This window comes from Pseudoalteromonas sp. 2CM39R, assembly GCF_023161845.1.
This window is the reverse complement of the sequence record NZ_JALNTM010000018.1, coordinates 57,672-115,342: the sequence shown is the minus strand read 5'-3', so window position 1 is coordinate 115,342 and position 57,671 is coordinate 57,672. Positions and strand designations below refer to the sequence as shown.

51 protein-coding genes and 1 other RNA gene (2 of these 52 cut by a window edge) are annotated in these 57,671 nt (G+C 39.6%); 30 read left to right on the top strand and 22 right to left on the bottom strand.

The window, feature by feature from the left end:
* The 14 genes from leuS to MTF66_RS29550 form a co-directional block, all read left to right on the top strand.
* A protein-coding gene (gene leuS / locus MTF66_RS29615) for a leucine--tRNA ligase (RefSeq protein ID WP_248529405.1) crosses the window boundary here: on the top strand, window positions 1-1,062 show its 3' end. The gene continues 1,527 nt to the left of window position 1, outside the view; the window shows 1,062 of its 2,589 coding nt (coding positions 1,528-2,589); its start codon lies beyond the left edge, outside the window; its stop codon occupies window positions 1,060-1,062.
* A 1-nt stretch (window position 1,063) separates the two neighbouring features.
* Entirely contained in the window at window positions 1,064-1,555 is a 492-nt protein-coding gene (gene lptE, locus MTF66_RS29610; protein WP_138622749.1) for an LPS assembly lipoprotein LptE, read from the top strand.
* Complete coding sequence (holA, locus tag MTF66_RS29605; protein WP_138622747.1) at window positions 1,555-2,595, top strand: DNA polymerase III subunit delta; 1,041 nt, start codon at window positions 1,555-1,557, stop codon at window positions 2,593-2,595. The genes lptE and holA overlap by 1 nt, the downstream gene beginning before the upstream one ends.
* A 12-nt stretch (window positions 2,596-2,607) precedes the next feature.
* Window positions 2,608-3,237, top strand: coding sequence for a nicotinate-nucleotide adenylyltransferase (nadD, locus tag MTF66_RS29600; protein WP_138622745.1), 630 nt, complete (start codon window positions 2,608-2,610; stop codon window positions 3,235-3,237).
* A gap of 62 nt (window positions 3,238-3,299) precedes the next feature.
* Entirely contained in the window at window positions 3,300-3,617 is a 318-nt protein-coding gene (gene rsfS / locus MTF66_RS29595) for a ribosome silencing factor (protein WP_010388304.1), read from the top strand.
* A 37-nt stretch (window positions 3,618-3,654) separates the two neighbouring features.
* Window positions 3,655-4,125: a 23S rRNA (pseudouridine(1915)-N(3))-methyltransferase RlmH gene (rlmH, locus tag MTF66_RS29590; RefSeq protein ID WP_008109455.1), complete on the top strand. Its 471-nt coding sequence runs from the start codon at window positions 3,655-3,657 to the stop codon at window positions 4,123-4,125.
* 9 nt (window positions 4,126-4,134) lie between these two features.
* Complete coding sequence (gene mrdA, locus MTF66_RS29585; RefSeq protein WP_010388286.1) at window positions 4,135-6,015, top strand: penicillin-binding protein 2; 1,881 nt, start codon at window positions 4,135-4,137, stop codon at window positions 6,013-6,015.
* Window positions 6,012-7,118 carry a rod shape-determining protein RodA gene (gene rodA, locus MTF66_RS29580; RefSeq protein ID WP_010388283.1) on the top strand — a complete coding sequence of 369 codons (1,107 nt, stop codon included), beginning with the start codon at window positions 6,012-6,014 and terminating at the stop codon, window positions 7,116-7,118. The genes mrdA and rodA overlap by 4 nt, the downstream gene beginning before the upstream one ends.
* On the top strand, window positions 7,118-7,879 hold the full coding sequence (locus tag MTF66_RS29575) for a septal ring lytic transglycosylase RlpA family protein (RefSeq protein ID WP_138622743.1): 762 nt from the start codon (window positions 7,118-7,120) through the stop codon (window positions 7,877-7,879). Before rodA ends, MTF66_RS29575 begins: the two co-directional genes overlap by 1 nt.
* A 54-nt stretch (window positions 7,880-7,933) precedes the next feature.
* Entirely contained in the window at window positions 7,934-9,094 is a 1,161-nt protein-coding gene (locus MTF66_RS29570; RefSeq protein WP_008468004.1) for a serine hydrolase, read from the top strand.
* Between the two features lie 209 nt (window positions 9,095-9,303).
* Window positions 9,304-9,582 carry a DUF493 family protein YbeD gene (gene ybeD / locus MTF66_RS29565; protein ID WP_008109437.1) on the top strand — a complete coding sequence of 93 codons (279 nt, stop codon included), beginning with the start codon at window positions 9,304-9,306 and terminating at the stop codon, window positions 9,580-9,582.
* 19 nt (window positions 9,583-9,601) lie between these two features.
* Entirely contained in the window at window positions 9,602-10,255 is a 654-nt protein-coding gene (gene lipB, locus MTF66_RS29560; protein WP_008109436.1) for a lipoyl(octanoyl) transferase LipB, read from the top strand.
* A complete protein-coding gene (lipA, locus tag MTF66_RS29555) occupies window positions 10,252-11,217 on the top strand; it encodes a lipoyl synthase (RefSeq protein WP_008109434.1) in 966 nt (321 codons plus the stop codon). Before lipB ends, lipA begins: the two co-directional genes overlap by 4 nt.
* 138 nt (window positions 11,218-11,355) lie before the next feature.
* Complete coding sequence (locus tag MTF66_RS29550; protein ID WP_138622741.1) at window positions 11,356-11,595, top strand: RNA-binding protein; 240 nt, start codon at window positions 11,356-11,358, stop codon at window positions 11,593-11,595.
* Between the two features lie 111 nt (window positions 11,596-11,706).
* Here the strand turns inward: MTF66_RS29550 and MTF66_RS29545 are convergent, their stop codons facing one another.
* The 5 genes from MTF66_RS29545 to MTF66_RS29525 are packed head-to-tail and all read right to left on the bottom strand — an operon-like array spanning window position 11,707 to window position 15,242.
* Window positions 11,707-12,780: a phosphotransferase enzyme family protein gene (locus MTF66_RS29545; protein WP_138622740.1), complete on the bottom strand. Its 1,074-nt coding sequence runs from the start codon at window positions 12,778-12,780 to the stop codon at window positions 11,707-11,709.
* A 44-nt stretch (window positions 12,781-12,824) separates the two neighbouring features.
* Entirely contained in the window at window positions 12,825-13,700 is an 876-nt protein-coding gene (locus MTF66_RS29540) for a sugar phosphate nucleotidyltransferase (protein ID WP_138622738.1), read from the bottom strand.
* Window positions 13,701-13,715: 15 nt separating this feature from the next.
* Window positions 13,716-14,165 (bottom strand): flavodoxin, encoded by a 450-nt coding sequence (locus tag MTF66_RS29535; RefSeq protein ID WP_248529404.1) that lies wholly within the window; start codon window positions 14,163-14,165, stop codon window positions 13,716-13,718.
* Window positions 14,165-14,929: a tRNA pseudouridine(65) synthase TruC gene (gene truC, locus MTF66_RS29530; protein WP_138622734.1), complete on the bottom strand. Its 765-nt coding sequence runs from the start codon at window positions 14,927-14,929 to the stop codon at window positions 14,165-14,167. Before truC ends, MTF66_RS29535 begins: the two co-directional genes overlap by 1 nt.
* Complete coding sequence (locus MTF66_RS29525; protein WP_054202447.1) at window positions 14,922-15,242, bottom strand: YqcC family protein; 321 nt, start codon at window positions 15,240-15,242, stop codon at window positions 14,922-14,924. The genes truC and MTF66_RS29525 overlap by 8 nt, the downstream gene beginning before the upstream one ends.
* Window positions 15,243-15,345: 103 nt before the next feature.
* Here MTF66_RS29525 and MTF66_RS29520 point away from each other — a divergent pair, with 103 nt between their 5' ends.
* Window positions 15,346-16,374: a DUF3549 family protein gene (locus MTF66_RS29520; protein ID WP_010388256.1), complete on the top strand. Its 1,029-nt coding sequence runs from the start codon at window positions 15,346-15,348 to the stop codon at window positions 16,372-16,374.
* Window positions 16,375-16,674 (top strand): DUF3301 domain-containing protein, encoded by a 300-nt coding sequence (locus MTF66_RS29515; protein ID WP_008109417.1) that lies wholly within the window; start codon window positions 16,375-16,377, stop codon window positions 16,672-16,674.
* 604 nt (window positions 16,675-17,278) lie between these two features.
* Here the strand turns inward: MTF66_RS29515 and MTF66_RS29510 are convergent.
* On the bottom strand, window positions 17,279-17,929 hold the full coding sequence (locus MTF66_RS29510) for a GNAT family N-acetyltransferase (protein WP_008109415.1): 651 nt from the start codon (window positions 17,927-17,929) through the stop codon (window positions 17,279-17,281).
* A gap of 287 nt (window positions 17,930-18,216) precedes the next feature.
* Between MTF66_RS29510 and MTF66_RS29505 the strand changes: the two genes are divergently transcribed.
* The 3 genes from MTF66_RS29505 (at window position 18,217) to MTF66_RS29495 (ending at window position 19,611) form a co-directional block, all read left to right on the top strand.
* A complete protein-coding gene (locus tag MTF66_RS29505) occupies window positions 18,217-18,450 on the top strand; it encodes a DUF2789 domain-containing protein (protein WP_138622732.1) in 234 nt (77 codons plus the stop codon).
* A 104-nt stretch (window positions 18,451-18,554) separates the two neighbouring features.
* Window positions 18,555-18,824 carry a hypothetical protein gene (locus MTF66_RS29500; protein ID WP_008109411.1) on the top strand — a complete coding sequence of 90 codons (270 nt, stop codon included), beginning with the start codon at window positions 18,555-18,557 and terminating at the stop codon, window positions 18,822-18,824.
* A 13-nt stretch (window positions 18,825-18,837) separates the two neighbouring features.
* Window positions 18,838-19,611 carry a Zn-ribbon-containing protein gene (locus MTF66_RS29495; RefSeq protein WP_138622730.1) on the top strand — a complete coding sequence of 258 codons (774 nt, stop codon included), beginning with the start codon at window positions 18,838-18,840 and terminating at the stop codon, window positions 19,609-19,611.
* A gap of 55 nt (window positions 19,612-19,666) precedes the next feature.
* On the opposite strand, the gene syd is transcribed toward MTF66_RS29495, so the two are convergent.
* On the bottom strand, window positions 19,667-20,206 hold the full coding sequence (gene syd, locus MTF66_RS29490) for a SecY-interacting protein (RefSeq protein ID WP_010388242.1): 540 nt from the start codon (window positions 20,204-20,206) through the stop codon (window positions 19,667-19,669).
* Window positions 20,207-20,265: 59 nt separating this feature from the next.
* On the opposite strand from syd, the gene queF reads away from it, so the two are divergent.
* Window positions 20,266-21,111 (top strand): NADPH-dependent 7-cyano-7-deazaguanine reductase QueF, encoded by an 846-nt coding sequence (gene queF / locus MTF66_RS29485; RefSeq protein ID WP_138622728.1) that lies wholly within the window; start codon window positions 20,266-20,268, stop codon window positions 21,109-21,111.
* Window positions 21,112-21,144: 33 nt separating this feature from the next.
* On the opposite strand, the gene MTF66_RS29480 is transcribed toward queF, so the two are convergent.
* From MTF66_RS29480 to MTF66_RS29470, 3 genes are read right to left on the bottom strand one after another with little or no spacing between them, the layout of a single operon-like run.
* Complete coding sequence (locus MTF66_RS29480; RefSeq protein ID WP_138622726.1) at window positions 21,145-22,026, bottom strand: peptidylprolyl isomerase; 882 nt, start codon at window positions 22,024-22,026, stop codon at window positions 21,145-21,147.
* 50 nt (window positions 22,027-22,076) lie between these two features.
* Entirely contained in the window at window positions 22,077-25,748 is a 3,672-nt protein-coding gene (locus tag MTF66_RS29475; protein WP_138622724.1) for a translocation/assembly module TamB domain-containing protein, read from the bottom strand.
* The gene (locus tag MTF66_RS29470; protein WP_138622722.1) at window positions 25,748-27,475 is read right to left on the bottom strand and encodes an autotransporter assembly complex family protein; all 1,728 of its coding nucleotides are present in this window, start codon (window positions 27,473-27,475) and stop codon (window positions 25,748-25,750) included. The genes MTF66_RS29475 and MTF66_RS29470 overlap by 1 nt, the downstream gene beginning before the upstream one ends.
* Window positions 27,476-27,703: 228 nt before the next feature.
* Between MTF66_RS29470 and MTF66_RS29465 the strand changes: the two genes are divergently transcribed.
* Window positions 27,704-28,036: a ribonuclease E inhibitor RraB gene (locus MTF66_RS29465; RefSeq protein WP_010388233.1), complete on the top strand. Its 333-nt coding sequence runs from the start codon at window positions 27,704-27,706 to the stop codon at window positions 28,034-28,036.
* A 36-nt stretch (window positions 28,037-28,072) separates the two neighbouring features.
* On the opposite strand, the gene MTF66_RS29460 is transcribed toward MTF66_RS29465, so the two are convergent.
* The 4 genes from MTF66_RS29460 to MTF66_RS29445 form a co-directional block, all read right to left on the bottom strand.
* Window positions 28,073-29,824, bottom strand: coding sequence for a DEAD/DEAH box helicase (locus tag MTF66_RS29460; RefSeq protein WP_138622720.1), 1,752 nt, complete (start codon window positions 29,822-29,824; stop codon window positions 28,073-28,075).
* A gap of 167 nt (window positions 29,825-29,991) precedes the next feature.
* A complete protein-coding gene (locus tag MTF66_RS29455; RefSeq protein ID WP_055012782.1) occupies window positions 29,992-32,883 on the bottom strand; it encodes a TonB-dependent siderophore receptor in 2,892 nt (963 codons plus the stop codon).
* A gap of 372 nt (window positions 32,884-33,255) precedes the next feature.
* Window positions 33,256-36,123 (bottom strand): TonB-dependent receptor domain-containing protein, encoded by a 2,868-nt coding sequence (locus tag MTF66_RS29450; protein WP_010388230.1) that lies wholly within the window; start codon window positions 36,121-36,123, stop codon window positions 33,256-33,258.
* Between the two features lie 307 nt (window positions 36,124-36,430).
* Window positions 36,431-38,779 carry a DNA polymerase II gene (locus tag MTF66_RS29445; protein WP_138622718.1) on the bottom strand — a complete coding sequence of 783 codons (2,349 nt, stop codon included), beginning with the start codon at window positions 38,777-38,779 and terminating at the stop codon, window positions 36,431-36,433.
* A 60-nt stretch (window positions 38,780-38,839) separates the two neighbouring features.
* Between MTF66_RS29445 and dinG the strand changes: the two genes are divergently transcribed.
* Genes dinG through MTF66_RS29415 form a run of 6 tightly spaced genes read left to right on the top strand, consistent with a single transcriptional unit; the run spans window position 38,840 to window position 43,656 of the window.
* On the top strand, window positions 38,840-40,915 hold the full coding sequence (dinG, locus tag MTF66_RS29440) for an ATP-dependent DNA helicase DinG (protein ID WP_138622716.1): 2,076 nt from the start codon (window positions 38,840-38,842) through the stop codon (window positions 40,913-40,915).
* On the top strand, window positions 40,915-41,691 hold the full coding sequence (locus MTF66_RS29435) for a TSUP family transporter (RefSeq protein WP_138605008.1): 777 nt from the start codon (window positions 40,915-40,917) through the stop codon (window positions 41,689-41,691). The genes dinG and MTF66_RS29435 overlap by 1 nt, the downstream gene beginning before the upstream one ends.
* Before the next feature lies 1 nt (window position 41,692).
* Window positions 41,693-42,301 (top strand): primosomal replication protein, encoded by a 609-nt coding sequence (locus MTF66_RS29430; RefSeq protein WP_054202432.1) that lies wholly within the window; start codon window positions 41,693-41,695, stop codon window positions 42,299-42,301.
* Window positions 42,301-43,188 carry a histone deacetylase gene (locus MTF66_RS29425; protein WP_138622714.1) on the top strand — a complete coding sequence of 296 codons (888 nt, stop codon included), beginning with the start codon at window positions 42,301-42,303 and terminating at the stop codon, window positions 43,186-43,188. The genes MTF66_RS29430 and MTF66_RS29425 overlap by 1 nt, the downstream gene beginning before the upstream one ends.
* Before the next feature lie 50 nt (window positions 43,189-43,238).
* Window positions 43,239-43,511: a late competence development ComFB family protein gene (locus MTF66_RS29420; protein WP_131691315.1), complete on the top strand. Its 273-nt coding sequence runs from the start codon at window positions 43,239-43,241 to the stop codon at window positions 43,509-43,511.
* A complete protein-coding gene (locus MTF66_RS29415; RefSeq protein WP_010388219.1) occupies window positions 43,504-43,656 on the top strand; it encodes a YbaM family protein in 153 nt (50 codons plus the stop codon). Before MTF66_RS29420 ends, MTF66_RS29415 begins: the two co-directional genes overlap by 8 nt.
* A 2-nt stretch (window positions 43,657-43,658) precedes the next feature.
* On the opposite strand, the gene MTF66_RS29410 is transcribed toward MTF66_RS29415, so the two are convergent.
* Both MTF66_RS29410 and MTF66_RS29405 read right to left on the bottom strand, forming a co-directional pair.
* Entirely contained in the window at window positions 43,659-44,186 is a 528-nt protein-coding gene (locus tag MTF66_RS29410; protein WP_054202429.1) for a sel1 repeat family protein, read from the bottom strand.
* A gap of 244 nt (window positions 44,187-44,430) precedes the next feature.
* Complete coding sequence (locus MTF66_RS29405; RefSeq protein WP_138622712.1) at window positions 44,431-46,587, bottom strand: exonuclease domain-containing protein; 2,157 nt, start codon at window positions 46,585-46,587, stop codon at window positions 44,431-44,433.
* A 194-nt stretch (window positions 46,588-46,781) separates the two neighbouring features.
* Here MTF66_RS29405 and MTF66_RS29400 point away from each other — a divergent pair, with 194 nt between their 5' ends.
* Window positions 46,782-48,206, top strand: coding sequence for a sugar porter family MFS transporter (locus MTF66_RS29400; protein ID WP_010388211.1), 1,425 nt, complete (start codon window positions 46,782-46,784; stop codon window positions 48,204-48,206).
* 161 nt (window positions 48,207-48,367) lie between these two features.
* Here the strand turns inward: MTF66_RS29400 and MTF66_RS29395 are convergent, their stop codons facing one another.
* From MTF66_RS29395 to MTF66_RS29385, 3 genes are all read right to left on the bottom strand, one after another.
* Window positions 48,368-51,124, bottom strand: coding sequence for a response regulator (locus MTF66_RS29395; protein ID WP_138622710.1), 2,757 nt, complete (start codon window positions 51,122-51,124; stop codon window positions 48,368-48,370).
* Between the two features lie 208 nt (window positions 51,125-51,332).
* Window positions 51,333-51,429, bottom strand: an RNA gene (gene ffs / locus MTF66_RS29390) — signal recognition particle sRNA small type.
* A gap of 139 nt (window positions 51,430-51,568) precedes the next feature.
* A complete protein-coding gene (locus tag MTF66_RS29385) occupies window positions 51,569-52,447 on the bottom strand; it encodes a DUF3014 domain-containing protein (RefSeq protein WP_010388163.1) in 879 nt (292 codons plus the stop codon).
* A gap of 172 nt (window positions 52,448-52,619) precedes the next feature.
* Here MTF66_RS29385 and MTF66_RS29380 point away from each other — a divergent pair, with 172 nt between their 5' ends.
* A complete protein-coding gene (locus MTF66_RS29380; RefSeq protein ID WP_138622708.1) occupies window positions 52,620-53,765 on the top strand; it encodes a patatin-like phospholipase family protein in 1,146 nt (381 codons plus the stop codon).
* A 10-nt stretch (window positions 53,766-53,775) separates the two neighbouring features.
* Here MTF66_RS29380 and MTF66_RS29375 read toward each other — a convergent pair whose 3' ends face one another.
* Entirely contained in the window at window positions 53,776-55,749 is a 1,974-nt protein-coding gene (locus tag MTF66_RS29375; protein WP_138622706.1) for a monovalent cation:proton antiporter-2 (CPA2) family protein, read from the bottom strand.
* 126 nt (window positions 55,750-55,875) lie between these two features.
* Between MTF66_RS29375 and MTF66_RS29370 the strand changes: the two genes are divergently transcribed.
* Complete coding sequence (locus tag MTF66_RS29370) at window positions 55,876-56,772, top strand: GGDEF domain-containing protein (protein ID WP_138594510.1); 897 nt, start codon at window positions 55,876-55,878, stop codon at window positions 56,770-56,772.
* Between the two features lie 57 nt (window positions 56,773-56,829).
* Here the strand turns inward: MTF66_RS29370 and MTF66_RS29365 are convergent, their stop codons facing one another.
* Together MTF66_RS29365 and tilS are read right to left on the bottom strand one after the other, a co-directional pair.
* On the bottom strand, window positions 56,830-57,171 hold the full coding sequence (locus MTF66_RS29365) for a hypothetical protein (protein WP_138594512.1): 342 nt from the start codon (window positions 57,169-57,171) through the stop codon (window positions 56,830-56,832).
* Window positions 57,168-57,671, bottom strand: partial view of a tRNA lysidine(34) synthetase TilS gene (gene tilS / locus MTF66_RS29360; protein WP_138622704.1) — the final stretch only. It continues 807 nt past the right edge of the window; the window shows 504 of its 1,311 coding nt (coding positions 808-1,311); its start codon lies beyond the right edge, outside the window; it ends in the stop codon at window positions 57,168-57,170. Before tilS ends, MTF66_RS29365 begins: the two co-directional genes overlap by 4 nt.

The following is a 57,671-nucleotide window of genomic DNA, read 5'->3' as shown; positions in this document are numbered from 1 at the left end:
CATGACGAGGGTATGTTAGATCCAGCAGCCGCTAACTATTGGTTACCAGTAAACCAATACATTGGTGGTATTGAGCACGCAATTTTACACTTATTGTACTCGCGCTTTTTCCATAAATTACTACGTGACTTTGGTTTAGTAAATTCAGACGAGCCATTCGACCGCTTACTTTGTCAAGGTATGGTACTTGCCGAAACATTTTATCGTAAAGATGAAAAAGGCGGCGATGTATGGATTTCGCCAAGTGATGTAAATACCGAAACCGACGACAAAGGCCGTGTAACCAAGGCATGGCACGTCGATGATGGTGAACCAGTATTCTCATCTGGCATGAGCAAAATGTCTAAGTCGAAAAATAACGGCATAGACCCACAAGAAGTAATTGCTCAATACGGTGCAGATACCGTGCGTTTATTTATGATGTTTACTGCACCACCGGAGCAAACGCTTGAATGGTCAGATTCAGGGGTTGAAGGCGCACACCGTTTCTTAAAACGTGTATGGAAATACGCGGTAGATGTTAAAACGGTTGGCTTCCAAGCACTTGATAAATCGTCGCTTACTAACCCACAAAAAGTACTTCGCCGTGAGCTACATAAAGCCATTGCAAAAGTGAGCGATGATGTTGAACGTCGTCAAACATTCAACACTGCGATTGCCGCAATCATGGAGCTGTCTAATAAGTTATTAAAAGCGCCATTAAACGACACTCAAGATGTTGCCATTGCTAACGAGGCATTAGAAGCATTACTTATTATGCTAGCACCAATAACACCGCATTTATCGCATCAGTTATGGCAAGAGCTAGGTAAAGAAGGTGATATTTTAGATGCAGCATGGCCAAAAGTTGACGAATCTGCCCTAGTTGAAGATGAAAAATTAATCATCGTACAAGTAAACGGTAAATTACGTGCAAAACTAACGGTTGCAGCTGATGCAACGCAAGAGCAAGTAGAAGCACTCGCGTTTGCAGAATCTAACGTCACTAAATTTACTGATGGTGCAACAATCCGCAAAGTAATTTATGTACCAGGTAAATTGCTTAACGTGGTAGCTAACTAATATGGCTACTTTAAATGCCATTAAAAACGGACTAGCCTTAGCGCTAGTCTGTTTTTTGTTATCGAGCTGTGGCTTTCACCTTAAAAAAGCATCAAGCCTACCCGATGATTTAAAACAGCTAACCTTGGTGGGTGATGATCAAAAATCAGCTTTGTTTAGCTATTTGCAAACAGAACTGACTATGAGCGATGTCACTTTAGTCCCTGCTAGTAAACAGTCTGCGCAACTTTATTTATTTAAAGAGCAGCTAGAGCGCCAAACCTTGTCGTTGTTTCAAAACGGACAAGTAGCTGAATATGAACTGGCATACAGTGTGAGTTATGTTGTAAAACGCCCAAAACAAGAAGCCATTGAAAAACGTTTTGAGCTTTACCGTAATTACCAAGATGATCCTGACAACGCACTAGCTAAAGCAAAAGAGCTTGAACTACTGATCAGCGAAATTCGCCAGCAAGCGAGTCGTCGAATTGTTAGAGAGTTGTCGCAACTATAATGCGTTGTTATGCAAATCAGCTGCCTAGCGAATTAAAAAAGGGGTTAAAACCTTTTTATTTGGTTTTTGGTGAAGAGCCTTTTCAAGAAGCGCAATGTGTACAGCTCATACGCGACAGCGCAAAAGCGCAAGGCTTTGATGAAGTAATTAAATTCACTTTAGCCCAAGGCTTTGATTGGCAGGAAATCATAGCGCAATACCAAAGTATGTCGTTATTTAGTGCGCGTACAATTATTGAGCTTGACTTAAACCAGCAAAAACCTGGTACACCCGGTGCTAACACCTTTAAAAAGGTTGTTGAACTTGAAAATCCTGACACCATTTTAATTGTTAAAGGCGCCAAAGCAAGCCAAGATGTGCAACGCGGTGCGTGGTTTAAAGCACTCGATAAGCAAGGGTTATTTGTACCCTGCTATCCGCTTAGTGGTAATCACTTAAAACGTTGGCTTGATGAACAATGCCAACGCTTGTCACTTAATTTACAAAACGAGGCTAAGCTCAGTTTAATTAATGCCACTGAAGGCAATTTACTGGCTTGTTTCCAAGAGCTTGAAAAGCTGTCACTAATACATGGTGACGCTCTCATTACCCAACAACTGGTAATGCAAGGGCTACTAAACCAATCTAAATTCGATATTTTTGATTTAAGTGATGCCCTGTTAAACGGCTATACTACACAAGCAATAAAAGTATTAAATAAGCTTGCCAGTGATAACACTGAAGTGGTGAGTATTTTATGGGCCATCAATAAAGATTTAAATACCTTAATCAGTGTACAACAAGGGTTATTGCAAGGTGAGTCATTAGCGACCCTGTTTAAACAAAAAGCGATTTGGAAAAATCAACAAGCGCCGGTACAAACAGCGATAAACAGACTAAATATTCACACCCTTGAAAGTATTAGCAGTGAACTGGCATTATTTGATGCAAGCTACAAACAAGGTGTATTAATTGCCCCCTATCAAGCATTAGCACATATTTGTATTAAATTTTGCCAACCACTCGATATTCCACTGCCGTGTCATACTAACCGCCAGTAAAGGAAAAATACCATGATTGCAATTTTTGGTGGCACTTTTGACCCTGTTCATTTTGGGCACCTTAATATGGCGCAGCAATGCGTTGCGACCTTTAAATTACACTCACTCTATTTTATGCCCTGTGCAATACCCGCACACAAAGCGGCACCGGGGATCAGCACCGAACATCGTATTGCAATGCTTAAAACCGCAATTAAACCATATTCGCAGTTTAAGCTTGATTTACGGGAGCTAAAACGTAGCGGCCCGTCGTATTCTTTATTAAGCTTGCAAGAACTAAGAGCAGAAAATCCCGATACCCCGATTCTATTTTTAATTGGTATGGACTCATTCAACAACCTTGATAAATGGTATCAGTGGCAAACAATAACGAGTCTATGCCATATAGTGGTGTATCAACGCCCAGGTCAAAACTGTGATGTACAAGGTGAACTTAAAAACTACAAACAGCAGGCTATGAGCAACGATATTTCACTACTGAACGAAAAAAATGGCGGACACCTTTACTTTTTAGAAGGTAAGCAACTGGATGCCGCATCCAGCACTATCCGTCAAGCTCTTAAAAAAAGTATTAAAAAGAGTGAACTATTACCCGACACCGTGAGTCACTATATTGAGCAGCACCGGCTTTATCAAGAGTGATTGGTATAAACCCCTCGGCGTGTTAAAATAACCGCTATTAAATTTTAAATTGAGACAAAACCTTGGATTCGAAACAACTACTCGCTTTTGCACTAGACAAAATTGACGATATGAAAGCACGTGATGTGATTCAACTTGACGTAACTGGCACTTCAGACGTAACCGATTACATGATTGTATGTTCAGGCACATCAAGACGTCATGTATTGTCAATTGCTGATAACTTAGCAAAAGAAGCTCGTCACGCTGGTGAAGAGCCATTAGGCTACGAAGGCCAAAGCGATGGCGAATGGGCATTAGTTGATTTAGGTGATGTGATTGTTCACGTTATGCAAGATCAAGCACGTAGCTATTACGATCTAGAAAAGCTTTGGGGCTAATAGCTCCCTATTTTAGACAACGCTTGGAAGTAACGTCGTGAAAATACAAATGATTGCTGTTGGTACAAAAATGCCAGCATGGGTAGAAACAGGTTTTGCAGAATATCAGCGCCGCTTTCCCAAAGATATGGCACTGGAACTAATCGAAATACCTGCAGGTAAACGTGGCAAAAACGCAGATATAAAGCGTATTTTACACACCGAAGGTGAAAAAACCTTAGCCGCCATACCTAAAGGCAATCGTATTGTCACACTGGAAGTAACCGGTAAAGCACTGGATACTCACCAGCTAGCGAAAAACATGGAAAAGTGGCAACTTGATGGTCGCGATGTCAGTTTACTGATTGGTGGACCAGAAGGCTTAGCTCCCGAGTGTATTGCAGCCTCTGAGCAAAAATGGTCGTTATCAAATTTAACGCTTCCACACCCTTTAGTACGCATTATTGTTGCTGAAAGTCTTTACAGAGGCTGGAGCTTAAATAACAACCACCCTTATCATCGCGAGTAGTTTCTTGCCATGCTAAAACGAAGACCCACTATTCGCGACCACTCAGCAGAAGCTAATTTATTTGCTCGGCGTGCATTTGTGGGTTTTATTTTTATCTTAGCCTTAGTAGCCATATTATTGTCTAACTTGTACACCATTCAAGTTGACGACCACCAAGATTACCAAACTCGCTCTAATGACAACCGCATAAAAGTAATCCCTATTGCACCTAATCGCGGACTTATTTATGACCGCAACGGTGTTTTACTGGCCGAAAATAAGCCCGTTTATAACCTTGAAGTGATCCCCGAAGAAGTTGATGATTTAACCGCCTCTTTGAAGTCTATCAGCAAAATCATTGAAATAACCGAGCAACAACAAGCTGATTTTCTTGATGATATAAAACATACTCGACGTTTTAAAAGCCAAGTCCTCAAAGCCCGTTTAAATGAAAACGAAGTAGCGATGTTTTCAGTAAACCAGCATAAATTTCCAGGGTTTAGCATTGAAGCGCGCCTAGCAAGATATTATCCCTTTGGCGATACTTTAACCCATGCATTAGGCTATGTTGCAAAGCTCAATAGAAAAGAATTAAATAAGCTTGAACAACAAGATGAAGCCACAAACTACCGAGCCACGCATGATATTGGTAAACTGGGTATCGAAAAGTATTACGAGCCATTATTACATGGACAAGTCGGCTCACAGCGGGTTGAAGTAAACAACCGTGGCCGTATTATTCGCACCTTAAACATGGATCCACCGCAGCCGGGTGACGACTTAGTACTTACTCTCGACATTGGTTTACAACAAATAGCCCAACATGCACTTAAAGATATGCGCGGCGCTATTGTGGTAATGGATGCAAAAGATGGCGGTGTTCTAGCGCTTTATTCAAACCCAAGTTATGACCCCAATTTATTTGTGCACGGTATTAGCAGTAAAGACTACAAAGCCTTACTCAACCCTGATCGTCCACTGATCAACCGTACCACTCAAGGACGCTATGCACCCGCATCAACTATTAAGCCGCACATGGCTATTTTGGCATTAGAAGAAAACATAGTGCAAGAAACCACCACCATGTGGGATCCAGGCTTTTTTCAAATACCAAACGTAGAGCATAGATGGCGAGATTGGCGACGTTGGGGCCATGGCCATGTTGATGTTTACAAGGCAATAGAAGAGTCATGCGATACCTACTTTTATGACGCAGCCTATCGTATGGGGATCACCAAAATAAGTAACTTTATGGCTCGCTTTGGCTTTGGTGAGTTATCCGGTATTGATATTCATGAAGAAACAACCGCTATTTTACCCTCAAAAGAGTGGAAAGAAGATCGTTTTAAAGAGTCGTGGTGGCGTGGCGATACTATTTCTGTAGGAATTGGCCAAGGTTATTGGACTGCCACCCCCATTCAAATAGCGAATGCCACTAATATTTTAGTTAACAGAGGGATAAATCACCCTCCTCATTTAGTGCAAGTTGCTAAAAAAGAAGATCAAATTACTCAGCTCAATAATGAAGAAAAGCCACCTGTTGTACTCAATAATGAAGATAACTGGCGCATCGCGATTGATGCCATGCATAACACCGTTAAAAAAACCACCGGAACTGCCCATCGTGCGTTTAAAGGCGCTACCTACGATCCAGCAGGTAAAACCGGTACAGCCCAAGTAGTCAGTATTGCTCAAGGCGAGCGTTACGACGCCGATGCACTTAAAGAGCGCCAACGTGATAACGCCATTTACGTCGGTTTTGCCCCCTACAACAACCCACAAATAGTAGTGTCTATTGTGGTAGAAAATACCGGAGGCGGAAGCTCAGTAGGTGCGCCTATTGCCCGTCAATTAATGGATTATTATTTTGCAGCTAACCCAATTCAATCCTCAGGGAGTAAAGTACCATGACGGCTTTACATAATAAGCGTTCTATTTGGCTACGCCTGCATATCGACTTGCCACTTTTAATTGCTTTATTACTGATGATGGCTGGCAGCATCACTATCGTTTATAGTGCCTCTGGCCAAGACTCGGCTATGATGATCCGCCATGTAACCCGCATGGCAGGTGCAATTATTGGAATGTTTGTTTTAGCGCAAATCCCCCCCGCTACGTTAAAACGCTTAGTCATTCCCATGTATTGCCTAGGGTTACTCATGCTAGTTGGAGTACTACTATTTGGTGTAAGCTCTAAAGGCGCTCAACGCTGGTTAGATTTAGGTATTACCCGCTTTCAACCCTCAGAGCTGATGAAATTAGCGGTTCCTATGATGGTGGCTTGGTACATTGGTCGTAACCACTTACCACCGCGTCCACTTCATTTAATTATTGGCTTTGCCATTGTAATGTTGCCCACCTTACTTATTAAGGAACAGCCCGATTTAGGCACCTCAATTTTGATTGCCAGTTCGGGGGTGTTTGTATTGTTTTTATCTGGCTTGAGTTGGCGTTTAATTGGCTTTTTAAGCTCAGTTGTTGCTTTGGCAGCGTGGCCATTTTGGCACTATGGTATGCACGATTATCAAAAGCAAAGAGTACTAACCTTTTTAGATCCTGAGAGCGATCCGCTTGGTTCTGGCTATCATATTATTCAATCAAAAATTGCTATTGGCTCAGGCGGTATCGAAGGCAAAGGCTGGTTGCAAGGCACACAATCACAACTGGAATTTTTACCTGAACGACATACCGATTTTATTTTTTCTGTACTGAGTGAAGAGTTTGGTTTATTTGGTGTGTGTATTTTACTTAGCCTGTACTTATTCATCATTGGCCGTGGATTATTTATTGCAGTTAATGCACAAGAAGCTTTTGGCAAGTTACTCGCAGGCTCTCTGACACTCACATTTTTCGTTTATATTTTTGTAAACATTGGTATGGTCTCGGGTTTATTACCTGTTGTAGGTGTTCCCTTACCATTAATTAGTTATGGCGGCACCTCAATGGTGACCTTGATGGCTGCATTTGGCATTATTATGTCGATTGCCACAGATAAAAGGATGCTCTTAAAATAATGCGCCTTTATAAACAACTTATAATTATTACACTCGTTAGCCTCTTTTTAAGTGCATGTAGCAGTTCAAATAGCCGTTACAGCATGCGCCATGATGCAGCGCCTCTTCGAGCACCAACTGAATTAGAAATGCAAGATGCTATTGTCACTAAAGTTATAAAAAGCGCGAGCACCACACGCCCTTACGAAGTGTTGGGCAAACGTTATACCCCTATGCTCGATGAAACAGGTTATTCAGAAACGGGCATTGCCTCATGGTATGGCCGAAAATTTCATGGTTATCACACCTCTAACGGCGAAATTTACGATATGTTCGCTATGACGGCAGCTCACAAAACCTTGCCCTTACCGAGTTTTGTGCGCGTAACAAATACAGCCAATGGCCAATCTGTTATAGTACGGGTTAACGATCGCGGGCCTTTTCATGACGATAGAATCATTGATCTTTCTTATGCTGCAGCCTATAAACTTGGCTACCATAAATACGGTACAGCACAGGTTAAGCTTGAAGCGATTACCCTTGCAGATACCCATGCACGAAAAACCTATGTTCAAGTAGCTGCAGGTAGTACGTTAGCCAACATAGAAGCATTGGCACACACACTACGAGAGCAATATAAATTACCAACAAATATCGTCGAAAAAGACGGTATGTATAGATTGCACTTAGGGCCGATAAAAGATGCCCAACACGCGCAACAAGTACTAGAAACATTAAAACAAAATCAATTTCAAAACGCGTTCTTGCTTTACACTCAGTAAGCCCTTTAGAATAGGGAGAATGCATATTTTTAACTTTAACCATTAATGAGTATGATGAAATCTATTAAACATAAAATTCTTACTGGTGTTTGCGGCTTAGTCTGTTCTGCCGCCGTCTTTTCAGCCACCGCACAAATTATTCCAGCCCCTCCTCAAGTTAATGCTAAAGGTTACTTTTTGGTGGACTTCACCACAGGTAAAGTGATTGCAGAAGGTGAAGCTGATACAAAACTTGCTCCTGCTAGCTTAACTAAAATGATGACTAGTTATGTAATTGGTACAGAAATAAATGCGGGTAATATCGCACCCACCGATATGGTAACTATCAGTGAAAAAGCGTGGGCAAAAAACTTTCCTGAATCATCTAAAATGTTCATTGAAGTGGGTAAGCAAGTAAGTGTAGATGAACTTAATCACGGTATTATTGTGCAATCAGGTAATGATGCCTGTGTTGCCATGGCTGAGCATATTGCAGGCAGCGAAAGTGCCTTTGCAGATTTAATGAATGCCCATGCTGAAAAGATAGGCATGACAAATACTCACTTTATTAATAGTCACGGTCTTGATACAGACGAGCACTACACAACGCCACGCGATATGGCCACACTTGGCGCAGCCTTGATCAGAGATGTGCCGGACGAATATGCACTATATAAAGAAAAGTCATTTACATACAATGGTATAAAGCAATATAACCGTAACTCGTTGTTATGGGATGAAAGCTTAGATGTTGATGGTATTAAAACAGGCCATACATCTGATGCGGGTTACAGCTTAGTCACCTCGGCAACGAAAAACGACATGCGTTTAATTGCGGTAGTTATGGGTACTTCAAGTGAGCGTGCGCGTAAAGTTGAAAGTAAAAAACTGCTTAACTACGGTTTCCGCTTTTTTGAAACAATTACGCCTTACAAAGCTGGCGATAGTTTTGCAGAGCAACGCATCTGGATGGGTAACAAAGAGAATGTCTCTTTAGGTATTTTAGAAGACACCCCTATTACAATCCCTCGTGGCCAACATAAAAACCTGAAAGCAAACTTTGAGCTTGACGATACGCTTGAAGCACCTTTAGCTAAAGGCACTAAAGTAGGCACGCTGTTTTTACAACTTGAAGGCGAAGATATTGCACAATATCCGCTAGTTACGCTTGAAGAAATACAAGAAGGTAGCTTCTTCAGCAAAATATATGACTACTTACGCTTACAAATAATGTAAGCACGAGTAAAGTAATATGAACGCCTCTTCTGTGAGGCGTTTTTTTTTGCTTGAAAAGTGCTAGAATGCGCCCCATATATACCAATCGTATTGAATGACTATCGTTGGCTTAGGTCAAAAGTAACATCATTTCAAGATTGTCATTAGCCTGTCAGTTTTAAGCTTAACGTATAAGTTGAGCCAACACTTTTGTTTGAGGAGTTCCCGTCGTGGTTGAACCTGTTAAAAACACTAAATTTGATGAGTACCTAGAGTACCCTTGCCCGTTTACATTTAAAATTATGGGTTTAGCAAACGTAAACTTAACTGATCAAATTTTAGAAAAGTTACAACCTATCGCTCCGGGTGATTATGCGCCAAAAGTAAAACCGAGCAGTAAAGGTAACTATGAGTCAGTCACTTTAGTAGCCACAGTAACAAGCGGCAAACACATTGAAGAAATTTACAACGTGATCAGCAATATCGATGACGTGCGCCATATGCTTTAAGCTATAGTTGAGATTTGTTGTGAGCGAAAACACCCTAATCGTACGCCAACTGGGTCGTCAGCGTTACATGCCGATTTGGCAAAAAATGCAAGACTTTACCGACACCCGTGATGAAAATACGCCAGATGAAATTTGGTTAGTAGAGCATGAAAGTGTATTTACCCAAGGCCAAGCCGGTAAAGATGAGCACTTACTCGCCCCAGGTGACATTGAAGTGATTAAAGTTGACCGCGGTGGACAGGTTACTTACCATGGCCCTGGTCAGCAAATGATGTATGTATTATTTAATTTACGTCGTTTAAAAATTGGGGTGCGAGAGCTAGTTACTTGGCTTGAAGAGTGCATCATTGAGTCCCTTGCAGAGTTCGCCATAGATGCATACGCGAAAGCGGATGCCCCTGGTGTTTACGTTAACGACAGTAAAATTGCATCTTTAGGTTTACGAGTTCGTCGTGGCTGCTCATTTCATGGCTTGGCATTAAATGTTAATATGGATCTAAGTCCATTTTTACGCATTAACCCATGTGGTTATGCGGGCATGAATATGGTGCAAACTAAAGAACTAAATGGCCCTCAAAACCTTGAAGCTGCAGGTGAAGGGCTGGTAAAACACATGATCAAGAAGCTTAATGCAACACAGGTTAAGCATACTGAAGGGTTTGAAAACGAATGAATAAACCAGTCAAAATGGAACCAGGTGTAAAACTACGCGACGCAGAAAAAATGGCGTTGATCCCCGTTAAAGTTTTACCAACAGAAAAAACCGAAATGCTCCGTAAGCCAGAGTGGCTTAAAATTCGCTTACCCAAGTCAACCGAGCGGATTGACGGCATAAAACAAGCAATGCGTAAGCACGGCCTTCACTCTGTATGTGAAGAAGCTTCGTGTCCTAACTTATCAGAGTGTTTTAACCACGGTACAGCGACCTTTATGATTTTAGGGGCTATTTGTACACGTCGTTGTCCATTTTGTGACGTTGCACATGGTCGCCCATTAAAACCTGATGCCGCTGAGCCTGAAAAGCTGGCACTGACCATTAAAGACATGAAGTTAAGCTATGTGGTTATTACTTCTGTAGACCGTGATGATTTACGTGACGGTGGTGCTCAGCACTTTGCTGATTGTATCCGCGAAATTCGTAAGCATAATCCAGAAATTACCATTGAGATTTTAGTGCCCGATTTTCGTGGCCGTATGGACAGAGCGTTAGAAATTTTAATTGAAACGCCGCCAGATGTATTTAATCACAACCTAGAAACTGCGCCACGTTTATACAAACTTGCGCGCCCAGGTGCTGACTATAAATGGTCTCTTGAATTATTACGTCGCTTTAAAGAAGCCCATCCTGAGGTTAAAACAAAATCAGGCTTAATGGTTGGCCTTGGTGAAGAAATTAGCGAAATCGAGGAAGTACTTCGTGATTTACGTGCTCATAACGTTGATATGCTTACTGTAGGGCAATACCTACAACCGTCTAAGCATCACTTACCCGTTAAGCGTTACGTGCCACCAGCTGAATTTGACGCATTAAAAGAATATGCTGATGAAATTGGCTTTACACACGCCGCTTCAGGCCCGTTTGTACGTTCAAGCTATCATGCAGATCAACAAGCAGCGGGTAAAGAAGTAAAGTAATCTCTCGCAATGTATAAAAAACCGCCATTAGGCGGTTTTTTGTTTTTTAATAGTTATTTTTACTGTTTATAAAATAACGTTAGGTTAAAGCAAGGTTACTTGAGATAATTATGCTTGAACCCATTATTTAGGTTATATATGAAATTATTAGTTCGTAACTTATCACGTGCCACTACTGAGCATGATCTTCGTACGTTATTTACGGCTCACGGTAAAGTGACCACCTGTAACTTGGTACTCGATAAAGAAACAGGCCAATCTAAAGGCTTTGCCTTTGTAGAAATGCCTAATGACATTGAAGTTAAAGGCGCAATTAAAGCGCTTAATCAAACCACAGTAGACAAAAGCAAAATCCGTGTAAAACTAGCGGATGCTTAATAAGTAAAAAATTGAGATGTTGGAAGTTAACACATACTTTCAATGTTTAACCTCAATTTATATTGCTCAAAGTTTTAGTTATAACGCTTTGAGCAATATAATTAATTGGGTTTATACCTGAGTCAAAATCTCCTTTAAGACCTGCTGCTTACTTACTATATCCTTGTATAAGGCAAATTGGTTTTTTCCGCGATCTAAGTTGTGTCTCTTATGCTTAACGCTAAAGTAATTATCACCATCTATATAATCAGTTAAAAAGCGTAAGCCAATCATAAAGGGCATTACTTTAGCACCTAACCAAAAGCTTTGTTTCTCGGCGGGTGTTAATACCCCCTTTAGTGGCTCAACATAGCCTTTAACAATCGCTGCAAAAATATCTTCACGAACACCTACCTTTTCAAGCGCCGTTGAATCTTCTTGCTCTGCAGAGCAAAATGTTCTGACCATATCGCCAAAATCATTAAGCCAATAACCAGGCATACAGGTATCTAAATCTATCACCGCTTTTGCATTATTAGAGTCTAAGCAAAATAGCATGTTGTTTATTTTAGTATCGTTATGGCACACACGAATAGGCACTTTTCCCTCAAGGGCATTAAGCTCATCGATAAGTGAAAGCTGCGACAGGCAAAAATCAACCTCTTCCTGACAATGAGCCAAACGTTTATGAGGATCGGTGCTAACCACTTGCTTGAAGACTTCTGCACGCATGGCCAAGTTATGAAAATTGGGAATAACGGCATGTAAATTGTTCGCGTCAAAGTCTTGTAGCGCTTGTGCAAATTGGCCAAATGCATTGGCCGCTGTTTGTGCCTGGCTAGCAGTATTAACCACATCTTCACTGTAGCTGCCACCAATAAACTCAAGTGCTCGCCAAGTATCATCATCATCATTAACTAAATAGTCATTCTGAGTCGTCGCTACATGGCGTACTATTGCTAGATTGAATTCACCTGCTTGTTGTTTTTTACTTAAGTGTTGCTCTATTAATCGCGCATTATCAACAAGTAACTGTGGTTTTGGAAACACCACCGTATTAAGCTTTTGTACAACCAGTGACCGCTTCGAAGTACTTAATAACATAGTAGTATTTATATGCCCACTGCCTATGGGTTTTATGCTCGCATGCTTCTCGTCAAGGCCAAAACTCTCAGATAAATAAACTTCTATAGGAACTGTATTCATTTTCTACTTCACTCTTTTCGCTCAAGGCGATAATAATTTAATAGCTACGCTTGACGTAATGCGCACAAAGTAGCCGCAATGCTTGTCAGTTCTGATTTATAGGTAACACCAAACCAAGGCTCTTTTGCAGTGTATACAAATACAGGCTGTGCTTTTACATTAATAGCTTTCTGGATTTGATCAGGTAAGTAGTACTCTTGCTGAGTATTCACGTTATATTGCTGTAAAAACGTTTCAAAGCCTTGTTGCAAATAGTCAAAAAAGCAGGGAGTGATCCCCCAAAAACTCATCGAGCCTAGGGAGTTGGGGCTAATTTTCTCACGTAAACCCTGTGGGTTATCGCCAAAAGTATGCTCAGACTGTTGTTGAATATTCAAATACTCGGTTACGGCAACAAGCTTTCCATCCGCAATATTACATACCCCACGATTAACACCACCGTGCTCAGAAAGAGTATCAATAATCGGATACCCTACCATTGCCCATTCAGCGCTTTTTTTAAAGTGCTCACTCAGTAATACAAACGAAGATTTGCCATAATAGTCATCGGCAGTGATCACAATAGCGGGGTTATTAATGTGGGCTTTGGCACACAACAGAGCATGACCTGTGCCCCAGGGTTTTTTCCGTTGGGCAAGTGTTGCTTTAAACTGTTCGGGAACCTGCTCAATGTGTTGCTTCACCAGTACCACATCAAGATCACTAGGCAAGCGTGGCAAAATAGTACGCTCTATTTCACTGCGTACCGCTTGGTTTATTATCAGCACCACCTGCGTCACGCCTGCAGCATGCGCATCAATAATACTCAGCTCCATAATAGTGCAATTTAGCCCTGGAATCTCTGCAATTTGTTTATTGCCACCAAAGCGACTACCTAAGCCACCTGCAAGCACAATTAAACTCAGTTTATGTTTTTTCATTTAGAGTCTGCGCATTTAAGAGGGTAATTTACCAAGCCAAGTTTGTAACCAAAGCTCGGTGACAGGCCAAGGCTCAAAGTCTTCACAGGCATCAATTTCTAGTCGGTTACCCACAGGTTTAGCTTGTAAGTCACGTAATAGTTCATCAAAGCTACGCCCTGCTGCGCAAAACGTATCACCGTAGCTTCTGTCACCCATGGCTACAATGCCAAATGTTTTATTGGTTAACATTGGAAACGTACTGTTAAGCTGATTATAAAGCTCTGCCAAGTTAGCGGGTATATCGCCTTGTCCTGTTGTTGAAGTAACTATTAAAATATGCGTCGCATTTTTTAGATCTTCTAAACTTGGCTCTGCAAATACGCTTACCTGATGGCCAGTTTGCTCTATAGTATCGCTTATTTGCTCACTTAAACGTTCAGCACCACCGTACACGCTGCCTACAAAAATACTAATATGTACCATTAATAATCCTTTTCTTCACTTGGCCACCCTAACTGTTTGCAAATACTCAACATTGCATCACCTAGTGGCGCTTTAATTATTATCGATTCGTTACTATAAGGATGTACAAAGCTAAGCTCTGTAGCAAATAACATTAATCGTCTAAGGGAGAAATGCTCTCTAAAAAACTGATTATGCTGGTTATCACCATGGTTAACGTCGCCAATTATCGGTAACGACAAATGTTTTAAATGGCGACGAATTTGATGTTTACGCCCTGTTTTAGGAAAACACTCTACCAAAGAATACCTAACCGTTGGGTATTTTCCTATGGGAATAGGCAACGCAGCTTGGTGCAAACAGTTAAACTGAGTTTGTGCTTCTTGAGCATCTTTACCCTGATCGGCAAATTTATCAGCGATTTTGTCTAGTTCTTCTTTTAACGGTTTATCTAAAAAAACAGATTCAGGCGCAAATCCGCGTACCAAAGCTAAATAACGCTTTGAGATCGTGCCCTCAATAAACAACTGATTCATATCACGCGCGGCTTCTGAGCTTAGAGCAAACAGCAACACACCCGATGTCGGCCTATCAAGACGGTGCACAGGAAACACATGCTGACCGAGTTGATCGCGTAGCATTTGCATTGCAAATTGAGTTTCATGCTTATCTAAAAAGGAGCGATGAACAAGTAAGCCTGATGGTTTATCAATCGCTACATAGTTCTCATCTTGATAGAGAATGTTCAGTTCGCCGTATTCAACTGGCGCTGGACGTTCAGTCATCTGACTCTCCAAGCAATGAATCTAATTGCGTCAGCAAAGAAATAATCTCTTCGCTTCCGGACTTATCAATGAGTGTCATTTGCGCCATAGGAGCAATCGCAAAATTACGCGGTAACGGTTGTTTCATTGTAATAATCTGTTGAATTTTTTCTATAAATACAAACTGTAACCACTGTTCAAATGCAAGAGTATCATGGCAAAAAGGGACGCTTGAATGCAACAATGCAGAGTCAATCGGCTCATTCTGCCAAAGCTGATACTTTTTAAGTAGCGCAGTTAATTGTGTTAAATAGAGTTGGGTTTGCTCAGTCATAATCACCCTTTACTTTGTATATTGCACAATTATACCCTGTTCCCTCAACAGTCGCTATGGCGTATAATTAGCGTAATTTTGTAGTAAAAACAGTTGGAAATTCATGAGTGAACATATAGCCACATTAGGCCAGCTTTTAGACGGTGCAGGAACTCAATGGCGTGCTTTTGATATTGGCAGGCATATTACCAAGCTTGATAAACAACAATTTTTAGCTGTTGAACAAGCACAAGTTCCTTACCCTTACCCATTAGCAGGCCATGCATGGCTAGCGATTCAATTTTGGGACAGTAAAGCTAGCAAAGAACCCTATGTGTGGTTTTTAAAATTCCCACTTGATGAACAAAGTAAACTCGTTAGTGCCAGCCGCGACCACTTTGCAGACATGGTAATTCAAGCACTAGGAACAGAAATTACCGGCGAACAAGCCGATGGCAAACTCGATAACAACCCGTACGTATTTACTCCTAATGCTAATAAATTAGCGGCGTTTAATGCACAAGTTAAAGTGTTATTAAAACAACCAGCCTCACAGTATTATGAGCATGCCCAGCTTTATTTTAGTGGCCAGATTGGTTTTGATAATTGGCAAAGTGTGGCACTACAAGGCATTGCTGATTTTGCTTATCGCCTCAACAGTGCTGATAACTTAAAACACTTACACGCTGCGTGGCCTAATTTACCTGTTGAAGTATTACAACCATTAAGCGCAATGCTTGAACACATCGAAATACCACCCACGTTAAGTGAGTTAATGTTAAGTTATGGACAAACCGCTCTTAAGAATAATGATGTGGTTACGGCTTCTGCCGCGCTTCGCGCCATATCATCAGGGCAAGCAACAGGGCTTAGCGCACAACTGGTTGACTGCGCTTTAGAATCTACGCTTGGGCAAGACTCAGACATTTTATTAACTATTGCAGGTCGCTGCTTTAAACAATTAGAAGAGCCACAGCGTTTGCATGTATTTATGGATAACTGTGCGCACCATGAGAAAATAGCTGAGTTATTTCCCAGCATTTTTGCAGATTTAGTTGCAATTCCAACTATTCGCCCACATTTATTAGCATTACTACGTAAAGAAAACAGAAGCGAGACGTTAGCTCGCGCAATTGGAAGGTTATTCTCTTAAATGGCTAGTTTATGGACGTTCATACTTATTGGGGCTGTAATTTATTTTTTTTGGCTAAATCGTAAAATAGCCGAAGCAGCGAACGTTCATGCCAAACGCCAAAGTGAGCAATTGCAGGTACAACTAATGAGTGTGGCTTGTAGCAAGCGTCGGTTTGGCATTTTAAAAAGTGGTAAACCGGGCATGAAAAGCGAATTTATTTTTGAATTTTCAAGCGATGGTGAAAATGCTTATCAGGGAGTGTTAATCATGGAAGATGAAAAGCTAAAAAGTGTGGTTGTGCCACCACATAAGATATAATTTTTGTAAACAAAAAACCAAGGCGTAACCTCAGTTACGCCCTAATTGCCAACATCCTGTAAGGTATCCTTTACCTGATCCTTGTTTATCATCCACTGAACGAGCAAACTACCGTGTTAGCCCTCCATTGCATCCTGCAATATCCTCTTGCCGCCTTGGCCGTCCTGCGTAAACTAACGCTCCTGCAATGTCCTATCGCATCATCCTTGGTATCCTTTAAATAGCTCCTAGCTATTTTAGTACTTCATGTACTTCCTGTTTCATCCTTGCATCCGTGTTAACTTGTCCTTTGCGCTTCCTGCTAGTCACTACTATGCTGCCTAATTCCATATCCATGGCATTAGCTCAGTCATTGAGCTATGTCGTCTTGACAAAGTAAAGTTTAAACCAAACGGCTGGGTATAATAGTGAGGAAAACTAAAAAATTTAATGTCACAAAATTGAAAAAACTAAAATAGCTATAAATAACAGAAGCTTGATGCTTATAAACGGATAAATAATGGATTTAAACTGACAAAGAGCACACTAATGTAGGATATATCTCACACTTGTGTGCCCGATTTGGAACATAGGCTTACAGATACGCCATTATGAACAACTACCTTTATTGAGCATTAGCAACTTTAAATAGTAATTCACCCTTAACTTGGTTAAATGAAAGTTGTTTAAAGTGCTCAAAGCCTTGCGATTTAAAAAATTTCGTATGCTCGTCACGAGTCACAAATACCGCTATACCAGAAGACTCAGGATTATCGTGTATTAAGCCATCTAAACCTTTAAGTAAAGTGCGACCAAACCCTTGCCCGTGAAAGTGTGGATCAACCGCAATAAACGCTAAAAAGTAATAATTCCCTTGCGGCTTTAAGGCGTCACGAATGGTTTTTTCTTTTTCAATTAATTGATTCGTTTGTAAATAACCTGCACTTAGCATCAGCTTTAATCGCCAATGCCAATAACGCTCAGCTTGTAATTGGCTATTTGACTCAAACACACAGGCAACCGCTTTTAATTTATCATTACGGTAAAGGCCAATTAAAGGCTGCTTCTCTTGCCAAAAGCTACTGAGCTCTTCACGAATAAGTGCACGTAGTTTTTTTTCATAATCGAGCGGGTTATCTTCGTTATACCCTAGCAGAGTTTGTAAAATAGGATCGTTTTGGTATGCCTGATATATCAGGCTGGCTGCTGTGCTTATATCCTCTGGTGCAATATGTTGAACACTAAAGGCGTCTGTCGATTCAGCTGTGGCTGTCATTTTATTTCCTTTATTATTTTACACCCCTGTCATTACGCCAAGTAACGCATAAGGGATTAATTTTGAACTACAACGATGACCAAATACTTATATTACTATATACCCAAGAGCAATAAATAAGCGAATTTACATTTTAGTTATTACGCTTATTCTCTGTATTGAGTCAGATCATGCTTTAGCGACTTACTACTGAGTAAATAAAGCATAGATTCAGTAAGGGTTAAACTGGCTAGATATACCATTTCCCCCTAGAGTTAATACATATTAATTCATTTAGGAGCATTATTATGGATACAACAAAACATACTATTAATACCTTGTTCGCCCAACTAGGACTGCCGGATTCGGATGCGCAAATAGATGCATTTATTGCCTCGCACTCCATTGCCGATACAACCTTGTTGCAAGATGCTCCCTTTTGGGATGAAGCCCAACAACATTTCATTGCCGAATCGCTAGCGGCTGATGGCGATTGGAGTGAAGTAATAGATGAATTAGACGTACGTCTTCGTCAAAAATAATTAATTTTATGGCGCATTTTAATGTGCCTTAGCCACTTTATTGATACCATACCCGCTCGCAGCGTCTATGTTGCGAGCTTACTTTATAAAAGAGTTATAATTGAATGAACGCTGCTGTATTTGAAGCTATTAAAGTCCTTCTTGATGAAGGCAAAGTTCCCACTGTTGCACTAACTAAAAGTCGTTTAACAACACCGACCCCAATGCCGGTTATTATTGCTGCGGTGAGTCAATATAAGAATAATCCTGATTCAATTTATAATTTAATGAAAACCCCAAAGCAAAGTGTCAGTAATGAAGATCAGAACAACTCTCAATTAGATAGAATTGAGCAAAAGTTAGATCAATTACTGACATTACTCGCGCCAAAATAATTTGAGACTATAAATGTTTGTTGTTGATTTAACATTTGACTGCTACCAAGACACCACCTTAGAGCAAGCCGAGCAAGCAATAAATCGCTTGGTAAATGCATTACGTTTTAATGGCCAAATCATTGGAGAAGAATTTCCGACGGTTTTGAAAGATGGCTATTTTATCACTCGCGTTATGTGTCCGACCGAAGACGCTATGCACCCTCTTAACAACAGTGCATTTGTAAAGCACAGTGTTGAAAAGCTTCATGATGCAGGCTTGTTAGCACCAAAGGTGAAAATAATAGGTCAAGACATTCACTCAAACGGTGCCGATGGTTGTAAAGATCCCTCAAGCTATATTTTATATACTACGTATGTGCACACCTGCAGCCCACTGTATTGTGGCGATGACTTTTTACCCGTTCCGCTATTTAATATTCCGGCAATTGCCAATGGCGATTATAAAACCCTGATTAAATGGCAAGAAGATTGGCAAGCATGCGATCAAATTCAAATTAATGGCGCAACTCGCTGTGAATTTCCTGCACTAGAGGAAATAGCCAGCACACAAAGTGATTTGTATCGCCGAGGTAAAGATATTAGCAAACGCATCAGCTTTTTAACTAAAAAGCCTGTTTACTATTACTTATATCGTGTAGGTGGTGTCGATAAAGCCTCGGAGCTTAAGCGCAAATGCCCAAGTTGCCAAGGTGAATGGAAATTACCTGAGCCATGGTTTGGTTTATTTGATTTTAGGTGTGAGCCGTGTGGTTTAGTGTCTAATATTTCATGGGATTTTCAATAAATCCCATACTTAAGGTGCTATGTCTAAAACATCACACCTTAAAATTACCTTATAATTATACTGCTAACGACGCTATAAATTCACTGAGGTTTTTGGCGAGTACATGATGTGGCTTTTTACCTACATACTCTAGGCACACCTCACCTGTTTCCACTAATACCGTAACAAGTAAATCATCTTGATCAGTTAAACCAATAAAAACACTTGGCGCTTGCTTTAGCTTTCGCTTCATTAAAACATGACCCGTGATATTTTGTTGCAGTAAGTCAAAGTCATCCTCATTCCACGCTTGTAATAATTCTACTTGATGGCCATCAACGCTGGCTAAAATACTGCCAGCAAACATATGGCCATAAAACTGGCTAAGTTCATCAGGAAATTCAAGCTCTAATGCGTTAGCGAGATCAGCCAAAGAACCTGCAGGCTCTCTCACTATCGCTTGCCATTGAATCATACCGTGCTCATCGGCTGTGCCTATTTCACAAGGACTTGGCCATTGCTCATCGTGGGCGATGAGTGGCTGCTTTTGTGTATTTTTGATAGTTTTTTCACTAAAGCGTTGGTGAAGTTGGGCTAATTGCATTGCAACAGACATACTGTGAAACTCATTTAATTTAGATATAATGTCCCCATTGTAACTATTTAAGAGCAAACATGACAGATTACAGCAATTCTCCCGATCTTAAAGGCAGCGTACTTGGTCAATCTACTGAGTATGTAGATCAATACACGCCCAGCTTGCTTTTTCCTATTGCTCGCAAGCTTAATCGCGACGCGCTGAGTATTGATGAAGCCGCATTACCATTCAAAGGCCAAGATATTTGGACCGGTTACGAACTATCTTGGTTAAATACCAAAGGCAAACCACAAGTTGCGGTGGCGATATTTACTTTCGAATGTCAAAGTAGTCACATTATAGAGTCAAAGTCGTTTAAGCTTTATCTGAACAGCTTTAACCAAAGTCGCTTTGGAAGTATTGACATTGTTAAGCAACATTTAATTGAAGACTTATCAAATGCGGTAAACAGCCCGGTAAAGGTAACCTTATACAGCGCTGATGATTATAATTGTATTCCTTGCACACCGCTTCCTGGTGAGTGTATTGATGAGTTAGATATTGAAATAGATAACTACCATATTGACGCACATTCTTTAAAGTCACAAAGCGATAAAGTAGTTAGCGAAACCTTGCATAGCCACCTGCTTAAATCGAACTGTTTAATTACTTCGCAACCGGATTGGGCCAGCATTATTATTCGTTATACTGGTGAGCAAGTGTGTCGTGAGTCATTATTACGCTATTTAATTTCGTTTAGGACCCATAATGAGTTCCATGAGCAATGTGTAGAGCGTATTTACAGCGACTTAACCACTCAATTGAATATTAAAGAGCTTGAAGTTTACGCGCGCTATACGCGTCGTGGCGGCCTTGATATTAATCCATATCGCTCAACGCATTATAACGATACCCCTTTTGCGGTAAAAATAAACCGTCAATAAGCTAAACAAAAAAGGAGCCTGAGGCTCCTTTTTTTAATCGTTAAGTTGCTTAGTTGGTACAGGCATTCCACACACATCAATGTAATTATGGCTATACGCAAACCATTCCTCACTACGACTACCTCGTGCTGAAATTAACTGTTTAAATGCATCTGAGTCTGTTTTCATTACTTTAAATCGGCTGTGATCGCTGCTAACGTCGGCTAATACTTGTAAATCTGTAATAGGATTAAACTCGCTACCACCTTTAGGTGTGCGCGCTAGCTGATGAAAATGTGCCATACCTGTAAGTACTCGCCCAAATACGGTGATATTTTTGTCTAAATAACGTGGACCTTGCCCTATGGTGACAAAAAATTCCGTGCTGGCACTATTAATATCGTTGCCGCGCGCCATTGCAAATACACCATGGCAATGAATTTGCCATGTTTGATCACGTGTTTCATTTTGCGCCACCGCAAAACCATTTAAAAACCCGGTTATTGGTGCATAACCATCTCCACCCATTTCAGTGATCATAAGCGGCTTATTGGTGGTTAAATAAAACTCGGCAGGTACTGTGCTATTTTTGGTTTTAGTTAACTTTTTACCCGTGCTATCACCACCTTGAGCAACAAACCCTTCCACAAAACGATAAATATGAGTGCCCTGATAAAAGCCCTTTCGTGCCAATTTTTTAATATTAGCACTGTGTTTTGGCGCAAGCGCTGGATTGAGCTCAATATACGCGGCACCGGTAGGTAGGGTTAGTTTTAAAATATTCTCAGGGTCTACCCATCGCCATTGCTCATCTGTTGTAGATGCAATAATCTCACTACTGGTTAGGCTTTTAACCGGCGTTGCTGGCAAAGTGCTTTGCTGGACACATCCGCCGAGCAAAGCCGACGCTATAATAGTGATTACGAATTTTTTCATACCTTTTCCTTTTTATTATTGGTATTGGTATTGGTATTGGTAGATAAAGGTTAATCCCAATTGAATTTATACAGTATGTCGACATTTTGATACAGGCCACTGGTTATTTCTATATATAACTTCGACATTAGCTGATAACGCACTGCCACTTCACTGAGCGACTCAAATACCCCCACGCTATATTTAACCTGCAAACTCGGTGCTAAATAACCTGATATTTCTACCTTTGTTTGCTCGCCACTACCTTTAGAGCTTAAGCTCACATCTGACAAGCCAAACGATTCACCGACTTTAGACACTAAGCTTTCGCTTCGGCTCACTCCTTGAGAAAGTAGTAATTGAGTTAACATTGCATCCGTTGAACTGTCACCCTCTCCTAATGGTTGACCATTCAGCAAATACGCTAGGGCTTGTGCTTGGTCCATGCCCGGCTCTGAAAATACTTTTAAATTTGGTTGCTCAACACTGCCAGTTAAAGTAACACCTGCAATAACACCATCGGCGGTATTATTTGGGTTGCGAATGGCTTTAATATTTAAATGAGGCTTATCTATTGCGCCACTAAAACCAATTTGCCCGGTTCTAATTATTAAGTCTTGACCAAATGCCAAGTAAGTTCCTTCAATTAAATTAAGCTCACCAATGGCAATAATAGGTGAGTCTTGGCTCATTTTGATATCCATATCACCCACTACTTTAGACTCAAGTCCAAATGAGGCTACTCTGACATCATTTTTAACCGTTACTTTTAAATCAATATCGTAGTTAAATGGGGCTTTTTTAGTATTTTGCGTAGTTTGATCCAAAATTATTTCATCATCACTAACCTGTACAGCCCCCTCTGGCAGCTCTTCAATTTCTATTCGACCATAAGGCACTACAACATCACCTGCCAGCTTAAGTGCATTGTCAGCTAAACTTATTTTTAACTCTGGTGATACTTTAAACACCACGCCTTGTTGCGCTCTTACAAAAAACTCACTGCCGACTACATTCATATTTACAGCTGGTTGTTCACCTTGCCAATCAACATTCCCCGTTAATTTTACCTGTCCGCCTTGAGGGTCATTTAAATCTCCTTCAATGGTGGCGGTAGACTTATTAAACGCCACATTTATATTGGAGTTTTTAAGAGCTACAGGCAGTTGCTCACCTTCTAGGTTGATATTCTCAATATTTAAATTTCCCTCTAACAAGGGATCTTTAAGTGTGCCTGCTAATGCAACTTGCCCACGAATGGCGCCATTAAGCTGCTCGAACGTATTTAAAAATGGCTGTATATCAGACAATAAAATTTTATCAATTTGAATATTACCGTTAAGCGTTTGCTTATTTTGAATATCATCAATATTAACTTTAGTCGTTACTTTACCCAAAACACTCGATTCTATATTAGCTTCTATTTGGCCAACCTTAGCATCAGAAAAAGCGCTTATGTTTAGCGTTTCTATAGGTAGCTTAAATCGATCTTCTTCGTTAATAAGTACCGCGTTAAGCCCTGATGAATTTAAATTAGCGCGTAGAGTTTTAAGTGTGCCTGCTTGCCAATTAGCAGCAAAGTCTCCCGCTATATCACCACGTGTTATTACATTCTCTGGTAACCAATGTTTTAGCTCTCGCAATGCAAGATTAGCCAGTTTTACGTTAAGCTGGCCTAATTCGCGGGTTTGATTCAATCTATCAATACATAACTTACTATTACTCGATTGCCAACAATGCGCACTCACATCAAAGTCGCCCGTTTTCGAATCTATAGTTACAGCTATATCTTTAGCATTTTCAAAGCTAAGCGTTTTATCACTTACACTAATATTACTGAGTTCACCTTGCCAAATCGCGTTAGCGAGTTTGCCATTTAGTTCAAACGAAGCAGCCCCAGCATCAGCATCAATAGATGCACTCAGTTGATGATCGGTTTTATCACCACTGCCAACTATTTCCACTTTATTAATTTGATGATGCATAACGCGCGCTGAATCAAGACTAACGCTGATATCTGTTTGCCAATCGGTAGCGGTGTCTAACTGTGCTTTTAACGCCAACTTATTAATATTAATTTCGTCATAAATAAACTGCTCTAGCTTTAACGCTAAATCAACTGCAGGCGTCAACCGCTCGCCTCTTATACTTAAATCTGCTTTACCATTAGCAATAAACGGAAGCTTTGCATCATCATTACTTTGCAGCGCAATAGCCCCATTAATCTGCCATTGCTGATCAACTTCGCCGGTTAAGGTTAACCTGTTTGTGCCGCTGCTAAGGTTAAATTTATTTACAGTGGCTTTAAGTTCATCATTTAAGTTAAATTGAGCAGCAAAATTAAGCGGTACATCATTTAGTAACCCGCTTAATTGGGTGTCATCCATACTTAATTTCCAGCTATTTGAACTGGTAACAAATGCCCCTTTAAACTGCCCTGAAATATCACTGGTAAGTGTGTCAGTGAGGTATTGCGCTTTTAAACTCGATAGCGCGCCGCTAAAGTTAGCACTAACCCCATTTTGCCAGTCGATATTCGCTTGGATAGTAGCTTGGCTCTCATTCGCTTTAAGGGCTAACTTTTTTAAGTGTGCTTCGCTCAGTGAGCCATTAATTTGACTGTTAAAATTCACAGTTGGATAAGCACCTAACTGACTATTACCAAATAATGATAACTGATAATCGTTAGCATTGCCTTGCGCGGTTAATTTTACGTCGGTTATCTTTAACTCTTTACTTGCTGTTTCGATAATCCACTGCTCTAAACCGCCATTAACACTAAATGGATAATTTGGTTGTTTAAGATTAGCCGTAGCAGTTAGTTCAAAAGGAAATGATTCACTGCTTTTTATATCTACATTGAGCTTTTCTAAGTCTCCGCCTATTTGCATATTGGCATTATAACCATGCCCTTTTAGACTGATATCGCCATTAATTGGTAAGCGGCCTTTAAGCTTTGCGTTAAGTGCAGTATTAAGCTGCCACTGCTGATAATTTGCAGACAATGAAACAACGTTAATCTCAGAACCTATTAGCTTCATTTGTAGCGCAATATTATTTACCACATTTTGCTGTGCATTCTGCTCCACCGTGAACTGCACAATATTAAACTGTTCTAGATAAATATTGAGTGGCGACATAAATGCGATATTAGGTAATGCTGGTAACTCTGTAATTGGGGTAGAACTGGCTGCATTTTCTCCAGGCTGCTCTTTTAACGCAATTAAAACACTCGGAATGTTCACTCTTTTAACTTGAATATCAGCACCTTGTGCCTTTGCAGCAATCTCCACATTATTAACAACTACGTTTGCACTTGTGTGATTTAACACAAACTCAGTGACCGATAAACGCTTAAGTGCAATATTAAATGGCAAACTGATTTGTTCCAACGGTTCGTTAGATGTATCAGGAGAATTAGATGACGATGCTGGTAAGTTTAGTTTTATAGACCGGGCACTTAAGTTATCAATACACATACCATCACAGTGCCACCAAAATAAATCTAGTTTAAGCTGCTGAGCATCAAGTAATAAACCGTCACGCTCAAAGCGAAAATTAAACGCATCATTATATAAAAAACGGCCGTTATTTATTTCAATTTTTAAGCCGTCAACTAACTTATTGGCGCTATAAGCAATTAGCTGGTTACCTGGAGCTGTAAAAACAACGCAAAACAATGTCACTAATACAGCAACAACTAAGGTGCTAAGTGCTGCAGTGACTTTTTTAAATACAGACATTAAATTTCCGGCCCTATGGTAATACTTAAACGAGTGCTTTTGCTTTCTTTAGTGAGTCCCCACGCATGATCTATTCTTATTGGTCCTATAGGCGTTAAATAACGAAAACCAAACCCTGCACCTATTTCAAATTGCTCAGAAAAATCATTGGTCGCCGTCCCTCCATCAACAAACAAAGCTGCTCGCCAGTTTTTGGCAAATTGGTAATTATATTCAGCAGTCGTCGCGATTAAATATTTACCGCCGATGCGATCCCCATTGTCATTTTCTGGTGAGATTGATTGATAAGCAAAGCCGCGCACACTTTGATCGCCACCAGCATAAAACCTTAATGAATATGGAACATTGTTAATATCGTCAACTAACATGGCCCCTAAGTTTGCTTTTAAAAACACAAGGTGCTTATTAAGATAAGTGCGCAACCATGCATGCTGTAATTGCACCCTAACAATATTGGTACTAGAGAGTACACTATCGAGACCAAACTCTGCCGATATAGACCACTGCTCTCCCGAATAAGGGGTGGTTCCTCCCTTCGATTGCTTTCGGGCATAACTGACACCTGGTAATAACATTTCTGTGGTGCGTTCTAGCCCGTCGCCAATCCGATAGGTTTCTTGCTCGCGCCTGATAAATGCAGTTCTTATCCATTTTTGCTCGGTGAGCCATTGCCTTTGCAACTGCGCTGTTAAAATTTCACTGTAAATATTATCGGCTAATTCATCTTCGAGCTTATAGCCTGCTGATAAACGCCATAAATCATCATTCGGATTATTAACAGGGATGGTATACGCCATAGAAATATCTTGTTGTTTTTTTGCAATATTAAGATTGCTTTCTAGGTAGTGTCCTTGCTCCGTGATCCATGGTTTACTCCACTTAAACCGTACCTTTGGACCCAATTCGGTATTGAACCCGCCACCAATTTCGTAGCTATTCCCGGGCTTATGTAATACGTCCACTTTAATAGGCACTTGGCTGTTTTTTCTAGCTGAAATATCAGCGTAAACACGCACGCTTGTAAAATAAGGAGTGCTCGATAAATCTAGGTTGTAGTCAGCAATCTTAGATGCTTTATAGTGCTCACCCATTTCAAACGGAGCTAAAGAGCGAATGTATTTTTCTGCTGGGCTTTGATTGGTAATTAACACATCACCAAAGCGATAACGCACACCACTTTCAATGGTAAAGGTAATAATAGCGCTATGTTTTTTTAATGAGACTTCAAATTTTCGGGCAGGCCATTTTGCGTCAAAGTAACCATGCTCCAACAAAACGGATTCAATTTTTTTATAGGCTGCGCTATACATTCCATGATTTAAAATGTCGCCTTGCTTTAACTCTAAACTTTCAATAACTTGCTGAATTAATGGGTCATGTTTAGCTTCCCCGTTAACGCTAATATTAAGCGTCTCAATACGGGTTGCGGAGCCGCGTTCAATAGTCGCAACAAGCTCACGCTCATCTTTATTAAAATCGATAGTCACATTTGAACTGTAATAACCTAATGCCTTTAAGCTATCTTCAACTTGCGATTTAGCGTAACGACGCAGTGAGCGCGTTGGTTTTTCACCCACTAAGGGTTTTAAATAAAGAGCAACGTTGTTTTCTAACTCTCCACTAATTCCTTTTATTTCATAATCTTCAATTTTATTGTCAGCTGCAATAGCGAAAAAGCTTAAAAATAAGCAAAAACAAATAACGGATTTTAAAAACTGATTGAACAAGTAATCATCCTTACTATGTACCCATAAAAAACAACAAATTAACGACACAATAATAGCATAGCGATAATGAGCCTAACATTAACTTAATCATTATCAGCGTCTAAAATATTAGCTGGCTCTATGCGAATCTTTTAAACCGCTTTGAGCTTAACTAAAAATTCTTGCGCTTTAATGATTTATTTTAGTTACAATAGTGCTAATGAATAAACACTAATTTATGAGTTTTAAATGCAATTTCCTGATGATGATAATGGCCAGCTTCTTGCTGAAATTTCCGCCGCCGGTGTAGATTTAAGTAAAATGCAACAAATTGATTTTTACATTTTATTTGAACAACAGGCTGATGCCGAAAAATTTGCAACTGAGATTGTAAACGATGCATTAGTGCAAACTGCTGATGTTGAGAAATGTAAAGATACCGGTGTTTGGGAGGTAATAGCCCATGTACAAATGGTTCCAGAGCATGCACTTTTAGGCCAAGCAGAACAATATATTGAAAGTATCGCTAATAGCTTAAATGGTTATGGCGATGGTTGGGGATTAGACGCAGAAGAAGTATAACCCTAATTTCATGATGAATGAGATATCCAGCTTAGCCTATCGGCTTAGCTGGTTTGCTTTTCTAAAGCTGCCTTTATAATCAAAAAGTTTATCTGCTACTTTCCAGCCATACTTTTTACTTTTTCGAGCAATCACAAAATCCGGTGGTATTAAATCAAACTGGGCTTTTATAACTTGCTCTGCACTGATAAATTCAATTGGTGACTGTCCCTGCCCTACACGCTTACCAAATTGCTTATTAAAGTAATACTGTGATCCTTTGTTTGCTAAATCAAAAACTTCATCACAACTGGCCCCGTCTTCATCAAAATAAGTAACTTTTAACAATTGCTCTTTAAGTTTAGTCACACTCAAGCCACTACAACGAAGGACTAATGCATCTTTAAGGTTTAACGCATTACGAAGCTTATCATCAGGATCGGCCATCACAGCACCACAGTCATGACATTTTCGAGCAGCAATATCATTTTGTGCGCCGCACTGCTCACACTCTTTAAAACGAAAACGATAATCGCATTGCTCGCTTACCCCATTATCGTCTTCTAATAAGCCTTGGCAACGCCTACCAAAGTGCTCAACTACTTTGCCATCAGCGTCTGTTTTACCCCAAAATATATTGGCAAAGCCACACCCAGGACACAGCACTTGCACAGGTTCATTATCACTATCGCCTTTTTTATCACCCACCTCTGGGTAAAATAAATCAAAGCCATTGCCCGCATAGTCAATTACTAAACAATCATCTTTACCCTCAGCCAATCTTAAACCTCTACCGACAATTTGCTGGTATAAACTTACTGACTCTGTGGGCCGTAAAATAGCAATAAAATCAACATGGGGAGCATCAAAGCCCGTTGTCAGTACCGATATATTCACTAAGTACTTTAATTGTTGAGCTTTAAATTGCTTAATTATTTTATCGCGCTCGCTATTAGAAGTATCTCCGGTGATCAGCGCACTTTGATTCTCGGGTAAATAAGTCATTATCTCTTGTGCATGCATAACCGTAGCAGCAAATATCATCACGCCATGGCGGTTCTCACTATATTGAATAACCTGCTGCAGAATTGTTTGAGTTGCACGGGTCGATTTTTTTAACAGCGCATTCATATCCTCATTACTATACTGCCCAAATGCATTGCTAGTTAAAGATGAGAAATCATAATGGCTAATCGCTGCATCAACCTCTTTAGGGGGAGTTAAGTAGTTATGTTTAATCATATAGCGCAAAGGTAATTCAAAAATACATCGTTTGAATGGGCTTTCCTTATTGCCACGCACAAAGCCATGGTAATGATGCTGATAAATCCAGCCTAACCCTAGTCGGTAAGGCGTCGCGGTTAAACCTAATACTTTTAATTCAGGATTGTGAGATTTAAGCGCATTAATAACTTTTCCGTACTGGCTTTTCTTTTCGCCATTTACTCTGTGACACTCATCAATAATAAGTAATGAGTAGTGCTCATTAAGTTTATCTAGATTACGCGATAACGACTGCACACTAGCAAAGGTAACTTGGTGGGTTAACGACTTCTCTTTGAGACCTGCGGAAAATATACTCGCTTGCAAGCCAAAACTTTTATACTTTTGAGCATTTTGCTCAACTAATTCTTTTACGTGCGCCAACACCAATATTTTTTGTTTAGCAATACGCGCAAGTTCAGCTATCACTAAACTTTTACCCGCCCCCGTAGGCAACACAATAACGGCAGGTTCGTTAGTTTTTCTAAAGTGTAAAACGGTGCGTTCAACCGCCTCTTTTTGGTAGGGTCTGAGGGTGTAGGTCATTTAAGGATACTGAAGATTTAATAAGTGTAATACTAACAAAAAGTTTATTACATTACGAAGACGCATTAATGATGTTTGAGAACATAAAAAATTATAGATTGCCTGATTATTTTTTAGAAAATAAAAAAGGGCTGATAAATATCAGCCCTTTTCATTATCTAAATATATTAGAAACGGATGTTTAATCCAATATTGATACGACGACCATACACATCAAAGAACTCACCATCATCATAAGTTCCAGGATTTCTTGGTGGTGTAACGTCGAATAAGTTAGCAACACCAGCACGTAACTCAACCATATCATTAACGTTATAACGTGCATTTAGATCCCACTCAGTATAAGAAGGTACATCGTTATAATCATTATTTTCTATTGTCCACTCTCTATCAAGAACAGTAGCATGGCGGTATTTACCAACCATACCAACATATAAGTCTTCATAGCTGTAGCCAATTGTTAAATTACCTTGCCAACGTGGGTATCTAACTTCACCAACTGTCGGTGTCATTTCATAGCTTTCGCTTGAAACATCAGTATTGAACTCTCTGTGTTCTAAGTAACTTGCAAGTAAGCGAACATCAAATAAACCAAACTCTGTTTCATACTTATAGTTACCCTCTAAATCAACACCTTTCAACGCATAAGATGCTAAGTTGTATGGACCGTTACGAACAAGAGTAATATCTAGTGTTGCAGGATCACGGTCAACTAGAGCACATGCGCTGTTATCAAGGCTTGAAGCTTCATAACAGTCATTTACTACACGCTGCGCACCTAGCGAGTTTATTGCGTCTTCAACATCAAAACTCCAATAATCAGCAATCAAAGTGATATTTTCTGTTGGCGTATAAATCACACCAAATAAAGTATCATCTGATGTCTCTTCTTGTAATTCAGGGTTACCCGAGTTAACACTTGGCGGTGTAACTTGACGCCAATCCTGTGAAGGTCTCCAATCACCGTCAAGAATCCCTGGGTTAGGGATACCAGCAGCTTTACAGTTAGCAATTAAATTAGCTTTTTTAGAGTCATTAGCCGTTGCTATGCGTGTTTGATCACAAGGGTCGCCATAAGAAGCGAATGATTGAGTACCTGCAGCGTATAACTGAGATAATGATGGAGCACGAACTGATTTTGATTTTGTACCACGGAAACGAAGCTGATCGTTCATTGCATAGTTGAAACCAACTTTCCAAGCAACATTATCACCTACTGAAGAATAATCCATGTAACGTGCAGCAAGCTCTAAGCTTAGAGAGTCAACAAACGGCGCATCCACTAATAAAGGAATAGAAGTTTCAATACCGATTTCATCAACTGTAAATTCACCATCCCAAGCTTTTACAAAGTTACCAAACACTAGGTTATTTTGCATAGCAGCACCAGGCTCATTAGAACCTGTTTCTTTACGATGCTCAGCACTAAGTGCAAAAGAAACTCCACCCGCAGGCATATCAAAAGCATAACCAGAGATAACACCACCAATTACTTGTTGCTGTTTAACTTTTGAAATTGAAGCTGATGTTGTTACATAGTCTAGTGCCTCTTGCGACGCACCGTTTAAGCCAAATAGGCTTAATGGTTGACAGCCATCTAGTGCACCAAGAAGGGTTCCATCAGCGTCTCTGTTAGCACAACGAATTTCACCATCTACCATTACAGCATCAATAGCTTTATTGAAGTTTTCTTCTAAAAACTCACCATTCCAAGTTGTGTCATTTTTATTACGACCATAGCTAAAATATACTTCATAATCATATTCTTCTAATAATAAACCTTGGAATGAAAGAGTTGTATTAAATGAAGTACGATCATCTTCATAAGTACGATTACCGAAGCCTGAAGCTAACTTATATACAGTGATGTTTCTATCATCAGCATAGCCTGCATCAGCAAACTGGGCTTTAGCATCTGGGTGCCAATATGCGTTATCTGCACGAAGACTTTCAGCAAGAAATATTGGGCTACTCTCTGCGTAAGCACTTGCTTTAGAGAATGAAACCTCAAAATTCATTGAATGGTCGTCATGGTACTGATTTACCACGTTTGTAAAAACATTGAAACGGTTAAGTGGCGTTGCCAAATCTTGGTGTTCAATAAATTTGTAACCATTTGAGAACTCATCACCAAAATAGCGAAGTTGAGAGTTTGGAGCGGGCTGTGTTTTTCCACCAATCTCAAATGGTATTAGCTCACCATTGTCCCCAAAAACATATTGACCACCTGGTAAAAATGCATCACCAGCACGATCATATATACCTAACGTCTGAAGCCCAGGATTTTCAGCATAAGTTCTTGCTGGAATACCGTCTTTATCATCAACATTATCAGGGTTTAGCATTGTGTTGATAGGGTTTCTGAGGAAGTCTCGATCTTGTGCTTCTAATTGCTCTGTTTCAGAGTAAGATAAGCTTGTAATGAAGCTAGTTTTTTCGCCTTCACCACCAAAAGTGAATGAGAAAAATTCAGAACCACCGCCATTTTGCTCAGGCATAGATTTTTTGTAATTAAAATCGATAGTATCTTGAGACTTCTTCAAAATAATATTTACAACACCAGCAACGGCATCAGAACCATAAACTGCTGATGCACCACCGTGAACGATATCCATACGTTCAATCATTTCAGTCGGAATACCATTTAAGTCAACAGCTGGATTATCAACCGATGCACCTACGTAACGACGACCATTAACAAGAACAAGGGTACGACCTTCACCTAATTGACGCAAGTCAGTTGTATTAATACCTGCACCAAAAATTGTGTTTGTTGTAGTTGTTGGGGCAGAGCCAACACCTGAAGATGGAAGTTTCTGTAATAGATCAGCTACGTTTGTAATACCGGCATTCGTAAGTTCAACACCTGTTATAGTTGTAACTGGTGTTGGAGAAACTTCAGAGAAGCGCTTAATACGTGAACCCGTAACCTCAATTCTTTCTACTTTTTCTGCATTTTCTTCTTCTGCAGCAAATGTACTTGCTGAGAAAGCAGCTGTAGATGCTGCACCAAAAGCGATCGCTAAACGAACTGCTTTTGAAACTTTATTGTTTAACATGTGATTCTCCCTAGAACACTATTATATTTTTATTATTTAACAAGAAGTTTATAAACTTGCTAAGTTCCTATAATAATCCTAGATGAAGTTAAAGGTCAACACAGCATTAACAATAAAAACAAAAGTAACCAAATTTAAGTCTTTACTTTACATTCACACAATAAAAACCAAGCATTTATGACTAGACCGCATCTTTAAACTAATCAAATACAGCTACAACCGCAAAATATCATTACTAATAAATATCTTTTTCTCTAGAAGTTAATTAACAAGAAATCAAAATCATCCTGCTCTTTAGCCAATTTTTAAAATTTTTCAAAAAAAAAAGCCCATACCAAGTATGGGCTTTCATTTATTTTTGTAGCTATTTTGTTAGAACTTTAAGTTAAAGCTAACATGTACAAATCGGCCTAAGGTATCATAAAAACCAGCAACAGTATTTGCATTACTAGCAATTGTGTTACCCACCATTGGAGGCTCTTTATCGAAGATATTATTAATACCACCTGTAAATGTAACATGCTCATTGTATGAGTAAGTACCAGATAAATCGATGAAACTATAAGAACCAATCCCGCCATTTTCAACTAAAGATTTATCATCAACACCATCATAATCGATACCACCGTAATAGCGCCATTTAGCGCCTATACGCCAATCGTCACGGATGTAGTTAATATTAGAAGTATGACGCCATTTTGGTGAAGCAAAACAGTCTGAATTAATATTACCAGCACAGTCATATGCTAAAGATGAATCACCTAGGATAGGCTCAACCTCTTTCTTCATGCTGTAATAACCGTTGATGTCAAACTTCAAAGTTGCATTTTCTAGATCCATTGAATATGCAGCTGTAGCATCAATACCTTCCCATGTTCTACCACCAATATTATCGCTAAGGTTGGTTACAAAACCTGCTTGACCTAACCAAAGGCTTCCTGATGGGCTACGAGTAATGTTGTTACAGAAAAATGCATCGCCAGTTTCAGCACAGTTGTTAAGTATACGCTCAGCACCAACTTCACCTATAACTTGTTCAATCTCAATTTTGAAGTAATCTACAGAGAAGTTAAAGTTTTCAAAAGGAGAAGCTACTAAACCAATGGTAAGCGTTTCACCCTCTTCTGGTTGAAGCGCAGGATTACCACCAGCTAACTCATTGTATTGTCCAGCAGGTGACTCACCAATGTTACCGTATTGATCAGCACTTACACTAGCATTGGCACATTGACTAGCAGAGTAAGTTGGTCTGTCAGCTGCATCTGCTGCTGCTGGATCACCAGCACAACCATCTGCACCACTCCACAAACCAAGACTTTGAGCTGCGAATAGTTCACCAATATTAGGAGCACGCACAACCTTCGCAAAACTAGTTCTGAACTTGTAAGTATCTGCAAGAGTGTAATCAACACCAATTGAGTAGGTTGTGTCCGAACCAGTTGTTGAATAATCAGACCAACGTGCTGCAGTTGATACATTTAAATTATCTAATACTGGAATTTGTAACTCACCATAAACTTCGTTTACATCAATTACGCCATATAGACTTGGTGAAGGACCACCCTGACCTAATAATTGACCTTCTTCATAAACAGTATCTGATACACGCTCATAGTCTTGTTCACGACGTTCAACACCAAATACCGCACCTACAGGTAATGAAGCCGTAGGTAATGTCCAATCGAACTCACCACTAACATAACCACTGTATATAACTTGAGTAACTAAACCAGTTTGAGTACCAACACCAGCAAGTTGAGCTGCTTGTTCAGGTGTTACTCCACCAAGTTCAAATACGTTGTAATATAAACAACCATCATCTTGAGCACATTCAGTATCTACAGCACCAACACGAGGAGCTATTTTTGGTGCAAGTAAATCATTTTTATATACTGAGCTAGACGTCGTTGCAGAATAATTATAACTAACATCATATGACCAATTATCGTTTAGTTCACCTTCCATACCCGTTAAAATTCTGTATGAAGAATGTTCTAGATTATCAGAACGTGGACCACCTTCAATGTTACGTTTACCAATGTATGCAACAAACTGGTCACTTCCATCTTGGTTAAACAAACCTTGTAGCTGTTGCTTTTGAGTATCAGACAATAAAGGGTTATTGTAGTCAAATAAAATTTCATCATTATAGAACGTACCAGATTCTGCAATTTGACCTGCAGTTCTGTTATGCATAAAAGAGAATTCTAAATAAGGGCGAAAAGTATCGTTGATTTCATAATCGATAAAAGTACCCAGAGTGAAACGTTCGTTTGGTCTTAAAAAGTGATTAACTGGGGCATAGTTGTAACGATAACCATCATCTTCTCTAAACCCAGAACCATTTGGATCTAAGTATCCATAAAAGTTTTGCTTGTAATCAACTTCGCCGTCAACTACTGGGTAGATATCGAAAAATGGATTTGGAGTGGTACCAGAACCACCACAAGCTTGACCTGCTTTATCTAATGCACACGATGAGTAATCTCGAGAGCCTTGTAATAATTCAGTTTGACGGTTGTAAGTTACATAACCAACGGCATGGCCTTTGCTGCCATCAAATGCACCACCAACAGTGAAATCTATGCTGTAAGATTTGCCATCGATACCAGTGCTACCTGTATCATAGTTGAAGTCTTTTTCATCCATCAAGCCTTGGATGTATTTGTTATCATTATTATGTTGATAACCTGAAGTACCTACGTTGAGTGAAATACCTTCAAACTGGTCGTCCATCACAAAGTTAACAACACCAGCAACAGCATCAGCACCATATATAGCCGCAGCACCACCAGTAAGAACATCTACTCGCTTAATCAACGATGAAGGGATTTGGTTTATATCTGCAACCTGAGAGGTAATACTACCCGCTTGCATTCTTCGGCCGTTAATTAGTACTAATGTTCTATTTGAACCTAAACCACGTAGATCTACAGTCGCAGTACCTGTGGCGCCATTGGCTAAAAATGAACTTTCAGCAGCTTCAATTTGTGGCAACTGATTCAAGATATCTTCCACACGAGTGAAACCGCTTAATTTAATCTCTTCAGCAGTCATTACAGTGACTGGACTAGAAGTTTCTAGGTCTGTACGCTTAATACGAGAACCTGTAACTTGAATACGTTCAACTTTTTCAAGACCTTCCTCTGCAGCTGTTGTGCTTGCAGAAAATGCAGCTGTTGATACTGCACCAAAAGCAATCGCTAAGCGAACTGCTTTTGAAACTTTATTATTTAACATTTGATTCTCCCTAGAATACCATTATGTTTTTTATATTTAACAAATCACCAACACAAGTTGCGTTAATTTGATGATCATAGCCTTATGATAATGCTTACAACGAGGAGCGGTCAACATATAATTAACAATAAATAAACCATGTGAAATAAATAAGACACACTTGACGATAAAAAATTAACATGGTGGTGATTTTATATATAAAGACAATAATTAAATTCACACCTAAACCCCACAAAAATAACTATTTCATAAATTGCAATAAATTTATCGTTGATTACTATTCAATTAAAGCTTTCCTATTTTTATACTAAAACAATGAAGCTTGAGTAGATTCAGTTGGTGTGTTTAATGCGCTTAATATCATTTGCGCAACAGGGTCGAGTTGTCTTTGGATGTACAGCGGGTAGTTCAGAGTGTTTTTACCGGTATAAAGCTCAGCGCCGGATACTGCGTAAACATATTCGATTACTTGCCCGCGTTTTATTTCAAACTCAGGATGGCTCGCTTTGTGTTTTTTAACTGCTTGAACGTGAGGTGGGATATTTTTAATATAATCGTTGAGGTGCTGCCCTAAACGCTTTCTATATACTAATTTACGGTCAAACTCACCATTATAAAGCTTTTGAGTGTAGCTATTTATAATATCGTGCAGTTGCTGTATTTCGAAGTTGTCGGTAAATAATGTCTCGAATAACTGTGTTTGAAACTCTTGTGCAAACTCAGTCCAATCGCTACGTACTGTTTCCATACCTTTAAATACAAGTTTTTTCTCATTATTTTTAGTTACTTGCCCCACATAACGTTTTTTAGAACCTGTTTTTTTACCTCGTATAGTTGGCATAAAAAACGGACTGTAATGGGTTTCAAATTCAATTTCCAAATAGCTTTTTAAGTCATAACGCTGCTTTAATTCTACTTGCCACTTTTCGTTGATATGTCGAACAAGTTGGCAGCCAATTTCGTTACATTGCTCAGGGCTTTTATCTTCACTAAGTTTTACAAACGTAGAGTCGGTATCACCATATATCACCTCAAAGCCTTGCACTTCTATCCATTTACGAGTTGTTTGCATTATTTCATGGCCACGTAAAGTGATAGAACTCGATAAGCGCGGGTCGTAAAACCGACAGCCTTTAGAGCCGAGTACACCATATAAACTATTCATAATAATTTTAATCGCTTGCGAGAGCATGGGTTGATTAGTATCTTTGGCTTCTTGGCGAGTTTGTGTCAGGTGCTCAATTAATTTAGGTAGGTGGTGCTGCGTTCTTGAAAATAATGCCTGATTAAATCCTTCAACCGCATGCTCTGGTGCGTTTAACCCTGCGATTAAACCTAACGGGTCAATACAAAACGTACGCATAATTGAAGGGTATAAGCTTTTAAAATCAAGTACCAAAACGTTTTTAAAAAGCCCTGGGGTCGACTCCATCACATAGCCACCAGGGCTTTCAAAAGATAGCCCATGATCGCCTAAGTTGGGAGCAACATAACCACTGCGATGTAATAACGGTAAATATAAATTAGTAAATGCAGCAACCGAGCCACCCATACGCTCAAGTTCGAGCCCGGTGATTTGAGTTCTGACTATGGCAAATTCAAATAACTTTAATTTTTCGAAAATTTGATTAACTAAAATACAATCTTTGCGGTTGTAAGCAGCAAGAGCGAGCTTATCTTCATTAAATTGACGAACAATTTCTGTTAATCGGTTATCGGTTTTTATTAATTTAGACTCGTTAAGCACACGCTCTGCAACATTGGCTAACGAAAAGCTGTCAAATCGATAAGTTGCATTTTTTAAAGTATCAATGCCATCAATGACGCACCGCCCAGGAAGCGTTAATCGGGTGTAATGGCCTTTATTAATATACAAAGGTTGATTATCTCGGCCAAAGTTAAGGGTAAGTCCTAACGCCTCTGCGCGTTCTTGCAATAAACTAAAGTCAAAATCAATAACATTCCAACCAATAATAACATCAGGATCGTTATTTATAATGTACTGCTGCAGCTTGGTGAGTAGGTTAATTTCGTCATAGCACCAGTCTATTTCAAATGTCGAGTCGCTCTGCAGCTGCTGCTCACCTATCATCAATACACAATCTAAACCATTTCCCACCAGTGCAACACTAAATAACACCCCGTCGCCATTGCATTCTATATCCAAAGAAACAGACTTAAGCGTTGGCGTATACTCGGTGTTTGCTTTTAGCTTTGCATCACTAATTTCAATAAAGCCGTTTTGAGCTTTGGCGTTACCGGTTACCCATACACCTCCTTTAATAAAGCGCTCCATTAAAAAGCGATCACTGTGGCGCACATCGGCTTCGTAAATTGGCATTACTTGCTCTAAAAGAGCTCTTGCAGTGTATAGGCTTTTTATATCGTTAAAGTAACAGGCAACACTCTCGCTACCACTAAAGTGACAAAGCTCAACATTATTAAACTGGACGTTAACACTCGCCTTAGTCAACAAGGTATTCGCTGCCTGCTGCTGTGCTAATGGGATGAAGAATACCGCTTGCTGGTTTTCAATCGTCACTTTTATCGGGCCCTGATCAGAGCTTAGCCAGTAACACAAAGTAATACCTTGTGCATTTTTAGCCCCGTATTGTTGCCTTGATAAAATAAAGCCCTGATAGATTGCTTGTGTCAATGTTCGATCCCACTTAATATATACACTGTAATTATATACATATTTTAGGTTAATCATCACATGCTATCGAGCTCACTTAAAAAAACAATTAGACAAGTACACCAGCATGTTGCAAATAACCTAATCGATTACCGCCCTCGCAGTAGTCAAAACTATTTAGTTGCTGAAATCGCCAAAACATTAGCCGGTGAATACCATAAAAAGCAACGTATTTGTGTTATTGAAGCAGGCACAGGTACCGGCAAGTCATTAGCATACTGCCTAGGCGCTCTACCGCTGGCATTAGCACAAAAAAAGAAACTGGTTATTTCTACAGCTACTGTTGCTTTGCAAGAGCAATTAATCGCTAAAGAACTGCCGTTTTTTAAAAAGCACTCAGGGCTCGATTTTAAATTTGATTTAGTAAAAGGCCGCCAACGTTATATTTGCGCTCACAAACTTCATAATGCGCTGAACAGCGATAGCCAAACTCAAATGGAATTTATGCCTACCCTTACATCGCCACTAAGTGATATGGAAACTAAGTGCTTAAAGCAACTTTACGATGCCTATATCAATAAAAAATGGCAAGGTGATAGAGACAGCTGGGCCGATACCATTCCTGATAGAGTATGGGGGCTCATTGCTTGCGATAAGCATGCTTGCCAACGCCAGATGAAAGCACACCAAACATGTCCTTTTCAACTGGCTCGCCAGCAGTTAATGCAAATGGATGTATTGGTTATAAACCATTCGTTACTGTTAGCTGATTTAGATTTAGGGGGCGGAAAAATTTTACCCGAGCCCGACAATACCATTTATGTAATCGATGAAGCGCATCATCTTGCGCATATTACCCGCGACTTTTCATCTGCTGCAGCTACCATAAAAGGCACGATAGATTGGCTCGACAAACTCACTAAATTTAGTGGCAAAATGGCCAAAGTGTTAGTGGGGCAAAAAGGTATTGGGCAAAACTTTAAGTTATGCGATAGCGTTAACGATGCTAACAAAGATTTAAAAGTAGTCCGCGATATTCTCGACAACGCCGATTTTGAATATTCAAAAGACGATACCTATCGCTTTGAACATGGTGAAATTCCTAAATCGCTACATGCGAAGGCAAAAGACATTAGTGAGGCTACGCTTGATGCTTTACGCTGTTTGAATAAAATGCACGATACCCTCACACAAGATGTAAGCGACGGTGATATTAAACCTTATGTTGCCGACCCCATTCTGGCTGAAAGTGGGCAATACATAAACCGGTTAGAACAACTTAATAAATTATGGTTTAGTTACGCTACTAAAGGCGAAGGCACGCCGCATGCGCGTTGGATAAAACGACTTGAATATAAAAGCCATCATGATCACTTGCTTAGCGACTGCCCCATTGAGGTCGGTTACTATTTAAAAGACAAGCTCTGGAGCGAATGTGCTGGAGCCGTGCTATGTTCTGCTACCTTGAGCGCACTAGGCTCATTTGATCATTTTGCCTATGAAAGTGGCCTTGCTAAAGAAGAAGGGGTAAAGTTTATTAAAGTCCCCTCCCCGTTTGACTACCCAAAACAAGCCACTCTGCGTATTCCGACGTCAAGCATAGAGCCAACAGATAAAGAATTTAGCGATCATATTGCTAAAACATTACCCGAGTATCTAAACACTAAAAAAGCCAACTTAGTGTTATTTGCCTCTTACTGGCAAATGGACCATGTAAGTAAATTCCTTAGAACAAAAGGATTTAACTTATTAGTACAAGGTGAAATGTCACGAGAAGCTTTACTCAAATTACACACTAAAAATATTGATGAAGGCAAAGGCAGTATTTTATTTGGCACCCAAAGCCTTTCTGAAGGACTTGATTTACCTGGTAAATATTTAGAAAACCTAATTATTACAAAAATTCCATTTGCGGTGCCCACCTCGCCTATCGAAGAAGCACAAGCGGAGTTTGTGCAAAGTAAAGGCGGTAATCCGTTTTTATCTATAACCGTGCCAGACGCAGCAAAGAAATTGGTACAAAGCTGTGGTAGACTGCTGCGCAAAGAAAGTGATATTGGCACAATAACTATTTTAGATAGACGCTTAATCACCAAACGATATGGCAAAGCCATGCTCGACACCTTACCACCTTTTAAAAGACAAATAGATTACTGATGTTTGAACTTGCACTCGATCCAACAACTTGGGCTATTTTATGTGGCGTTGCACTTTTAGCGGGCTTTATTGATGCTATTGCTGGCGGTGGTGGTTTACTCACTGTACCGGCACTGTTAACGGCGGGATTACCTCCTCATTTAACGCTTGGCACTAATAAATTGGCCGCCAGTTTTGGCTCGTTAACGGCCAGTATCACCTATTATAAAAAACAGTTATTTAACCCACGATTTTGGTTTGCTTCTATTATGGCTACCGCCATAGGTGCTTTGTTAGGCACACTCATTGTTGATCATTTAAGCATTGAATTTTTAAATAAGCTCTTACCCATTATTATTATTTTAGTGGCTTGCTACAGCTTGTTTGGTAATTTAAGTACCACACAAAGCGACGACCTACCTGAATTAACCCGCGCAATAAAAATTAAACAGTGGCTACAAGGGTTAAGCCTAGGCTTTTTTGATGGTTTGGCGGGGCCTGGAACGGGAACTTTTTGGACTGCCTCAAACGGTATGCTTTATAAAATGAGTTTGCTACTTAATTGTGGTTTGGCGCGTTCAATGAATTTTGTTTCTAACTTTATCTCGCTGATCACCTTTGTTGCACTTGGCCATGTTAACTTTTTACTGGGAATTACAATGGGCTTCTTTATCATGCTTGGTGCATGGTTTGGCGCACATTCAGCGATTCGTTTTGGGAGTAAATTTATTCGTCCAGTATTTAATACTATGGTTATACTTTTAGCATTAAAACTAATTTACGAGGCATACTTTTAATATGCAATCTGCTGCTTTAGACAAACTACGCCAACAAGTTGCCACGCTTAAGCAACAGGCAGAGCAATTCGACAAAGCAAAGCTCTTTTCTAAAAACCGTTATATGCAGGCACAGCCGAGCCTATTTGACAGAGCCGTGTTTAGCACCAAAAGTATGAACTTAGCCGACTACGTAGTAGAAATAGAAGATGAAATAGCTAGCCTACCACCGAGCGAACACCGCCATGCTTACACCTATGCACTTGAGCGTATTGCCAGTCAGGTACAAGCGGTATTTAATGTTATTAAATCGACCCCTATTTGGGTGAAAGAAAATAAAAGTCATTATAAGCCTCGTGCTAAACAGCCTGTTTATAAACAAGCGGTGCAAAAAATCATGCAATCATCCCACGAATTATATGATGAACTTAAACAAAACCATGAATTTGAACGTCGCCTAGTACTGATGATTGAAGAGCGTAAACTGCAAATGGAAAAAGCATCGCCTGCGCAAGCACAAAAGCTTAACCAAGAAATTTTAACTACTCATGCACGACTCGGCCGTTGTAGAAAAGCAATTTCTGCCACCGAAGACAAAATTCAACAAGTAGAAAAACAACAGCTACGCTAATGCAGCTTTTTTATCACCCTCTCTACTCTGCTTTAACGCTCCCTGAGCGCCATCGATTTCCAATTAAAAAGTATCAACAGCTCAAGCATGAAGTTGAACGTTTAGGCTATACGCGGTTTATATCGCCTTCGCCAGCAACTAAAGCGCAGTTAAGCTTATGCCATAGCTCAGATTATATTGCTGACTTTTTAAACGGGTCGTTAACTGACAAAGCGGTTAAAAAAATGGGATTTCCTCACTCTTATAAACTTGTTGAGCGAACTCTTTACTCTGTTGGTGCCAGTATTCAAGCCGCTGAAACAGCACTTGAAAGTGGTTTAGCGGCTAATTTAAGTGGCGGCTATCACCATGCTTACAGCAATTACGGCAGTGGCTTTTGTATTTTTAATGATTTAGCCATTGCGGCAGCGCATCTTATTTCAACAGAGCAAGCCGACACTGTATTAATATTTGATTGTGACGTACACCAAGGTGACGGTACCGCGCAAATAACCCAACAGCACGAGCAGATAATTAGTTGCTCAATTCACTGTGAACAAAACTTTCCTCGGCAAAAACAGTACTCAAACTATGACTTTGGCTTACCTGCAAACACCACCGATGCAGAGTATTTAACAACACTAGACCAAGCTCTTGAGTTATGTGTTCGCCTCCACCAGCCCGATATTATTTTATATAATGCGGGCGCCGATATTTATACCAAGGACGAACTCGGCTTATTTGATGTTTCCTTAGCTGGTATATATGAGCGCGACTTTGCTGTTCTTAACTTTTGCAAGCAGCGGAACATACCGCTTATGTGCGTTTTAGGTGGCGGTTATCAACGTAACATCAACAATTTAGTTAGTGTTCATAAGCAACTATTTAAAGCGGCTCTCGATTTATAACAATCCTTGGTATAGACTCATTACAGACAATAAAAAAGAGTGACAGGAATATGCGATTAGATGACGACATACACAATTTTTACGAAAAACTCGTTTTAGAAGAAATAGAAAAACGTAAACTTAATGAACGTTACAACGACGATGTAATGGCTGACTTTTGCTGCACCGTACTCAATCAATTACCCCCACGTTATATTAGATACGATGTAGATATGGCGTTTTATTTAACTCAAACAGATCGTTTAGATATGGAACAACGCGTAGAAGTTGCCATTAATTTTGCGATTGATCAAATAGCTAAAAAGAAAGAGCTCCATGAGTAACCCGTTAGAAGAAGCTCCTACACACGTGAAACTGGCTGTTGATTTAATTATGATTTTAGAGCAACACGATGTAGAGCCAGAAGAAGTATTAAAAGCGCTCGATATCGTAAAAAGTGACTTTGAAAAGAAGCTAGTTAGTAACTAGCTTTACTCTATTGTTTGTATTTCATGAACAGTGACAACACCATCGTGTTTATTACAATCAATTTTAATTTCGCCGAATGTGCGCCTAGGTGATGTTGACCTACGGCATGTCATGTTTTGAGCTTTAACACCAAATTGTTCAATATAAACGGCAACAATTGCATCTATTTCTTGCTTCTCTTCTGTTGTCGCAGCGGCATAAAAAGTATCATATTGTTGTGACCAATTTTCAACGCCAGCTTCTGCAGCAACACCCAACCACCCCATACCAAGCTTAGTTGATTGCTCTAAATATTGTCCTTTTAAAAACATAAACGCTAGGGTGTATTGTGCACTTTTATAACCGAATGCAGCGGGCTCTTCTAAATAGTTAAAAGCCTCTTCAAACTCCCCTTTTCTGTATGCCTTAACACCATTATATTCTTTTTTCTTCATAGTATTATCGCTGTAAAGACTTATTGGTGACGAATTACAGCCAGTTATTAAAGCCATCAATACCAGCAAAGTGGCACTCAATTGTCGATGATTCATTATTATCCTTAATTTATTATTGTTTTTGCCCAGAAACATACACCACTTTTAAAGCACCCGCCCTAAAAATTGTTAACATAAATTTAATATTATCATGGGATTGCAAAGCTTACAGCGATTATTTTTATAAGCGCAGTTTTAATCGGCCATTAAAAATAGATAAACCTAATTTTTTAATACCCTGTATTTATACACAAGGCACTTTACTACTTTAAGCAAAATACATTTAACTGACGTAAATCTATCACTGACTGTCCGTTTGCTGAACAAGTAATAATAACTGCGCGGCCGCTTTAGCATCGTCTAATGCACGGTGATGGTTGGTTAAGTCTAAATTAAAGTGTGCAGATAAATTTCCCAGCGAATACGATTTTAATCCCTTAAATGCTTTACGTGACTCAACAACGGTACATAGTTTTGGCATTTTAAAGTTGATTCCCAGCCCCTCAAGCTCTTTTTTAATAAAGCCATAATCAAAATTAACATTGTGAGCGACAAAAATACTTCCCGAAAGCTTATCTAATAAAGTCGAAGCAATGTCGCTAAATATAGGCGCATCACTTACCATGGCGTCTTTAATACCGGTTAGTTTAGTAATAAAACGAGGGATAGGCCGCTCTGGGTTTATCAGCGTAGTCCATGTATCAATGATGTTGCCTTGCTGTATTTTAACAACACCAATTTCGGTAATTCGATTACCACCCTTTAATCCCCCTGTTGTTTCAATATCAACAACACTATAAATCCGCTTAGGATCTACATACCAGTTTACCGCTGCAATATTTACGATAAAGCCACAGCTTTTTAAATTATCGATACTTACTAACTGGTTTCTTTTAAGCTTATCGCCAGGCGCTTTAACCTCTTCAAAATGAACGGCGTTATTATCAACAATCATTAAATCGGGATAACCATCTTTTAATTGTCGATAGTTTTTTGCCATGTTTTTTAAATGGCTTAATAGCGCATTTATTGGGCTGTTTAAAATAAGCATCTCTAATGGCTTTAATACATCTTTGTGCCATCTAAATAAGCCATTTGGTTGCTCATAATACTTCGCGGCATGGTTACACACTAAACGCAGCAATTTTGGGGTACTATTACACGTAGCTAGCCGCGCTTCTATTTGTGAAGATTGATTTAAGTAAAAAGAGTCTGTTTTTAACGCTTGCGGGAAAATATCAAATTCATTACAAGGAGGCGTCGGAGTTTCAATAAACAGCTCTTGCCAAAAAACCAGTGCAAATAGGCTTTGCCACAAGGTATTCTCAGTGTAAAAAACCTGCTTACCTTGACGAGTGTAGTGCTCACTTACACCTAACTCAACATCGCCACGGTAAAGCTCATCAACTTCTATAATACAACGTGTACTGGCTAACATTTCACTGAGCCGCGAACGGGTTTGCTTGTTAAATTTACGCATTAAAAAGTCATCTGCGAAATACAGTAACTCATCGGTGAGCGGGTTTTCTATAATCTTCTCAAGCTGCGCTTTTACCCATTGCTTATTGCCCTGTCGATATTGCTCCCTTATTTGAATCTCGAAGGCTTGTGCATCGTCTTCGCAGGCATTAAGTAAATCAAACGCAAGTGTTGGGTTAGTTGTTTTTAGTTGCTTATAAAGTATAACCAGTAGCTTGTTTTTTAACTCTTGTGCAATAACCCCTACTGCTACTTCATTTATTAACTGCTTTGCTAGTTCCTCTCTTTCATTGTCATCTTTTGTATTTTTAAGCGTTAGTCGCAAACGGTTTAATGCATAGTTAGACTGCGCTTCCTTTATTGAATCAAAGCGCGATAAGCTTTCATTATGCTCTTGCCTGACAGGTGTTACGCCTAAATCTCGCAGTACAAATCGATTTTGATGATTAATATCGCCTGCACTGAGCCTGCCAATATATAAAAATTCAAAATACTCGTAATACTCTTCTCTATTATTTATCACGTACTGATTATATAAGTGTGCAAGACACTCTGGCTTAGATTCAAAGAATGAAATAGCTATTTCAACTAAGTTACTTTTAGCAGCGCTTTTTTTAAATAATGGCGTTTGTTCTTGCTTTTCTAACAGCTCTATTAACGCCGGTTTTGTTAGGTGACTTAGTAGTTGCCTATGATCTTTATCAGAGGGTTCTACAATTAACTTTGCCGCTTTTAATTTAAAAAGTGCTTGGTATGGCGAGCTAATTTCTTCGTAGTTTAATGATTGGGTTTGGACTAAATAAGGCTTACGAGAATAAATGCGCGCCAACATACACTGGCTCTGCTCGTCGAGCGCGTTTATTTTACTAATAAATGAAATATGCTTTTGCTCGAGTAAATGCATGCATTTCTCGCTCACAAAAGTTAATAGCTCTCTAAAATGTGCCAAATAATATTTCGCTGGTAACTCTTTTTTCATAAAACCGCCCATACTGTATATAAAAACAGTATCTAGCATCTCATTATTTTTATCAACCCAATAAAAATTTTTTATGCATACGTATTACTATTGAAATATCTTTTTTAGCGTGATTACTCTGTGCTAAGGTTGCCCGCAAATTATTAGTGGCACTTTAACTACATTACACATAATAAAAATTAGGATTGAACAACATGACGACACAGCATGCAACTAAAGGTGAGCATAGCGCACAGACTAAGTGCTCGCTTTTTTATGTTATTTTTATATCGGCCGTTGCCGCTATTGGTGGCTTTTTATTTGGTTTTGATTCAGGCGTTATAAATGGCACCGTATCGGCATTGGGTAATACATTTAATTCAAGCAGTGTTGCAACTGGTTTTAATGTTGCATCTGTATTATTAGGCTGTGCATTAGGGGCATTCGCCGCTGGCCCATTAGCTGACAAGTTTGGCCGTCGCGCTATTATGATTGTCACTGCCATTATATTTGCAGTCAGCGCTTTTGGCTCTGGCATTGCAGATAGTTCTGCTGAGTTTATTTTTTACCGCTTGTTTGGTGGGTTAGGTATAGGTGCTGCCTCGGTTTTAGCGCCTGCTTATATAGCAGAAGTTGCTCCTGCGAGTCTACGTGGTCGCTTAGCTACACTGCAACAACTCGCTATAGTTCTTGGTTTATTTGCAGCTTTTTTAAGTAACTACCTAATTGCTAACGCTGCTGGCGGTGCCGAGGGTATTTTAATGTTAGATTTAGCCGCGTGGCGCTGGATGTTTTGGGCTGAACTTGTTCCTGCAGGCTTATTTTTAATTGGTGTACTTTTTATTCCAGAATCACCGCGTTACCTAGTTGCACAAGGTAAACTTAAACACGCTAAAACTGTATTTAACAAAATCTCAAATGATAATGCAGATACACAAATCAGTGACGTTAAGCAGTCTCTGCAAAGTGATAAAAAGCCAAGTATTCGCGACTTATTTATTGATGGCAGTAAAAAAGTACACCCTATTGTTTGGGTGGGTGTAGCTTTATCTGTTTTCCAACAATTTGTTGGTATTAACGTGGTATTTTATTACGGTTCAGAGCTATGGCAAGCCGCCGGCTTTGATGAATCACAATCACTGTTTATTAATGTACTTGCCGGCACCACCAATATTTTATCTACCTTTATTGCTATTGCCTTAGTCGATAAAGTAGGCCGCAAGCCACTATTATTGGTAGGTAGCTTGGGTATGTTTATTAGTTTAAGTGCACTTACTTACACCTTTGGTAGCGCTGGACTTGATGAAGCAGGCAAGTTAGCACTTAGCGAAAATATGGGTACCTTTGCATTAATAATGGCTAATTTGTTTGTGGTATTTTTTGGCTTAAGTTGGGGCCCTATAGTGTGGGTGCTACTTGGCGAAATGTTTAATAACCGTATTCGCGGTGCGGCCCTTGCTGTTGCAGCTAGCGCGCAATGGATAGCTAACTTTGCTATTACTATGACCTTCCCGATTATGCTCGGCAGTATTGGTTTAGCTGGTGCTTATGGCTTTTATGCCTTATCGGCATTTATTAGTGTATTTTTTGTGGTCAAATACATCAAAGAAACACGCGGTATGAAATTAGAGTCAATGTAATTATTTAGCCTGAGTAACATCGACTTTCCATTAGTTTACTCAGGCTAATCCCCCATTCTATTATCTTATTTTTCTGCTCATAAAACTAATTAGATACATTTAACCATTTGGCAAGCGGATACTCTCAGGCACGTTGTAAGCTTTTGCCTGTTAAACCATTATCAACTGAGTATATTACCAATCACAGTGTATAAATCATCACTATTAATTGGTTTGGCAATAAAGTCATCCATACCGGCTATTAAGCATCGCTGTTTATCTTCTTCATAGGCATTAGCCGTAATCGCTACTATAGGCACTCGCCAACCTGTTTTAAGTTCCATAACTCTAATCGTACGTGTGCATTCATAACCATCCATGTTAGGCATTTGGCAATCCATTAAAATCAAATCAAACGATTGCTCTTTTAATACATCAAGAGCCTTAATACCATCCTCGGCTATAACAACCACAGCTTTAGTCGGCTCCAACATTTTTGAAATAACCTGCCGATTTATCGCATTATCTTCTACCAACAGTATGTGCTTACCCAGTAGATTTGGTTGCAAAGCTGCTTTTTTAGGTAAGGTTGAGGGAGCGTCTGCTGACTCTGGTGCGCTAATACTAAACGCAAACGTACTACCTTTACCTTCTTCGCTGTGTAACTGAATTTCACCGCCCATCATTTTTATCAGCTTTTGAGAAATAGCTAACCCGAGCCCTGTTCCCCCATATTTACGCGCAACGCCCACATCAGCTTGAGTAAATTCGCTAAATAACAGTGATTGCTGTGCCTTCGCAATACCAATGCCACTATCTTCAACGCTAACTTGAAGCTTATTATCGTGATAATCAAACGACAAATTCACAAAGCCTTGCTGCGTAAATTTATACGCATTAGAGAGTAAATTAATGATCACCTGATTTAAGCGTAATTCATCAACACTAATGCACAGTGGCAAATTCTTAGATTGAATAACCGTAAATTCTACCTCTTTGGCAGCAACAATAGAGGAAAATAAAGAACGTATATTTTCGATAAATGGAGTTAGCTGTGTAGGCTTAATATTTAGCTCCATGGCATTTGCTTCAATTTTAGAAAAATCTAAAATATCGTTAAGAATATTAAGCAAGTTTTTTGCACTTTTTTGTTGTGTGATTAACAACTCTTTTTGTTCGGTACTTAAGGACTGATCTCGAAGCAAAACCTCTCCCATACCTAATATGCCATTCATAGGTGTTCGAAGTTCGTGACTCATGTTTGCTAAAAATTGTGACTTAGCAATATTTGCTTCATTGGCGAGTTTAACTGCTTGTGTTAATTCAGTTGTTTGCTCTGCGACTTTCTCTTCTAATTGCTGATTAAAATGACTAAGCTGTTTATTGAGATCTTCATTTTTTACATTAGAAGCTTGCAAACTTTTAATTGAGTGTTGTAGTGCATTGCCCAACATTTCAAATTGTTGCTGTAGTTGCAGCACTTCATACCAACTAGAATCTGTATTAAATACGTGTTTTTTAGTTTTACTAAAGCTATTAATTAAATGAGTGAGCTCTATGATGGGTTTAACCAACAAATGGGTAAATTTATGAATAAATAAAACCACTAGTGCAATAGAGCATAATCCTAATAACATAGTAGGCAACCATGCAGCCACTACCACCATGGTTAAATGTTTACGATTATATAACGATATAACCTGCCAACCTGTGTTGTCGTCAACATACTGATTTGTATGGTACATCTCGTTATCATTTGAGCGGAAAAGCTGATTTCCACTGAGACTTTGAAGGCTAAGCTCCTGCTGCTCAAAATCACTGAGCGCAACAAACTGGCTTAACGAACTAAATACCACTTTTTTATCTGCATCTAGAACAAGTAAATCCCCATTATATTCAAATAAATTTGGTATAAACCGCTCTAATTGATCTAGCTTAAGCGATCCCTCAACGACCCCATAAAACTCATCATTTTTATAAATCGGGGCGGAAAGCGCTACAATGGGTTGATCGCCTAATCCTCTGCCTTGAAAAACACCACTGATGTAGCCCAACGGGAACTGCTGAGCTTGAGCAAAATAAGGACGATCATCAACATAACGCTGACTCTGACTCAAACCACTGAGCAATTCACTCGGTATACTTTTCTCGACATAACCTTCAGAGCTGGCATATAGGCTAGTTACAAAGCCAGGATATAACTCCATTAGCCGCTCTAACTGCTGTTGTATTGATGCCCCAGCACTTATTGCATCACTGGTTATTACCATGGCACTTTTATGAAACAATAAATAATCACTCAGCTGGGCACTGATCGAACGAGATTTTTCTTTAAGTTGAGTGTTTACTTCGTATTCTAAGCGCGAATAATGCTGATTAACCAAAAAGACGCTAGTGATCAAAACCACCAAAACAATAATTATACTTACAACATAGCTTAATATTCGGGCCAAAGGCTGCCCTTGATAAGCTCGGCTTGCATGGGGGACAAATATACTCACCAAGTCGACCAAAGCCAACGCTATCATAGCATTGATTAAGTATTTTGAGGCAGCCACAACAAGTGTGAGCCAAGGCAGGCCTATAACAAAGTGACCCAAAACCCACACCAGTGGTAAGCCGACTAAAAACCAAAATACGGCGCCTAAAGGAAGTATTGGCTTAGAACGCTTTAAACAAAAGGCATAAAGCCAAAATAGCTCAAGTACATAAACAACACTGGTCCAGCTATGCCCCCAGCGATAAAATAAAAAACCAGTTAAAATCGCTAAACTAAGAAGAGAATAACGAAGCCCTGCAAACACTAGGCTAAGTATTACAAACGTCTGACCAAATAAAAATTCAGAGCTATCAAAAAAATACAGAGGTAGAAGGTTAGCGCAACCTCCAATAAGCCCGAGTAATATTGCCAGCGCCCATTTATTCCTCTGAGATGTCATATTGACCCTTTATAGCTTTATTGAACACCTGCGGTGTATAGTATAATCACGAGTTTTAATTATTACTTACCCATTAGCTATTGTCTATAAAGACAAAAAATTAGCTAAGTGCGTAAAAGCTAGAATTAGCGTACGAATAACAAAATAAAATATTAGAAAATAGATAAATGGAATTTTAGTACACCCAAATGAGGAATTTGGGTGGCAGTCTTACCAGCCACATCTCGGCACACACGTCACAAACTGTGGCTGCTCCCTTCCGGGCCTGACCAGGTTCGCCTGCTAGTGTTGCGAGAGGACCAATAAGACTACCATTGAGGGCCTTGGTTGGCGCGATTGAGATTATCTCTACTTTTGCTCTGTTATTCAAGGGATAATCAAAAAAGAAAGTGCGATTGCATACTTCATATACAATCGCAGTCTATTTAGGTGTTAAAGCGATTATTAATTGCTCTCTAACTCTGCTTTTATGTTACGTAGTGCCGCTTTTACTTTTTTCATATTCTCTGGGCCCATGCGTAAAAGTTGCTTTTGCGCAGCGGGTAATTGCTCCCATTCAGAAAACGCATACTGATAGGTCACTGAATCACGCAATAATGGTAAGCTACCTTTTGGCTCAGGAGTATCAAGTAACAGGTCAATGGCATCTTCAAGTGTTTGAGTAAACTCATCATCACCATAACCAATTTCAGTATATGCGCTGTTGATCAGTGGTTTATACTCATCATATAAACGCACAGCTTGAGCTGCACTCATACTTGTGAGCACTTTTACATATGGGGTATAGCGTTCATAGCTATTAGGATCAATTGTTAAAATATCGCCTTCGTTTACGCTAAAACCCTCTTCTAATTTTGCAACTGGGGTATGCTTAGTAGCCACTTTGCCTTTTGCTAAATTATCGACAAACACTACGCCACGGCGAATAACATCATCATTTAACACTAAGCTCATCGCTACATCACCCAAATATTCATCTAATTTTGCAATGACTACAGGGTCGCTGTCGTTTAACGTTGGTAAAGATACAACTTCAGCTTCGGGCTCAACTTCTGGACGCTGAGCTGGGACATCTAATTCGGCAGGTTTTTCAGGCTTAACAGAGGGCGCACCTACCACAGGATCGTTTTCAGGCTTTAACTCCATAATAGGTTGCTCTTTTACTGGTTCTTCAACCTGCATAACTGTTTTTGGAGCTTCACTTGGTTTTAATAAAACAAACGCAGCGGCAATAATGATAATTAATAAAATAACCCCTGCAAAGATAAGGTTGTTATTCGGCGGACGTTTTTGAACGTCTGATCCTGATGGTTTATCTGACATACGAACTCCATAAATATAAAAATGCGATACTGTTTAGAGTACTCTAAACAGATTTAATTCATAATTTACACCAATATTTATTAATGTAAGTTATGTATCCTTTGATTCTTCTAGCTTAAAGACTTACAGTGAATAAATAAAGTAAAGACAGTGAACAGTTTAAATACGTAACATGAAAATTAAGCAAGTCGATCCTAGTAAACCAAAAGTGGCTTTATTACTCACCGGTGGTGGTGCCCGAGCAGCTTACCAAGTGGGCGTGTTAAAAGCATTAGCGCAAAGTATGCCCAGAACTGCCCCGCTGCCCTTTAGAGTGATAAATGGAACTTCTGCTGGCGCAATTAATTCTGCGGCGTTAGCGTGTTACGCTTCATGTATGCATTTAGCCGTTAGAAAGCTAGAGACAGTATGGAAAAACTTTTCCACCTCTATGGTATACAAAAGTGACTTTTTGAGTGTGTTTGGTCATATTACTCGTAATATTTTAACTAGTTTTCAGTCTGAGCATATAAACCATCCACCGGCGAGCTTATTAAATAATCGGCCACTTAGAAAGCTATTAAACGATATTCTTGATTTACATCGAATTGAACGTAACTTACATCGTGACTACTTAGAGGCGCTGTCGATTACAGCATCTAGTTATACGACCGGTGATTCTGTTGCTTTTTTTCAGTCAAATACGCAGCATTCTTGGCAGCGAGCAAAACGCGAAGGTCGCGCTACGCGAATTAATGTTGAGCATTTAATGGCCTCAAGTGCTATTCCTATGGTTTTTCCTAGTGTAAATATTTATAACCACTATTTTGGTGATGGTTCTATACATCAACTTTCACCTTTAAGCCCGTCTATTCACTTAGGGGCAAATAAAATATTTATTATTGGTGTTGAACAACCCAAGGAACCTCACCCTCCAGGTTACTCTGCGCATTTCCCCGGGCTTTCTGCTGTAGCAGGCCACTTACTCGACAGTGTATTTACCGACACCATGCAATCTGATTTAGAACGATTAGATCGAGTAAATCGTACGCTGGGGTTATTACCCGATAGACAAAAGCATCAAGAGTTAAAACAAATAGACAGCTTTATTATTAACCCCTCGCAAAACTTTAATGCAATTGCAGCGCAATACTATGATGATATGCCTTGGGCAATTAAAGTGTTACTGCGTATGATCGGGGTTAAAAAACGCTCTCAGTCGAGTTTAACCAGTTACTTATTATTTGAAAAACGCTATACCCAGCACTTAATTCAAATTGGATACGAAGATGGCATAAAGCAACTGCCCGAGATGAGAAAGTTTTTAGAGCTAGACTAAGAGGCTACTCTTACTCAATGCCATCAAGTAAGTAATGCTCAACATGCTCCACTCGCCTCGGTTTACCTTGCAATACTAAAATATCATTTGCATATAGTATGGTATGCTCTTGTGGCATCTCTATTTCTTCCCCCTCACGACGCAACGCCTTAATTAACACCTTTCTTTTAGCTAAATTAAGCTCACTAATAGCCTTGTTTACCGCAAATGCTTTATCCGGCAAGGCAATGACATGTAAGTACTCTAAGCGTTCGGGCAAATTGGTATCGCTGTCGATGTTTTCGCCTGCAAAAAAACTTTGCAATAGCTTATAGCGGTTACGTCTTTCGCTACTAACACGGCGAATTATTCGGCTCATTGGCACACCCGACATAGACAACACATGTGAGACCAGCATTAAGCTTGCCTCTAATGCCTCAGGAACAACCTCAGTGACGCCTAAATCTTTTAAACGCTCTAGTTGACTGTCGTCACGGGTTCTTATAAGTATTTTTACCTTAGGAGCAACCTGCTTTATGGCATTAATCACTATTTGAGTTTGTTGAAATTCCGTAAAAGTAATAATCACTAAGCGTGCTCGCTCTACCCCTGCGCACTTTAAAATATCTTTTTGCTCAACGTGACCAAACAATAAAGGTTCACCCGCCGCTTTTCCTTCTTGCACTAGTATGGGATCGCTTTCAATGGCCACATAATCAATAGCCTCTGGCGATAAAAAGCGGGCAATAGTTTGCCCTACCCGAGAAAATCCACATATAACGACATGATTATTATAAAGCGTACTGCTTTGTGGCTCGTCTTCATAGGCAAACTTAGCGCGCTCTAACATACCCAGTCGCTTTAAAATAAAGGGAGTTTTATCGATTAAATACGGGGTGAGTGCCATAGAAATTACGCCCATGGCAATTAAAAATGAGACTTGCTCCACACTCAGTAAGTCATGCTGTGCTGCGAGTGCGATTAACACAAAACCAAACTCACCCATTTGCCATAACATAATAGCGCAAGCTAATGCGTCCTGTTTTCGCTCTCCCATAAATAAAGACGATACGGTTACTACGGCGATTTTTAAGACTAGAATGCCCAGTAAGGCAGCAACAATAATACCCGCATGATTAACAACAAAGCTGATATCTAGCTGCATACCTACGGTGACAAAAAATAACCCCATTAAAATATCACGGAACGGGCGAATATCCGCTTCTAGCTGATGGCGGTAATGGCTTTCACCAAGCATCATACCCGCTAAAAATGCCCCTAATGCCATTGATAAGCCAAATGAATAAGTAAGTAAACCCGCAAACAAAGCAACTAATAAGGTAGTTAAAACAAATAGTTCATCACTTTTTGCTAATGCCACTTCATTAAATACTCTAGGTAAAACCCATTTGCCAATTGCCCATAGCAACACGCAGACAAACGCACCTTTAGTTAGTGCAAATAACAGAGCCCAGCCAATACCATTTGAGTCACTGCTGGCAAATAACGGTAAAATAATCAGTAATGGTACAACAGCAATGTCTTGAAATAATAAAACGCCGATTGCCAATTGCCCACGGCGTTTATTTAAATCGCCGCTCTCTTTTAATAATTTGGCAACCACCGCAGTAGAGGAGAGCGTAATAATAATGCCAATGGTAAAACTGGTTAATAAATTAAAATTTAATAAATGCAGAATCACAATCAGCAAAATACTACTAACAAATACTTGTAGCGACCCTAAACCAAATACAATATTACGCATCGCCATTAGGCGCGATACAGAAAACTCCAAACCTAAGCTAAACAGCAAAAATACAATACCTAGCTCTGCAATAAAGTCCATCTCATGGCTTTGCGTCATCCAGCCAACACCATGACCACCCGCTAATAAACCCACAGCCAAATAAGCCAACACAGGGGGAAGCCCTATGCGCTTAAATAGCCATACAAATAAAACCGCAGCGACTAAAAGTCCAAAAATCTGAGCATTAATACTTTGCAACGCAAACCTTAAAATAATCTATGGGATGTGACTTAACTATAGCAATCGCATAACTTTCAGCCAGAATAAAAATATGGCACGCAATCTGCTTATTTATAAAAAGTAATACTATAGGGGGAAGAAATAGTGGAAAACGTTCATATTTTGACACAACGTATCTCTGGTCGCGGTGAATTTTTGCCGTTCTCAGCAGAGCAATACAATAGCAATACACCAACAGCACTGCATGAGCTGGCGGCCAAACTACAAACCAGCTTAGTGCTGGAAGATATTTTAGGCACATTTGCAAATTTTGCAAAACAGCTGCTTAATTTTTCTGGGGTACACTTTCAAACATCATGTATAGATGTTAAAACACCCAATAGTGATGTTGAAAACCCAGCCTACTCATTTGATCTAAAAGTTGAAAGTGAGCATTTAGGCACACTCACTTATTACACAAAATATCCGCTTAGTGCGGCTATTGAAAAAAAGCTGCAGCATTTTCACAGTGTATTAATTTATCCACTACGTAATGCAATAATGTACAACCGTGTATTAAAGCTAGCAACAAAAGACTCGTTGACGGGGTTAAACAACCGAAGTCAATTTAATGACATGTTGCAACAAAAGCTTGAAAATCATAGACGTAACGGCCATCCGTTTAGTTTGATGCTGCTTGATTTAGATAACTTTAAACAAGTGAATGATAACTATGGTCATAAAATTGGCGATGACGTTTTAATAGAATTTGCTTCAGTTTTATCTAGCAGTATTCGAGGCACAGATTCGGTATTTCGTTTTGGCGGCGATGAGTTTTCAATACTAATTGAGGATCCCGCTTTCACCACTAATAAAGTGATTGCTGAACGTATTATGCGTTTAGTAAGAAACTCACCGATTATGTCTAAGTACAATGTAACAACCAGTATTGGTTTTACCCTAACTAACAGTGATGATTGCCAAAATGAGATATTTTCTCGTGCGGATAAGGGCTTATATAAAGCAAAGGCATCTGGGCGAAATTGCGCAAAAGCTTACTAAGCAATAAAAGAATAAAATATTAGAAAAGCCCAGCCTCCCCCGCTGGGCTTTTTTACGCTACTTTTTTAATATAAAGTATTTGTAAATTAGCAACATGACGCAAAAGCCAAAAAAGAAGCCACTGAGTAAATTAAGTAGTCCGGCAATTGTCGCAAGCGGTGTAAAAAACACCAACAGTAAAGGCATACTCACCCCTAGAATGAAAAATACCCCGCCTTTACCTAACCAATAGGCAAGTAAAATGGCGGCACATACCATCCCTCCCAACACAGCGTAGCCGAGGGTAATTATATTTAGGGTTAAAAATACATTCGCTAAAACCGCGATCAATAGCGTAATTAATATGCCAGTGGGCGCCTTATTAATAAGCGACAGTCCAACATGAGGTTGCTGACTCATAATTTATACTCCCAAATTACACCATGTTCATCTTTATGGTTATCACTAACAAAATAACCAACCACTTGCACTAGCTCATCGTTGTAAAAAATTAATGGAATATCAGCACGTAGCCAAGGCGCTACTTTTGCATCTTTAAACCAATGTTTAAGCGTATTACTACCTGGTTTTTTGAGTGGTTTAATACGCGCACTATTGCAGTTAAAGCGCACACTAACTTGTTCATCCGTTTTAGGGGCGCGCATACCCACTCCCTGCAGGCATTGTAGTATTTGTCCGTCATTCAGCACTAGTTCGCGACTTGTTACGCGTTCAATATTAACGGCTAATGGCTTTGGTTGCACAAAATAAAGTAAACCTTGATGGCGACGTATTTGCCCATCACTTAGCTCAATTTTTATTTGTGCATCAGCTTGTGCATGAATAGCCTGACTCATTATTTGCATTAACTGTTTTTGCGAAGGCATGGTATGGGTAAATAGAGCCAGCCATGCGCGCAG

Coding starts and splice junctions, on each gene's coding strand:
- lptE (WP_138622749.1), top strand. CDS start 1,064: ATGGCTACTTTAAATGCCATTAAAAACGGACTAGCCTTAGCGCTAGTC.
- holA (WP_138622747.1), top strand. CDS start 1,555: ATGCGTTGTTATGCAAATCAGCTGCCTAGCGAATTAAAAAAGGGGTTA.
- nadD (WP_138622745.1), top strand. CDS start 2,608: ATGATTGCAATTTTTGGTGGCACTTTTGACCCTGTTCATTTTGGGCAC.
- mrdA (WP_010388286.1), top strand. CDS start 4,135: ATGCTAAAACGAAGACCCACTATTCGCGACCACTCAGCAGAAGCTAAT.
- rodA (WP_010388283.1), top strand. CDS start 6,012: ATGACGGCTTTACATAATAAGCGTTCTATTTGGCTACGCCTGCATATC.
- MTF66_RS29575 (WP_138622743.1), top strand. CDS start 7,118: ATGCGCCTTTATAAACAACTTATAATTATTACACTCGTTAGCCTCTTT.
- MTF66_RS29570 (WP_008468004.1), top strand. CDS start 7,934: ATGAAATCTATTAAACATAAAATTCTTACTGGTGTTTGCGGCTTAGTC.
- lipA (WP_008109434.1), top strand. CDS start 10,252: ATGAATAAACCAGTCAAAATGGAACCAGGTGTAAAACTACGCGACGCA.
- MTF66_RS29550 (WP_138622741.1), top strand. CDS start 11,356: ATGAAATTATTAGTTCGTAACTTATCACGTGCCACTACTGAGCATGAT.
- MTF66_RS29545 (WP_138622740.1), bottom strand. CDS start 12,780: ATGAATACAGTTCCTATAGAAGTTTATTTATCTGAGAGTTTTGGCCTT.
- MTF66_RS29540 (WP_138622738.1), bottom strand. CDS start 13,700: ATGAAAAAACATAAACTGAGTTTAATTGTGCTTGCAGGTGGCTTAGGT.
- MTF66_RS29535 (WP_248529404.1), bottom strand. CDS start 14,165: ATGGTACATATTAGTATTTTTGTAGGCAGCGTGTACGGTGGTGCTGAA.
- truC (WP_138622734.1), bottom strand. CDS start 14,929: ATGACTGAACGTCCAGCGCCAGTTGAATACGGCGAACTGAACATTCTC.
- MTF66_RS29525 (WP_054202447.1), bottom strand. CDS start 15,242: ATGACTGAGCAAACCCAACTCTATTTAACACAATTAACTGCGCTACTT.
- MTF66_RS29520 (WP_010388256.1), top strand. CDS start 15,346: ATGAGTGAACATATAGCCACATTAGGCCAGCTTTTAGACGGTGCAGGA.
- MTF66_RS29515 (WP_008109417.1), top strand. CDS start 16,375: ATGGCTAGTTTATGGACGTTCATACTTATTGGGGCTGTAATTTATTTT.
- MTF66_RS29510 (WP_008109415.1), bottom strand. CDS start 17,929: ATGACAGCCACAGCTGAATCGACAGACGCCTTTAGTGTTCAACATATT.
- MTF66_RS29505 (WP_138622732.1), top strand. CDS start 18,217: ATGGATACAACAAAACATACTATTAATACCTTGTTCGCCCAACTAGGA.
- MTF66_RS29500 (WP_008109411.1), top strand. CDS start 18,555: ATGAACGCTGCTGTATTTGAAGCTATTAAAGTCCTTCTTGATGAAGGC.
- MTF66_RS29495 (WP_138622730.1), top strand. CDS start 18,838: ATGTTTGTTGTTGATTTAACATTTGACTGCTACCAAGACACCACCTTA.
- syd (WP_010388242.1), bottom strand. CDS start 20,206: ATGTCTGTTGCAATGCAATTAGCCCAACTTCACCAACGCTTTAGTGAA.
- queF (WP_138622728.1), top strand. CDS start 20,266: ATGACAGATTACAGCAATTCTCCCGATCTTAAAGGCAGCGTACTTGGT.
- MTF66_RS29480 (WP_138622726.1), bottom strand. CDS start 22,026: ATGAAAAAATTCGTAATCACTATTATAGCGTCGGCTTTGCTCGGCGGA.
- MTF66_RS29475 (WP_138622724.1), bottom strand. CDS start 25,748: ATGTCTGTATTTAAAAAAGTCACTGCAGCACTTAGCACCTTAGTTGTT.
- MTF66_RS29465 (WP_010388233.1), top strand. CDS start 27,704: ATGCAATTTCCTGATGATGATAATGGCCAGCTTCTTGCTGAAATTTCC.
- MTF66_RS29460 (WP_138622720.1), bottom strand. CDS start 29,824: ATGACCTACACCCTCAGACCCTACCAAAAAGAGGCGGTTGAACGCACC.
- MTF66_RS29455 (WP_055012782.1), bottom strand. CDS start 32,883: ATGTTAAACAATAAAGTTTCAAAAGCAGTTCGTTTAGCGATCGCTTTT.
- MTF66_RS29450 (WP_010388230.1), bottom strand. CDS start 36,123: ATGTTAAATAATAAAGTTTCAAAAGCAGTTCGCTTAGCGATTGCTTTT.
- dinG (WP_138622716.1), top strand. CDS start 38,840: ATGCTATCGAGCTCACTTAAAAAAACAATTAGACAAGTACACCAGCAT.
- MTF66_RS29435 (WP_138605008.1), top strand. CDS start 40,915: ATGTTTGAACTTGCACTCGATCCAACAACTTGGGCTATTTTATGTGGC.
- MTF66_RS29430 (WP_054202432.1), top strand. CDS start 41,693: ATGCAATCTGCTGCTTTAGACAAACTACGCCAACAAGTTGCCACGCTT.
- MTF66_RS29425 (WP_138622714.1), top strand. CDS start 42,301: ATGCAGCTTTTTTATCACCCTCTCTACTCTGCTTTAACGCTCCCTGAG.
- MTF66_RS29420 (WP_131691315.1), top strand. CDS start 43,239: ATGCGATTAGATGACGACATACACAATTTTTACGAAAAACTCGTTTTA.
- MTF66_RS29415 (WP_010388219.1), top strand. CDS start 43,504: ATGAGTAACCCGTTAGAAGAAGCTCCTACACACGTGAAACTGGCTGTT.
- MTF66_RS29410 (WP_054202429.1), bottom strand. CDS start 44,186: ATGAATCATCGACAATTGAGTGCCACTTTGCTGGTATTGATGGCTTTA.
- MTF66_RS29405 (WP_138622712.1), bottom strand. CDS start 46,587: ATGAAAAAAGAGTTACCAGCGAAATATTATTTGGCACATTTTAGAGAG.
- MTF66_RS29400 (WP_010388211.1), top strand. CDS start 46,782: ATGACGACACAGCATGCAACTAAAGGTGAGCATAGCGCACAGACTAAG.
- MTF66_RS29395 (WP_138622710.1), bottom strand. CDS start 51,124: ATGACATCTCAGAGGAATAAATGGGCGCTGGCAATATTACTCGGGCTT.
- MTF66_RS29385 (WP_010388163.1), bottom strand. CDS start 52,447: ATGTCAGATAAACCATCAGGATCAGACGTTCAAAAACGTCCGCCGAAT.
- MTF66_RS29380 (WP_138622708.1), top strand. CDS start 52,620: ATGAAAATTAAGCAAGTCGATCCTAGTAAACCAAAAGTGGCTTTATTA.
- MTF66_RS29365 (WP_138594512.1), bottom strand. CDS start 57,171: ATGAGTCAGCAACCTCATGTTGGACTGTCGCTTATTAATAAGGCGCCC.